Annotated in this window: 50 protein-coding genes and 3 pseudogenes (2 of these 53 running past the window's edge); 31 read left to right on the forward strand and 22 right to left on the reverse strand. The window is 71.0% G+C overall.

Annotated elements, in window-relative coordinates; translation table 11 throughout:
- The 6 genes from Q8A52_RS30145 to paaA all read right to left on the reverse strand — a co-directional run.
- Positions 1 to 554: the start of an acyl-CoA dehydrogenase family protein gene (locus Q8A52_RS30145; RefSeq protein WP_316757097.1), read on the reverse strand. The gene continues 580 nt to the left of window position 1, outside the view; 554 of the gene's 1,134 nt are visible here — the first part of the coding sequence; it begins with the start codon at positions 552 to 554; its stop codon lies off the left edge, out of view.
- A 111-nt stretch (positions 555 to 665) separates the two neighbouring features.
- The gene (locus Q8A52_RS30150; protein ID WP_316757099.1) at positions 666 to 1,724 is read right to left on the reverse strand and encodes a 2Fe-2S iron-sulfur cluster-binding protein; all 1,059 of its coding nucleotides are present in this window, start codon (positions 1,722 to 1,724) and stop codon (positions 666 to 668) included.
- On the reverse strand, positions 1,724 to 2,251 hold the full coding sequence (gene paaD, locus Q8A52_RS30155) for a 1,2-phenylacetyl-CoA epoxidase subunit PaaD (protein WP_316757101.1): 528 nt from the start codon (positions 2,249 to 2,251) through the stop codon (positions 1,724 to 1,726). The genes Q8A52_RS30150 and paaD overlap by 1 nt, the downstream gene beginning before the upstream one ends.
- On the reverse strand, positions 2,245 to 2,949 hold the full coding sequence (gene paaC / locus Q8A52_RS30160; protein WP_316757103.1) for a 1,2-phenylacetyl-CoA epoxidase subunit PaaC: 705 nt from the start codon (positions 2,947 to 2,949) through the stop codon (positions 2,245 to 2,247). Before paaC ends, paaD begins: the two co-directional genes overlap by 7 nt.
- Before the next feature lie 26 nt (positions 2,950 to 2,975).
- A complete protein-coding gene (gene paaB, locus Q8A52_RS30165; protein WP_067000238.1) occupies positions 2,976 to 3,263 on the reverse strand; it encodes a 1,2-phenylacetyl-CoA epoxidase subunit PaaB in 288 nt (95 codons plus the stop codon).
- Entirely contained in the window at positions 3,260 to 4,282 is a 1,023-nt protein-coding gene (gene paaA, locus Q8A52_RS30170; protein WP_316757109.1) for a 1,2-phenylacetyl-CoA epoxidase subunit PaaA, read from the reverse strand. Before paaA ends, paaB begins: the two co-directional genes overlap by 4 nt.
- 774 nt (positions 4,283 to 5,056) lie before the next feature.
- Between paaA and Q8A52_RS30175 the strand changes: the two genes are divergently transcribed.
- From Q8A52_RS30175 to Q8A52_RS30185, 3 genes are read left to right on the forward strand one after another with little or no spacing between them, the layout of a single operon-like run.
- Positions 5,057 to 5,875, forward strand: coding sequence for a DUF5819 family protein (locus Q8A52_RS30175; protein ID WP_408649279.1), 819 nt, complete (start codon positions 5,057 to 5,059; stop codon positions 5,873 to 5,875).
- Positions 5,872 to 7,080 carry an HTTM domain-containing protein gene (locus Q8A52_RS30180; protein WP_316757113.1) on the forward strand — a complete coding sequence of 403 codons (1,209 nt, stop codon included), beginning with the start codon at positions 5,872 to 5,874 and terminating at the stop codon, positions 7,078 to 7,080. The genes Q8A52_RS30175 and Q8A52_RS30180 overlap by 4 nt, the downstream gene beginning before the upstream one ends.
- The gene (locus Q8A52_RS30185) at positions 7,077 to 7,832 is read left to right on the forward strand and encodes a TrmH family RNA methyltransferase (RefSeq protein ID WP_316757114.1); all 756 of its coding nucleotides are present in this window, start codon (positions 7,077 to 7,079) and stop codon (positions 7,830 to 7,832) included. Before Q8A52_RS30180 ends, Q8A52_RS30185 begins: the two co-directional genes overlap by 4 nt.
- Positions 7,833 to 7,839: 7 nt before the next feature.
- On the opposite strand, the gene paaN is transcribed toward Q8A52_RS30185, so the two are convergent.
- Positions 7,840 to 9,534: a phenylacetic acid degradation protein PaaN gene (gene paaN / locus Q8A52_RS30190; RefSeq protein WP_316757115.1), complete on the reverse strand. Its 1,695-nt coding sequence runs from the start codon at positions 9,532 to 9,534 to the stop codon at positions 7,840 to 7,842.
- 160 nt (positions 9,535 to 9,694) lie between these two features.
- On the opposite strand from paaN, the gene Q8A52_RS30195 reads away from it, so the two are divergent.
- Positions 9,695 to 11,209 (forward strand): 3-hydroxyacyl-CoA dehydrogenase, encoded by a 1,515-nt coding sequence (locus Q8A52_RS30195; protein WP_316757117.1) that lies wholly within the window; start codon positions 9,695 to 9,697, stop codon positions 11,207 to 11,209.
- A complete protein-coding gene (locus Q8A52_RS30200) occupies positions 11,206 to 11,796 on the forward strand; it encodes a TetR/AcrR family transcriptional regulator (RefSeq protein ID WP_316757119.1) in 591 nt (196 codons plus the stop codon). Before Q8A52_RS30195 ends, Q8A52_RS30200 begins: the two co-directional genes overlap by 4 nt.
- A 31-nt stretch (positions 11,797 to 11,827) precedes the next feature.
- On the opposite strand, the gene Q8A52_RS30205 is transcribed toward Q8A52_RS30200, so the two are convergent.
- Positions 11,828 to 12,328, reverse strand: coding sequence for an Lrp/AsnC family transcriptional regulator (locus Q8A52_RS30205; protein WP_408649273.1), 501 nt, complete (start codon positions 12,326 to 12,328; stop codon positions 11,828 to 11,830).
- Between the two features lie 175 nt (positions 12,329 to 12,503).
- Here Q8A52_RS30205 and pdhA (Q8A52_RS30210) point away from each other — a divergent pair, with 175 nt between their 5' ends.
- From pdhA (Q8A52_RS30210) to Q8A52_RS30235, 6 genes and pseudogenes are all read left to right on the forward strand, one after another.
- On the forward strand, positions 12,504 to 13,640 hold the full coding sequence (pdhA, locus tag Q8A52_RS30210; RefSeq protein WP_316757121.1) for a pyruvate dehydrogenase (acetyl-transferring) E1 component subunit alpha: 1,137 nt from the start codon (positions 12,504 to 12,506) through the stop codon (positions 13,638 to 13,640).
- Complete coding sequence (locus Q8A52_RS30215) at positions 13,637 to 14,641, forward strand: alpha-ketoacid dehydrogenase subunit beta (RefSeq protein ID WP_316757123.1); 1,005 nt, start codon at positions 13,637 to 13,639, stop codon at positions 14,639 to 14,641. Before pdhA (Q8A52_RS30210) ends, Q8A52_RS30215 begins: the two co-directional genes overlap by 4 nt.
- The gene (locus Q8A52_RS30220; RefSeq protein ID WP_316757125.1) at positions 14,641 to 16,008 is read left to right on the forward strand and encodes a dihydrolipoamide acetyltransferase family protein; all 1,368 of its coding nucleotides are present in this window, start codon (positions 14,641 to 14,643) and stop codon (positions 16,006 to 16,008) included. Before Q8A52_RS30215 ends, Q8A52_RS30220 begins: the two co-directional genes overlap by 1 nt.
- Positions 16,009 to 16,047: 39 nt before the next feature.
- Positions 16,048 to 17,067: an NTP transferase domain-containing protein gene (locus Q8A52_RS30225; RefSeq protein WP_408649274.1), complete on the forward strand. Its 1,020-nt coding sequence runs from the start codon at positions 16,048 to 16,050 to the stop codon at positions 17,065 to 17,067.
- Positions 17,064 to 18,440 carry a molybdopterin molybdotransferase MoeA gene (locus Q8A52_RS30230; RefSeq protein ID WP_316757127.1) on the forward strand — a complete coding sequence of 459 codons (1,377 nt, stop codon included), beginning with the start codon at positions 17,064 to 17,066 and terminating at the stop codon, positions 18,438 to 18,440. Before Q8A52_RS30225 ends, Q8A52_RS30230 begins: the two co-directional genes overlap by 4 nt.
- A pseudogene (locus Q8A52_RS30235) lies at positions 18,428 to 18,727 on the forward strand (Ion channel protein); the annotation flags it as partial. The gene Q8A52_RS30230 and the pseudogene Q8A52_RS30235, both read left to right, overlap by 13 nt.
- A gap of 505 nt (positions 18,728 to 19,232) precedes the next feature.
- Here Q8A52_RS30235 and Q8A52_RS30240 read toward each other — a convergent pair.
- Positions 19,233 to 19,889 carry a DUF6082 family protein gene (locus Q8A52_RS30240; RefSeq protein ID WP_316757128.1) on the reverse strand — a complete coding sequence of 219 codons (657 nt, stop codon included), beginning with the start codon at positions 19,887 to 19,889 and terminating at the stop codon, positions 19,233 to 19,235.
- Between the two features lie 856 nt (positions 19,890 to 20,745).
- On the opposite strand from Q8A52_RS30240, the gene Q8A52_RS30245 reads away from it, so the two are divergent.
- The 3 genes and pseudogenes from Q8A52_RS30245 to Q8A52_RS30255 all read left to right on the forward strand — a co-directional run bounded on the left by Q8A52_RS30245 (position 20,746) and on the right by Q8A52_RS30255 (position 23,755).
- Positions 20,746 to 22,095 carry a YVTN family beta-propeller repeat protein gene (locus Q8A52_RS30245; protein ID WP_316757130.1) on the forward strand — a complete coding sequence of 450 codons (1,350 nt, stop codon included), beginning with the start codon at positions 20,746 to 20,748 and terminating at the stop codon, positions 22,093 to 22,095.
- Between the two features lie 170 nt (positions 22,096 to 22,265).
- Positions 22,266 to 22,727 (forward strand): annotated as a pseudogene (locus Q8A52_RS30250) (NAD-binding protein); the annotation flags it as partial.
- 47 nt (positions 22,728 to 22,774) lie between these two features.
- Positions 22,775 to 23,755 (forward strand): NAD(P)H-quinone oxidoreductase, encoded by a 981-nt coding sequence (locus Q8A52_RS30255; RefSeq protein ID WP_316757132.1) that lies wholly within the window; start codon positions 22,775 to 22,777, stop codon positions 23,753 to 23,755.
- A 124-nt stretch (positions 23,756 to 23,879) separates the two neighbouring features.
- Here Q8A52_RS30255 and Q8A52_RS30260 read toward each other — a convergent pair whose 3' ends face one another.
- Positions 23,880 to 24,458, reverse strand: a complete 579-nt coding sequence (locus tag Q8A52_RS30260) for a hypothetical protein (protein WP_316757134.1) — start codon at positions 24,456 to 24,458, stop codon at positions 23,880 to 23,882.
- Positions 24,459 to 24,621: 163 nt separating this feature from the next.
- On the opposite strand from Q8A52_RS30260, the gene Q8A52_RS30265 reads away from it, so the two are divergent.
- Positions 24,622 to 25,158 (forward strand): bacterial proteasome activator family protein, encoded by a 537-nt coding sequence (locus Q8A52_RS30265; protein WP_316757136.1) that lies wholly within the window; start codon positions 24,622 to 24,624, stop codon positions 25,156 to 25,158.
- An 87-nt stretch (positions 25,159 to 25,245) separates the two neighbouring features.
- Here the strand turns inward: Q8A52_RS30265 and Q8A52_RS30270 are convergent, their stop codons facing one another.
- The gene (locus tag Q8A52_RS30270; protein WP_316757138.1) at positions 25,246 to 26,907 is read right to left on the reverse strand and encodes a protein kinase domain-containing protein; all 1,662 of its coding nucleotides are present in this window, start codon (positions 26,905 to 26,907) and stop codon (positions 25,246 to 25,248) included.
- A gap of 343 nt (positions 26,908 to 27,250) precedes the next feature.
- On the opposite strand from Q8A52_RS30270, the gene Q8A52_RS30275 reads away from it, so the two are divergent.
- Entirely contained in the window at positions 27,251 to 28,801 is a 1,551-nt protein-coding gene (locus Q8A52_RS30275; protein ID WP_316757140.1) for a protein kinase domain-containing protein, read from the forward strand.
- A gap of 92 nt (positions 28,802 to 28,893) precedes the next feature.
- Here the strand turns inward: Q8A52_RS30275 and Q8A52_RS30280 are convergent, their stop codons facing one another.
- Positions 28,894 to 29,937 carry a phosphotransferase gene (locus tag Q8A52_RS30280; protein WP_316757142.1) on the reverse strand — a complete coding sequence of 348 codons (1,044 nt, stop codon included), beginning with the start codon at positions 29,935 to 29,937 and terminating at the stop codon, positions 28,894 to 28,896.
- Between the two features lie 491 nt (positions 29,938 to 30,428).
- Here Q8A52_RS30280 and pdhA (Q8A52_RS30285) point away from each other — a divergent pair, with 491 nt between their 5' ends.
- From pdhA (Q8A52_RS30285) to Q8A52_RS30295, 3 genes are read left to right on the forward strand one after another with little or no spacing between them, the layout of a single operon-like run.
- The gene (gene pdhA, locus Q8A52_RS30285) at positions 30,429 to 31,619 is read left to right on the forward strand and encodes a pyruvate dehydrogenase (acetyl-transferring) E1 component subunit alpha (RefSeq protein WP_316757144.1); all 1,191 of its coding nucleotides are present in this window, start codon (positions 30,429 to 30,431) and stop codon (positions 31,617 to 31,619) included.
- 1 nt (position 31,620) lies between these two features.
- Positions 31,621 to 32,598 (forward strand): alpha-ketoacid dehydrogenase subunit beta, encoded by a 978-nt coding sequence (locus Q8A52_RS30290; RefSeq protein ID WP_316757146.1) that lies wholly within the window; start codon positions 31,621 to 31,623, stop codon positions 32,596 to 32,598.
- Positions 32,599 to 32,608: 10 nt separating this feature from the next.
- On the forward strand, positions 32,609 to 34,006 hold the full coding sequence (locus Q8A52_RS30295) for a dihydrolipoamide acetyltransferase family protein (protein ID WP_316757148.1): 1,398 nt from the start codon (positions 32,609 to 32,611) through the stop codon (positions 34,004 to 34,006).
- 66 nt (positions 34,007 to 34,072) lie between these two features.
- On the opposite strand, the gene Q8A52_RS30300 is transcribed toward Q8A52_RS30295, so the two are convergent.
- Positions 34,073 to 34,975: a D-alanyl-D-alanine carboxypeptidase family protein gene (locus tag Q8A52_RS30300; protein ID WP_316757150.1), complete on the reverse strand. Its 903-nt coding sequence runs from the start codon at positions 34,973 to 34,975 to the stop codon at positions 34,073 to 34,075.
- A gap of 189 nt (positions 34,976 to 35,164) precedes the next feature.
- On the opposite strand from Q8A52_RS30300, the gene Q8A52_RS30305 reads away from it, so the two are divergent.
- The 3 genes and pseudogenes from Q8A52_RS30305 to Q8A52_RS30315 form a co-directional block, all read left to right on the forward strand.
- Positions 35,165 to 35,815, forward strand: coding sequence for a GntR family transcriptional regulator (locus tag Q8A52_RS30305; protein WP_316757151.1), 651 nt, complete (start codon positions 35,165 to 35,167; stop codon positions 35,813 to 35,815).
- On the forward strand, positions 35,812 to 37,107 hold the full coding sequence (locus Q8A52_RS30310) for an MFS transporter (protein ID WP_316757153.1): 1,296 nt from the start codon (positions 35,812 to 35,814) through the stop codon (positions 37,105 to 37,107). Before Q8A52_RS30305 ends, Q8A52_RS30310 begins: the two co-directional genes overlap by 4 nt.
- Before the next feature lie 11 nt (positions 37,108 to 37,118).
- Positions 37,119 to 37,325, forward strand: a pseudogene (locus tag Q8A52_RS30315) (SAM-dependent methyltransferase); the annotation flags it as partial.
- Between the two features lie 314 nt (positions 37,326 to 37,639).
- Here the strand turns inward: Q8A52_RS30315 and Q8A52_RS30320 are convergent.
- Positions 37,640 to 38,464: a maleylpyruvate isomerase family mycothiol-dependent enzyme gene (locus Q8A52_RS30320; RefSeq protein ID WP_316757154.1), complete on the reverse strand. Its 825-nt coding sequence runs from the start codon at positions 38,462 to 38,464 to the stop codon at positions 37,640 to 37,642.
- 216 nt (positions 38,465 to 38,680) lie between these two features.
- On the opposite strand from Q8A52_RS30320, the gene Q8A52_RS30325 reads away from it, so the two are divergent.
- Positions 38,681 to 39,493, forward strand: a complete 813-nt coding sequence (locus Q8A52_RS30325; RefSeq protein WP_316757156.1) for a carbon-nitrogen family hydrolase — start codon at positions 38,681 to 38,683, stop codon at positions 39,491 to 39,493.
- Between the two features lie 152 nt (positions 39,494 to 39,645).
- Here Q8A52_RS30325 and Q8A52_RS30330 read toward each other — a convergent pair whose 3' ends face one another.
- The 3 genes from Q8A52_RS30330 to Q8A52_RS30340 all read right to left on the reverse strand — a co-directional run bounded on the left by Q8A52_RS30330 (position 39,646) and on the right by Q8A52_RS30340 (position 43,925).
- Entirely contained in the window at positions 39,646 to 42,327 is a 2,682-nt protein-coding gene (locus tag Q8A52_RS30330) for a SpoIIE family protein phosphatase (protein WP_316757158.1), read from the reverse strand.
- Positions 42,328 to 42,370: 43 nt separating this feature from the next.
- Positions 42,371 to 42,865, reverse strand: a complete 495-nt coding sequence (locus tag Q8A52_RS30335) for an LURP-one-related/scramblase family protein (protein ID WP_316757160.1) — start codon at positions 42,863 to 42,865, stop codon at positions 42,371 to 42,373.
- A gap of 79 nt (positions 42,866 to 42,944) precedes the next feature.
- Positions 42,945 to 43,925 (reverse strand): helix-turn-helix domain-containing protein, encoded by a 981-nt coding sequence (locus Q8A52_RS30340; protein ID WP_316757162.1) that lies wholly within the window; start codon positions 43,923 to 43,925, stop codon positions 42,945 to 42,947.
- Between the two features lie 52 nt (positions 43,926 to 43,977).
- Here Q8A52_RS30340 and Q8A52_RS30345 point away from each other — a divergent pair, with 52 nt between their 5' ends.
- From Q8A52_RS30345 to Q8A52_RS30355, 3 genes are all read left to right on the forward strand, one after another.
- On the forward strand, positions 43,978 to 44,373 hold the full coding sequence (locus Q8A52_RS30345; RefSeq protein WP_316757164.1) for a cupin domain-containing protein: 396 nt from the start codon (positions 43,978 to 43,980) through the stop codon (positions 44,371 to 44,373).
- A gap of 148 nt (positions 44,374 to 44,521) precedes the next feature.
- The gene (locus Q8A52_RS30350) at positions 44,522 to 45,382 is read left to right on the forward strand and encodes a calcium-binding protein (RefSeq protein ID WP_316757166.1); all 861 of its coding nucleotides are present in this window, start codon (positions 44,522 to 44,524) and stop codon (positions 45,380 to 45,382) included.
- A gap of 69 nt (positions 45,383 to 45,451) precedes the next feature.
- On the forward strand, positions 45,452 to 47,308 hold the full coding sequence (locus Q8A52_RS30355; protein WP_316757168.1) for an NHL domain-containing thioredoxin family protein: 1,857 nt from the start codon (positions 45,452 to 45,454) through the stop codon (positions 47,306 to 47,308).
- Here Q8A52_RS30355 and Q8A52_RS30360 read toward each other — a convergent pair.
- The 3 genes from Q8A52_RS30360 to Q8A52_RS30370 form a co-directional block, all read right to left on the reverse strand.
- Complete coding sequence (locus Q8A52_RS30360; protein WP_316757169.1) at positions 47,296 to 47,544, reverse strand: DUF6458 family protein; 249 nt, start codon at positions 47,542 to 47,544, stop codon at positions 47,296 to 47,298. The two genes, Q8A52_RS30355 and Q8A52_RS30360, sit on opposite strands and share 13 nt — an antisense overlap.
- Positions 47,545 to 47,634: 90 nt before the next feature.
- Entirely contained in the window at positions 47,635 to 48,933 is a 1,299-nt protein-coding gene (locus Q8A52_RS30365) for a M18 family aminopeptidase (protein WP_316757171.1), read from the reverse strand.
- An 86-nt stretch (positions 48,934 to 49,019) separates the two neighbouring features.
- A complete protein-coding gene (locus Q8A52_RS30370) occupies positions 49,020 to 50,846 on the reverse strand; it encodes an acyl-CoA dehydrogenase (protein WP_316757173.1) in 1,827 nt (608 codons plus the stop codon).
- A gap of 213 nt (positions 50,847 to 51,059) precedes the next feature.
- On the opposite strand from Q8A52_RS30370, the gene Q8A52_RS30375 reads away from it, so the two are divergent.
- Both Q8A52_RS30375 and Q8A52_RS30380 read left to right on the forward strand, forming a co-directional pair.
- Complete coding sequence (locus tag Q8A52_RS30375; RefSeq protein WP_316757175.1) at positions 51,060 to 51,527, forward strand: SseB family protein; 468 nt, start codon at positions 51,060 to 51,062, stop codon at positions 51,525 to 51,527.
- A gap of 69 nt (positions 51,528 to 51,596) precedes the next feature.
- Positions 51,597 to 51,962: a hypothetical protein gene (locus Q8A52_RS30380; protein WP_316757176.1), complete on the forward strand. Its 366-nt coding sequence runs from the start codon at positions 51,597 to 51,599 to the stop codon at positions 51,960 to 51,962.
- Between the two features lie 22 nt (positions 51,963 to 51,984).
- Here the strand turns inward: Q8A52_RS30380 and Q8A52_RS30385 are convergent, their stop codons facing one another.
- On the reverse strand, positions 51,985 to 52,206 hold the full coding sequence (locus Q8A52_RS30385; RefSeq protein WP_316757178.1) for a hypothetical protein: 222 nt from the start codon (positions 52,204 to 52,206) through the stop codon (positions 51,985 to 51,987).
- A gap of 6 nt (positions 52,207 to 52,212) precedes the next feature.
- Between Q8A52_RS30385 and Q8A52_RS30390 the strand changes: the two genes are divergently transcribed.
- From Q8A52_RS30390 to Q8A52_RS30400, 3 genes are all read left to right on the forward strand, one after another.
- Positions 52,213 to 52,527: a hypothetical protein gene (locus Q8A52_RS30390; protein WP_316757179.1), complete on the forward strand. Its 315-nt coding sequence runs from the start codon at positions 52,213 to 52,215 to the stop codon at positions 52,525 to 52,527.
- A 27-nt stretch (positions 52,528 to 52,554) separates the two neighbouring features.
- Positions 52,555 to 53,532, forward strand: coding sequence for a pirin family protein (locus tag Q8A52_RS30395; protein WP_316757181.1), 978 nt, complete (start codon positions 52,555 to 52,557; stop codon positions 53,530 to 53,532).
- A gap of 120 nt (positions 53,533 to 53,652) precedes the next feature.
- Complete coding sequence (locus Q8A52_RS30400) at positions 53,653 to 54,684, forward strand: AI-2E family transporter (RefSeq protein ID WP_316757183.1); 1,032 nt, start codon at positions 53,653 to 53,655, stop codon at positions 54,682 to 54,684.
- On the opposite strand, the gene Q8A52_RS30405 is transcribed toward Q8A52_RS30400, so the two are convergent.
- Positions 54,685 to 56,072 carry the 3' portion of a SpoIIE family protein phosphatase gene (locus Q8A52_RS30405; protein ID WP_316757185.1) on the reverse strand. 748 nt of this gene lie beyond the right edge of the window, so the window shows 1,388 of its 2,136 coding nt (coding positions 749-2,136); its start codon lies off the right edge, out of view; it ends in the stop codon at positions 54,685 to 54,687. It abuts the gene before it with no gap.

Genomic DNA, 56,072 nt, shown 5'->3' on the forward strand with positions numbered 1-56,072 from the left:
CGGGGCACCAGCGCGAGGACGGTGCGGTCGGCGTCGGTGTGCGCAGGTACGACGACGAGGTCCGCGTCGTATGCCCACGGCACGCCCGTCTGCACCCCGTCCAGCACCCATGTGTCACCGTCGCGCCGTGCGGTCACGGCGAGTTCGGCCGGGTCGTGGCCGGTGCGGCCGTTCGCGGCGACGGTCAGCACGAGCTCACTGCGCCCGGCACGCGGCAGCAGTCCGGCCGCCAACTCCTCACCGCCGTAGGCCTGTACGGCCGCGGCGGCCGCGGTGCTCTCCAGCAGGGGCACCCGCCCGAGTACCTTCCCGGACTCCCGCAGCACCAGGCACAGCGCGATGGCGTCCAGGCCCGCCCCGCCGTACTCCGCGTCGAACAGCAGGCTCAGCAGGTCCGCCTCGGCGAGCCTGGCCCACAGCGCCCGGTCGAAGCCTTCGGCCACGGCGCCGGTGGTGAGCGCCGGGCTCGGCACCGCGTCCGGCGCCACCCCGGCGAACACTCCCCGGGCCGCCTCGGCCGCCGCCAACTGCTCCTCGGTGAAGGTGAAGTCCACGGTCCTGTCCTCCCGGCGGATCCGTTGATCTGACGGTCCGTCAAGATAGAACAGGTTCTAGAAGAAGGGAACGGCACGGAGGCAAGGGACCGGCGGGGCGCCGGTCCGGCCTCAGCGGTCGAAGTCCAGCTCCACCTTCTCCGTCACCGGATGCGACTGGCAGGCCAGCACATATCCCGCCTCCGTCTCCTCCGACTCCAGCGCGAAGTTGCGGTCCATGCGCACCTCGCCCGAGACCAGGAAGGCCCGGCACGTCCCGCACACCCCGCCCTTGCAGGCATAGGGGGCATCGGGGCGGTTGCGCAGCACCGTCTCCAGGAGCGACTCACCGTCCTGCACCGGCCAGGTCCCGCCACGCCCGTCGAGCCGGGCGGTCACGGTGCTGTGCGCGGGAGCCGTGGCGGTCGTCATGGGGGCCGCACCGGCGTCCACGTGGAAGATCTCCTCGTGGATCCGGGCCCGGTCCACACCGAGCTCCCGCAGCGCCCGTTCCGCGCCCTGCACCAGCCCGAACGGCCCGCACAGGAACCACCCCGCCACTCCGTCCACCGGCAGCAGCGCGGGCAACAGCCCGGTCAGCCGCTCCTGGTCCAGACGCCCGGACGGCAGACCGGCCAGCTGCTCCTCCCGGGAGAGCACCGTCACCAGCTGCAGCCGCTCGGGGTAGCGGTCCTTGAGGTCCGCGACCTCCTCCAGGAACATCGTGGAGGCGGCCGTCCGGTCGCTGCGTATCAGGCAGAACCGGGCCGAGGGCTCGCGCGCAAGGAGTGTGGAGGCGATCGACAGCACCGGGGTGATGCCGCTGCCGCCGACGATCGCGGCGTACAGACCGGGCGCGGGCTCCAGCGTGAAGCGTCCGGCCGGGGTCATCACCTCCAGCTCGTCCCCGACGTTCACCTCCTTCAGCGCGTACGTCGAGAAGGCACCGCCCTCGACCAGCCGCACCCCGACCCGCAGGGTGCTCGGCCCCTGGGCGCCGGGAGCCTGGGAGCAGATCGAGTAGGTCCGCCGGATCTCCGTGCCGTCGACGACCCGGCGCAGGGCGAGGTGCTGGCCCGGCGCGTGCCGGTACTGCTCGCGCAGCTCCGGCGGGACGGTGAGGGTCAGAGCCACGGAGTCGTCGGTGAGCCGGTCGACCGCGGCCACCGGGAGCGGGTGGAAACGGGCCATCACAACTCCTTGAAGTGGTCGAACGGTTCACGGCAGTCGAGGCAGCGCCGCAGCGCCTTGCACGCGGTGGAGGAGAACCGGCTGAGCAGCTCGGTCTCGGCGGATCCGCAGTGCGGACAGCGGACGGGGTCGGATGCGTCGGCCAGGGTGCGGGTCGCGCCGAGCGCGAGCGCGACCGGTCCGGCCTCGCGCCGCTCGCGCGGGGGAGCTATGCCGAACTCCCGCAGCTTGCGCCGCCCTTCCTCCGAGATGTCGTCCGTCGACCAGGCGGGCGCCAGCACGGTGCGGACGGTGACCTCCCGCACGCCGTGCTCGCGCAGCACCCGCTCGATGTCCAGGGACATCGCCTCGACGGCCGGGCAGCCGGTGTAGGTCGGGGTCAGCTCGACCTCCACCGCGCCGGCGTCGCGCAGACGCACCGCACGCACCACGCCCAGCTCCTGAAGGGTGAGCACGGGCAGTTCGGGGTCGGGCACCGAACCGGCGAGCTCCAGGAGTTCCGCCTCCAGCGCGGTCGTCGTCACCATGACGCCCCCGGGTGGCTGCGGTGCAGATGCTGCATCTCGGCGAGCATCCGCCCGAAGGGTTCGGTGTGCAGGCCCTGACGGCCGGCGCCCGCCGACCACGCCCCGGTCCGCGGCCCCTCGGGCACCGCCAGGGTGGCCCGGCCGAGCACGGCGCCGACGGACTCCAGCCAGGCGGCCTCCATGCCCGCCCAGTCGGCGTCCAGGCCCTCCACGGGCTGGAACATCTCCCCGGTGAACCGCCACAGGTCGTCGCACGCCCGCCGCATCCGCTCATGGCTGACATCCGTGCCGTCCCCGAGCCGCAGCGTCCACTGCTCGGCGTGGTCGCGGTGGTAGGCGACCTCCTTGACGGCCTTGGCGGCGAGCGGTGCGAACGAGCCGTCGCCCGCTGCCAGTTGCGCGTAGAGCAGATGCTGGTAGGTGGAGAAGTACAGCTGGCGGACGATCGTGTGCGCGAAGTCGCCGTTGGGCTGCTCGACCAGCTGGAGGTTGCGGAAGGCGCGCTCCTCGCGCAGATACGCGAGCTCGTCCTCGTCGCCCACCATCGACAGCAGCACCCGGGCCTGGCCGAGCAGGTCCAGCGCGATATTGGCGAGGGCGACCTCCTCCTCCAGGACGGGGGCATGGCCCGCCCACTCCCCCAGACGGTGCGAGAGCACCAGGGCGTCGTCGCCCAGGGCCAGGGCGGCGGACCTCATGGTCACGGGGGTCTCGGGTGCCGGGGTCACAGGTGCTTCACCCCTTCCGGGATCTCGTAGAAGGTCGGGTGCCGGTAGGGCTTGTCGGCGGCGGGCTCGAAGAAGGGGTCCTTCTCGTCCGGGGAGGACGCGGTGATCGCGGTCGCCGGGACGACCCAGATCGAGACGCCCTCTCCGCGCCGGGTGTACAGGTCACGGGCGTTGCGCAGGGCGAGCTCGGCGTCCGGCGCGTGCAGGCTGCCGGCGTGGGTGTGGGACAGGCCGCGGCGCGAGCGCACGAAGACCTCCCACAGGGGCCAGTCGGTGTTCGTCATGCCTGCGCTCCTCCAGTCCCGCCGGTCCGTGTCCCGGCGGTGTGCTTGGCCGCGTGGGCCGCGGCCGCCTCCCTTACCCATGCGCCCTCGTCGTGTGCTCGCCGACGCTGGGTGATGCGCTGTTCGTTGCACGGGCCGTTGCCCTTGAGGACATCCCAGAACTCCGACCAGTCGATCGCGCCGTAGTCGTGGTGCCCGCGCTCCTCGTTCCACCGCAGATCCGGGTCGGGGAGCGTGAGGCCCAGCGACTCGGCCTGGGGGACGCAGATGTCCACGAACCGCTGGCGCAGCTCGTCGTTCGAATGGCGCTTGATCTTCCAGGCCATCGACTGTGCCGAGTGCTGGGACTCGTCGTCGGGCGGGCCGAACATCATCAGGGACGGCCACCACCAGCGGTCCACCGCGTCCTGAGCCATCGCGTGCTGCTCCGGCGTGCCCTGGCTCAGGGCGAGCAGCAGCTCGTAGCCCTGGCGCTGGTGGAAGGACTCCTCCTTGCAGACACGGACCATCGCGCGCGCGTACGGGCCGTACGAGCAGCGGCACAGGGGCACCTGGTTGGTGATCGCGGCGCCGTCCACCAGCCAGCCGATTGCGCCGACGTCCGCCCAGGTCAGGGTGGGGTAGTTGAAGATCGAGGAGTACTTCTGGCGGCCGCTGTGCAGCTTGTCGAGGAGCTCCTCGCGGCTGGTGCCGAGGGTCTCCGCCGCGCTGTAGAGGTACAGGCCGTGGCCCGCCTCGTCCTGGACCTTGGCCATGAGGATGGCCTTGCGGCGCAGCGAGGGCGCGCGCGTGATCCAGTTGGCCTCCGGCTGCATGCCGATGATCTCGGAGTGGGCGTGCTGGGCGATCTGCCGGACCAGCGTCGCGCGGTAGGCATCGGGCATCCAGTCCCGGGGCTCGATGCGCTCGTCCGCGGCCACGGCGGCGTCGAAGGTGCGCTCGTACACCGCCGTGTCGACGGTGTCCTGGGCGCCGGACGCCGGTGTGCGCGACGTACTCTGCGCGGCTGCTGTGGCCATGCGGTCCCCCTGACCTCGGGCTCTGACGGAATGCGGTCCCGACCGATCGTTCGGTCCGTGCTGTTCAATGGTGAAGCGAGCGCCGTGAGGTGTCAACCGCTGTGGACAACCGCGGCACTGGCCTGTGGATAACTTGCGGTCCTGCTGTGGAGGCGGCGTGCGGCGGGCCGTACGACCTCCTACGACCTGCTGTGATGGCTGCGGTGGCGCGTCCGTGGCGGGCGCGGGTGCGGAGACCGGGTCGGCGACGGAGTGCCGACGGAGTGGCGATGGCCACGTGTCCGGGTGCCTCCACGGGGCTGCGCCCGGCGGGTGGGGCTGAGTACCGTTCCGTGCGAACGCCGAGGAGAGGTGTTCGCGGACCAGGCGGCGCCCTGCGGGGACGGGGCGGCCGGACGACCAGGCGGGATCGGGGAACGGGGCGGAATGGACGCGTACGACGGAGACTCCAAGGCCCCGCACGGGCCGGACGGGTCGCGCGGGGCGCGTCGGCCCGGGACATCCGACCGCGGGGCGCGTCGGCCCGGGACGTCCGACGCCGCCGGGGAGCCCCATGACGACGGCGAGCTGCCGGCGACCGGTGCGGCCAGTGCGGCTCAGGGGGCCGCCGACGAGGCCGATGGTGCAGGTGAGGCCGGCAGCGCCGGTGAAGGTGAGCCGCAGGAGACCCACGAGACGCAGACCGAGCCCGGTGGACTCGGTGAACTCGGCGAGCCCAGGCCGACCGGTGGTCCCCGCCGCTCGGATTCACCCGCAGCCCCCGGCCCCCCTTTCCTGGCCCCGTCCATAGCCCCTGACCCCCGGCCCCAGCCCGAGACCGCACCCCCCGGCCCTCGCCGGCCCCAGCCCGAGACCGCAGCTGCGGGCCCCCGGCCCCCGGCCATGGCCCCACCCCACGACACCATCGCCCCGCTCTCCGTCGCCCCCACCCCCGCACCACCCCGCACCGGAGTCGCCGCGCTCTCCCCCCGCTATCAGATCGGCGCGGCCCTGGCGCTCGCGGTCGTCGCGGTCGCCGCCTGCGTACACCTCGGGATGGTGTTTCTGCACGTCGCGCCGGCGAACACGGCGTCGAAGCAGCACGGCAAGGCGATCGACGAGTGGATCTACCCGGAGTTCGAGCAGAACTGGAAGCTGTTCGCGCCGAACCCGCTGCAGCAGGACATCGCGGTCCAGGTGCGGGCCCAGGTCGTCCTGCCCGACGGCAGTATGACGACGAGCGGCTGGTACGACCTGTCCGCGCTCGACGGCGCGGCGATAAAGGGGAATCTCCTGCCCAGCCACACCCAGCAGAACGAGCTGCGCCGGGCCTGGGACTTCTTCACCGCCACGCACGACGCCGAGAACCGTCCGGTGGGCCTGCGCGGGTCGCTCTCGGAGCAGTACATGCGCCGGATCGTCGTGATGCGCCTCTACCGCGAGGACCCGGCGAGCCGGGAGGGCACCGTTCAGAGCGTGCAGGTCCGCTCGGAGACCACCAACGTGCCCCCGCCCGAGTGGAGTCATGAGCAGGTCTCCGACAAACCGGCGTACCGCGTGCTGCCGTGGTGGACGGTCACGGACGACGAGGCCGCCAGGGGTGGTGTGAAGTGAACCGTCTCTTCGTGTCCGTCTCCCGCGGCGTCGCCCGGGTCACCGAATCCGCCCTCGGTCCTCGTCAGACCGCCGTGATCCGCATCGGCTTCGCGGGGACCTGGCTGCTGTTCCTGCTGCGCGAGTTCCCCCACCGTCAGGAGCTCTACGGCCCCGACGGCCCGTGGAGCTGGGACCTCGCCCAGCAGCTGACGAGGGACAACCATGCCTTCACGGCCCTGATGTGGTCCGACGGGCAGGCCTGGTTCGAGACCTTCTATCTGCTGGCCGTCGTGTCGAGTGCCCTGCTGCTCCTGGGCTGGCGCACCCGCACGATGTCCGTGCTGTTCATGCTCGGTGTGCTGTCGCTGCAGAACCGCAGCGTCTTCGTGGGTGACGGCGGCGACAACGTGCTGCACCTGATGTCCGTCTACCTGGTGTTCACCCGCTGCGGCCAGGTGTGGTCCCTGGACGCGCGCCGGGCGGGGCGCACGGAGGCGGCGCGCGCGCGTGGGGAGCTGGTCACCGACCGGGTGGGACCGGTCCTGTGGGTGGTGCTCGGGCTGGTGCTGTGCGGGGTGACCCTGGCGGACCGCCTCGGCAGCGGGCGGCTGGTGCCCGCGCTCCTGTGGACGGTGTGGGTGGCGCTGGGCCTGTGGTGGCTGGTCGGCCGCCTCACCAAGCAGGTCGAGCCCCGGATCCTGCTGGACGTGATCGCCAACGTCCTCCACAACGCCGCCCTGTTCGTGATCATGGCCGAGGCGTGTCTGATCTACGCGACGGCCGGCTGGTACAAGATCCAGGGCTCGCGCTGGCAGGACGGCACCGCGGTCTACTACCCGCTCCACCTCGACTACTTCTCGCCCTGGCCGTCCCTCGCCGACCTGCTGTCCTCCAGCGGCACGATGGTGATGCTGGTGACGTACGGGACGGTGATCGTGCAGGTCGCCTTCCCGTTCACCCTGTTCAACCGGCGGGTGAAGAACGTCCTGCTGGCCGCGATGATGACCGAGCACGCCGTGATCGCCATCGTCCTGGGGCTGCCGTTCTTCTCGCTGGCGATGATCGCCACGGACGCCGTCTTCCTGCCCACGACGTTTCTGCACCGGCTCGGCGGCTGGGCGGCACGCGCGCGTGGGCGAGTCCTCGCCCGCGGGGGCCCCGCGGTGCCGAGGCCTCGCGCCCCGGAGGACGGAGAGCGTCCCCGCGTAGGCTTCACGGCATGACCGACCCAGTGACCCGCTGGCGCGAGCGCGCCGGTTCCGCCGTGCTGCTCGACGGCTTCCACGCCCTCAAGCACGCGGTGCGCTTCGGGGCCGAGGTCCCGGTGGCGGTCACCACGGACCGGCGGGCGGCGCTCGCCCTCGCCGACGAGCTGGCCCCGGACGTGCGGGTCACGCTGGACGCGCTGCTGACCGAGGTGCCGGAGCAGACGTACGCCTCGTTCGTGCCGCGACCGCATCCCACCGGCGTGGCCGCCCTGGCCGTACGGCCGTCCCGCGAGGACAATCTGCGGGCGCTCGCCCGTGCGCCGCGCACCGCGCCCGTCGTGATCCTGGACAACCCGCGCAACCTGGGCAACGCCGGGGCCGTGATCCGGCTGGCCGCCGGATTCGGGGCGACCGGGGTCGTCACCATCGGCACGCTCGACCCCTGGCACCCCACCGTGGTGCGCGGCGGGGCGGGGCTGCACTTCGCGACCGCGGTGGAGCGGCTGACGGTGGAAGAGCTGCCGGCCGGGCCGCTGTTCGCGCTCGACCCGGAGGGCGAGGACATCCGGGGCGTGAAGCTGCCGGACGACGCCGTGCTCGCCTTCGGCTCCGAACGCAGCGGTCTGTCCGCCGAACTACGGGCGCGGACCGACCACTTGGTGGCACTGCCGATGCGCCCCCAGGTCTCCAGCTACAACCTCGCGACCAGTGTGGCCATGACGCTGTACCACTGGAGCGCCACCGGGGGCGCACCCCTCGACTCCTAGGCGCCGCTCAGGACTCCCGGCGGACCTCCACGACCCGGAAGCGGTTGGCCACGAAGGCGCCGTCGCAGAGCGCCGCGTTGGCCGCCGGGTTGCCGCCCGAGCCGTGGAAGTCGGAGAAGGCGGCGGTCTGGTTCACGTACACCCCGCCGGTGAGGTTGAGCGACAGCTGGGCGGACTCCTCCAGGCAGACCTCCTCGATCGCCCGCTCGACGTCCTCGTCGGTCGTGTACGCGCCGACGGTCATCGCGCCCTTCTCGCGGACGGTCCGCCGCAGCAGCTCCACCGCGTCGGCCGCCGTGTCGACCGCGACGGCGAAGGAGACGGGGCCGAAGCACTCGTTCATGTAGGCGGCCTCGTCGTCCGGCTTGGCGCCGTCCAGCTTCACGACGACCGGCGTCCGGACCACCGCTCCCGGGAACTCCGGGTTGGCGACCTCGCGGGAGGCGAGGGCCACCTCGCCCAGGCCTGCCGCGGCCTCCAGACGGGCCTTCACGTCCGGGTTGACGATCGCGCCGAGCAGGGCGTTGGCGCGGGCGTCGTCGCCCAGCAGGCCGTCGACCGCGCGGGCGAGGTCGGCGACGACCTCGTCGAAGGTCTTGGGGCCCTCGTCGGTGCGGATGCCGTCCCGGGGGATCAGCAGGTTCTGCGGGGTGGTGCACATCTGGCCGCTGTACAGGGACAGCGAGAAGGCGAGGTTGGACAGCATGCCCTTGTAGTTGCCGGTCGACTCCACGATGACCGTGTTGACGCCGGCCTTCTCCGTGTAGACCTGCGCCTGGCGGGCGTTGGCCTCCAGCCAGTCGCCGAACGCCGTCGAGCCCGTGTAGTCGATGATCCTGATCTCGGGGCGGAGCGCGAGCGCCTTGGCGATGCCCTCGCCGGGCCGCTCGGCGGCCAGCGCGACCAGGTTCGGGTCGAAGCCCGCCTCGGCGAGCACGTCGCGGGCGATCCGCACGGTCAGCGCGAGCGGCAGCACCGCGCGCGGGTGCGGCTTGACCAGGACCGCGTTGCCGGTGGCGAGGGAGGCGAACAGGCCCGGGTAGCCGTTCCACGTCGGGAAGGTGTTGCAGCCGATGACCAGCGCGATGCCGCGCGGCACCGGTGTGAACTGCTTGGTCAGCGCGAGCGGGTCGCGCTTGCCCTGGGGCTTGGTCCACTCCGCGGTGTCGGGCGTGCGGACCTGCTCCACGTACGCGTACGCCACCGCCTCCAGGCCGCGGTCCTGCGCGTGCGGGCCGCCCGCCTGGAACGCCATCATGAACGCCTGGCCGCTGGTGTGCATGACCGCGTGCGCGATCTGGTGCGTGCGGTCGCTGATCCGCTTGAGGATCTCCAGACAGACCACGGCGCGCACTTCCGCGCCCGCGTCCCGCCATGCGCGCTGTCCGGCCTTCATGGCGGGCAGCAGCGTGTCGAGGTCGGCGTGCGGGTAGCTCACGCCCAGCTCGATGCCGTACGGCGACACCTCGCCGCCCACCCAGTCGTCGATGCCGGGCTGGTCGGCCAGGTCGAGGCGGTTGCCCAGGAGGGCCTCGAAGGCGGTCTTCCCGGCTTCCGCGTCCAGACTGCCGTGCTCGCCGTACGCCTTCGGGTGCTCGGGGTGCGGGGACCAGTACGCGCGCGTGCGGATGGCCTCCAGCGCCTGGTCGAGAGTGGGCCGGTGCTTGGCGATCAGCTCGTGCGCGGTCAGTTCGGAGGCCATTCGGGACCAACTCCTCGTCTCAAGAGCTCCTCGTCGAGCTCATGACCTGTGCAGAAACAGAGGCGGGAACAGGCGGACAGAGTTAGAGTAACCGAACGATCGGTCGGGACAAGGGGGCCTGCCGCATCTGTGGAAAACCCCGTGCGGGAGGATCGCGCACATGACAGCACTGGACCTCAGCAGCCCCGTGGCCGTCGTGGGCACCGGCACCATGGGGCAGGGCATCGCCCAGGTCGCGCTGGTCGCGGGCCACCCCGTGCGCCTGTACGACGCTCTGCCCGGGCGTGCCCGGGACGCGGCCGAAGCGATCGGCGCCCGGCTCGACCGGCTCGTCGAGAAGGACCGGCTCACCGCCGCCGACCGCGACGCGGCCAGGGCGCGCCTGCTGCCCGCGGAGAGCCTTGCCGAACTCGCGGACTGCGCGCTGGTCGTGGAGGCTGCCCTGGAGCGGCTGGACGTCAAACAGGAGCTCTTCCGTGCGCTGGAGGACATCGTCTCCGACGACTGTCTCCTCGCCACCAACACCTCGTCCCTGTCGGTGACGGCCATCGGCGGCGCGCTGCGCAACGCCTCCCGCTTCGTGGGCCTGCACTTCTTCAACCCGGCCCCGCTGCTGCCGCTGGTCGAGGTCGTCTCCGGGTTCGCCACCGACGTCACGTCGGCCACGCGTGCGTACGAGACCGCCCGCGCCTGGGGCAAGACACCGGTGGCCTGCGCCGACACCCCCGGCTTCATCGTCAACCGCATCGCCCGGCCCTTCTACGCCGAGGCCTTCGCCGTCTACGAGTCCCAGGCCGCCGACCCGGCCACCATCGACGCGGTGCTGCGCGAGTCCGGCGGCTTCCGGATGGGTGCGTTCGAGCTGACCGACCTGATCGGGCAGGACGTCAACGAGTCGGTCACGCATTCCGTGTGGCAGTCGTTCTTCCAGGATGTCCGCTTCACGCCGTCGCTGGCCCAGCGGCGCCTGGTCGAGTCCGGCCGGCTGGGCCGCAAGTCCGGGCACGGCTGGTACGACTACGCCGACGACGCCGAGCCCTCCGAGCCGCACACCGCCGACAAGGCGGCGCCGCCCGCCTACGTCGTCGCCGAGGGCGGTCTGGGCCCGGCGGCCGAGCTGCTGACCCTGATCCGCGAGGCGGGCATCCCGGTCCGTGAGGAGGAAGAGGACCACGGCACCCGGCTGGTGCTGCCCGGTGGCGGCACGCTGGCGCTCGCCGACGGGCAGACCTCCGTCGAGTTCCGCGACGTCGTCTACTTCGACCTGGCGCTCGACTACCGGAAGGCCACCCGCGTCGCCCTGTCCGCCTCGAAGGACACCGCGCCGCAGACCCTCTCCGAGGCCATCGGTCTCTTCCAGGCGCTCGGCAAGAAGGTCAGCGTCATCGGCGACGTCCCCGGCATGATCGTCGCCCGCACGGTCGCCCGGATCATCGATCTGGCGCACGACGCCGTCGCCAAGGGCGTCGCCACCGAGGAGGACATCGACACCGCGATGCGCCTCGGCGTCAACTACCCGCTCGGCCCCTTCGAATGGAGCCGCAGGCTCGGCCGCGACTTCGCCTACGACCTCCTGGACGACCTGCACCTGCGCGACCCGTCCGGACGCTACGCACCGTCCCTCGCGCTCTACCGCCACGCGTACGCCACCGAGAAGCGGGAGGGCACCCCATGACCACCGCCAAGCGCGACACCTACACTCCCGAGACGCTGCTCTCCGTCGCCGTCCAGGTCTTCAACGAGCGTGGCTACGACGGCACCTCCATGGAGCACCTGTCCAAGGCGGCCGGCATCTCCAAGTCGTCGATCTACCACCACGTGGCCGGCAAGGAGGAACTGCTGCGCCGCGCCGTCACCCGGGCGCTGGACGGGCTCTTCGGGATCCTCGACGAGGAGCACGCGCGCGTGGGGCACCCCGCCGACCGCCTGGAGTACGTCGTGAGGCGCATGGTCGAGGTGCTCATAGCCGAGCTGCCCTACGTGACGCTGCTGCTGCGTGTGCGCGGCAACACCCACACCGAGCGGTGGGCCCTGGAGCGTCGGCGCGACTTCGATCACCGGGTCGCCGAGCTGCTGAAGGCGGCGGCCGCCGACGGGGACGTCCGCGGTGACGTGGAGGTGCGCCTCGCCACCCGGCTGGTGTTCGGCATGATCAACTCGGTGGTCGAGTGGTACCGGCCGGACGGGCGGGGCGCCAGCGACCGGGAAGTGGCCGACGCCGTGGTGCAGCTGGCCTTCGGAGGCCTGCGCCGGGCGGGATGAGCCGGCCGTCCGGCGTCCGCCCTCCGGCAGGTCAGCCCTCGGGCTCCAGGTCCTCCTCCTCGAACACCAGCAGGGTCCGTGTGCTGAGCACCTCCGGGATCGCCTGGAGCCGGGTCAGCACCAGCTCGCGCAGCGCCCTGTTGTCCGGCGTGTGCACCAGGAGCAGCACGTCGAAGTCACCGCCCACCAGCGCGATGTGGGAGGCGCCGGGCAGCTGTCTGAGCTGCTCGCGCACCGTGCGCCAGGTGTTCTGCACGATCTTCAGCGTGATGTACGCCGACGTGCCCTGCCCCGCGCGCTCATGGTCGACGCGGGCGCGGAAACCACGGATGACGCCGTCCTCGACGAGGCGGTTGATGCGGGCGTAGGCATTGGCGCGGGAGACGTGGACGCGCTCGGCGACGGAGCGTATCGACGCACGGCCGTCCGCCTGGAGGATCTGCAGGATGTCCCGATCAATGGCGTCCAGCGGGCGCGGGGGCGGCAGGACGATGCCGGCTTCCGGGCCCTCGGCCATTTGTTCAGGTGCCATGTCCCCCCGCCTTCCCGTCGTGGACGTACTGCGTTCATTCCAGGTTGTGGAGAACCGTTTGTCCACAGCCTGGAGGTGCCTGTAGCCAAAATGTGCCGGCGACCGAACAATCGGTAGGTGAGGCGAGTCACAGGCGACGCGCCTCCCGTAGCCACTCCCACGAGGAGGTGCCGTCATGACGGTCATGGAGCAGCGGGGCGCGTACCGGCCTTCGCCGCCGCCCGCCTGGCAGCCCCGTATGGACCCCGCCCCGCTGCTGCCCGACGCCGAGCCGTACCGCGTCCTCGGCACCGAGGCGGCGGCGAAGGCCGACCCGGAGCTGCTGCGCCGGCTGTACGCCCAGCTGGTGCGCGGCCGCCGGTACAACGCGCAGGCCACTGCCCTCACCAAGCAGGGCCGCCTCGCCGTCTACCCCTCCAGCACCGGCCAGGAGGCCTGTGAGGTCGCCGCCGCGCTGGCACTCTGGGAGCAGGACTGGCTCTTCCCGAGCTACCGCGACACGCTCGCGGCCGTCGCCCGCGGAGTAGACCCCGTCGAGGCGCTCACCCTGCTGCGCGGCGACTGGCACACGGGCTACGACCCGCACACGCACCGCGTCGCCCCCCTGTGCACCCCCCTCGCCACCCAGCTCCCGCACGCCGTGGGCCTCGCCCATGCCGCCCGCCTCAAGGGCGACGACGTGGTCGCGCTCGCCCTGGTCGGCGACGGCGGCACCAGCGAGGGCGACTTCCACGAGGCGCTGAACTTCGCCGCCGTCTGGCAGGCGCCGGTCGTCTTCCTGGTCCAGAACAACGGCTTCGCGATCTCCGTCCCGCTGGCCAAGCAGACCGCCGCCCCCTCCCTGGCCCACAAGGCCGTCGGGTACGGCATGCCCGGCCGCCTGGTCGACGGCAACGACGCCGTGGCCGTGCACGAGGTGCTCAGCGACGCTGTACGGCACGCACGCGCGGGCGGCGGCCCGACCCTCGTCGAGGCGGTGACGTACCGCATCGACGCTCACACCAACGCCGACGACGCGACCCGCTACCGCGGTGACGCCGAGGTCGAGGCCTGGCGCGAGCACGACCCGATCCAGCTGCTGGAGCGGGAGCTGACCGCCCGCGGGTTGCTCGACGAGGACGGCATGCGGGCCGCGCGCGAGGACGCCGAGGCGATGGCCGCCGACCTGCGCGAGCGCATGAACCGGGACCCGCAGCTCGACCCCATGGATCTGTTCGACCACGTGTACGCCGAGCCCACTCCGCAACTGCGGGAGCAGCGCGCTCTGTTGGAGGCCGAGCTCGAGGCCGAGCAGGAAGGCGGTCACCGATGACCACCGTCGCCGTCAAGCCCGCCACGATGGCGCAGGCCCTCACGCGCGCGATGCGCGACGCGATGGCCGCCGACCCCACCGTGCACGTCATGGGCGAGGACGTCGGCACGCTCGGGGGTGTCTTCCGGGTCACCGACGGGCTCGCCAAGGAGTTCGGCGAGGACCGCTGCACGGACACCCCGCTCGCCGAGGCGGGCATTCTCGGCACGGCCGTCGGCATGGCCATGTACGGACTGCGCCCGGTCGTGGAGATGCAGTTCGACGCCTTCGCCTACCCCGCGTTCGAGCAACTCGTCAGCCATGTCGCCCGCATGCGCAACCGCACACGCGGCACCATGCCGCTGCCGATCACCATCCGCGTCCCCTACGGCGGCGGCATCGGCGGCGTCGAGCACCACAGCGACTCCTCCGAGGCGTACTACATGGCCACCCCAGGGCTCCATGTCGTCACGCCCGCGACCGTCGCCGACGCCTACGGGCTGCTGCGCGCCGCCATCGCCTGCGACGACCCGGTCGTCTTCCTGGAACCCAAGCGGCTCTACTGGTCGAAGGACAGCTGGAACGCGGAGCACCCGACGGCCGTCGAACCGATCGGCCGCGCCGTGGTGCGGCGCGCGGGCCGGAGTGCCACGCTGCTCACCTACGGCCCGTCCGTCCCCGTCTGCCTCGAAGCCGCCGAGGCGGCCCAGGCGGAGGGCTGGGACCTGGAAGTCGTCGACCTGCGCTCCCTGGTGCCGTTCGACGACGAGACGGTCTGCGCGTCGGTGCGCCGTACCGGACGCGCGGTCGTCGTGCACGAGTCGGGTGGATTCGGCGGACCCGGCGGCGAGATCGCGGCCCGGGTCACGGAGCGCTGCTTCCACCACCTGGAGGCGCCGGTACTGCGCGTGGCCGGATTCGACATCCCCTACCCGCCTCCGATGCTGGAGCGGCACCACCTGCCCGGCGTCGACCGGATCCTGGATGCCGTGGCGCGTCTGCAGTGGGAGGCCGAGGGCTGATGGCACAGGTGCTGGAGTTCAAGCTCCCCGACCTCGGGGAGGGGCTCACCGAGGCGGAGATCGTCCGCTGGCTCGTGCAGGTCGGTGACGTCGTCGCCATCGACCAGCCGGTCGTCGAGGTCGAGACGGCCAAGGCGATGGTCGAGGTCCCCTGCCCGTACGGCGGCGTGGTCACCGCCCGCTTCGGCGAGGAGGGCACGGAACTTCCCGTGGGCGCACCGCTGCTGACGGTGGCCGTCGGACCGGCAGCCCCCGCCGGTGAGTCCGGGGGTTCGGGCAATGTGCTGGTCGGATACGGCACGTCGGAGGCGCCGGCGCGGCGCCGCAGGGTCCGTCCGACAGCGGTCCCGCCCGTCATGCGCACCGGTGCGAGCGGCGCCCCGGGCGCAGCGCTCGACCCGACCGCATCGAGTGGTACGACCGTCGGGCACGCGGGCACGGCGTACGACGACGGCCCCGTTCCCGTGATCTCCCCGCTCGTCCGTCGGCTCGCTCGTGAGAACGACCTCGACCTGCGCCAGCTCGTGGGCTCCGGTCCCGAGGGGCTGATCCTGCGGGCGGACGTCGAGGGCGCGCTCAAGGCCAGGACAGCGCACGCCGTCCCCGCGGCTCAGCCCGCGCAGGCCCCGGCGGCCGGCTCGGCCGGCGTCCCCGTGACCTGCTCGGCGCCCGGTGCCGCAGGCACCCGCATCCCCCTCAAGGGCATCCGCGGAGCGGTCGCCGACAAGCTCTCGCGCAGCCGCCGGGAGATCCCGGACGCCACCTGCTGGGTGGACGCGGACGCCACGGAGCTCATGCGCGCGCGGGCGGCCATGAACGCGGCGGGAGGGCCGAAGATCTCCCTCCTCGCGCTCCTCGCCCGGATCTGCACCGCTGCCCTCGCCCGGTTCCCCGAGCTCAACTCCACGGTGGACCTGGAGGCCCGCGAGATCGTCCGGCTGGACCAGGTGCACATCGGGTTCGCCGCGCAGACCGAGCGCGGGCTCGTCGTGCCCGTCGTACGGAACGCGCATGCGCGGGACGCGGAGGGGCTGACCGCCGAGTTCGCGCGGCTGACCGAGGCCGCGCGGTCCGGGACGCTGACGCCAGGGGAACTCACCGGCGGCACCTTCACGTTGAACAACTACGGGGTGTTCGGCGTCGACGGCTCCACGCCGATCATCAACCACCCCGAGGCGGCCATGCTCGGCGTCGGCCGCATCGTCTCCAAGCCCTGGGTGCACGAGGGCGAGCTCGCGGTGCGGCAGGTCGTCCAGCTCTCGCTCACCTTCGACCACCGGGTGTGCGACGGCGGCACGGCGGGCGGCTTCCTGAGGTACGTGGCGGACTGCGTGGAACAGCCGGCGGTGCTCCTGCGCACCCTGTGACCGGTTCCCTGTGATCAGGGCGGCACGCATACTCGGAGGGTGACCGCCTCCGAGCCCGCCGCCCCCGGCCCCGATGTGCCGTACGACGGCGAGCCCGCGTACGCCGATGTGCACGACGCCGCGTCGTACGCCGATGTGCCCTACGACGCCGTCGTGCTCGCCGGTGGTGCCGCCCGGCGCCTCGGCGGGGTGGACAAGCCCGCCGTGCGGGTCGGCGGGCGCCCGCTGCTCGACCGGGTGCTCGCGGCCTGCGCCGGAGCGCGCGCGACCGTCGTCGTGGCCGAACCGCGGCCGACCGCCCGGCCGGTGCGGTGGGCCCGCGAGGAGCCGCCCGGCGGCGGACCGGTCGCCGCGCTCGACGCCGGGCTCCGGCGGACCACGACGGAGGACGCCTCGAGGGAGGAAGTCCCGACGGAGGACGCCCCGCAGCACACCCCGGTCAGCGCCGAGCTCACCGTGGTGTTCTCCGCCGACCTGCCCTTCCTTGATGAGGCCACGGTGCGCCGTCTGGTGACGGCTCTGCGCACCACCGGCGCCGAGGGGGCACTGCTCACCGACGCGGACGGCCGCGACCAGCCGCTCGTCGCCGCGTACCGTACGGCCGCCCTGCGCCGTGAGCTCGCGGCGCTCGCGGACGGGCACGGCGGCCTCGCCGGGCTGCCCCTGCGCCGGCTGACCGGCGCGCTCGACCTCACCCGCGTCCCTGACCCGCTCGCGTCCTTCGACTGCGACACCTGGGACGACATCGCCACCGCCAGGGCACGCATCAGGGAGCATGGGCACGTGTTGGATGAATGGATCTCCGCAGTCAAGGACGAGCTGGGCATCGACCTGGACGTCGACACCGGCGTCCTGCTCGACCTCGCGCGCGACGCCGCCCACGGTGTGGCCCGACCCGCCGCACCGCTGACCACCTTCCTGGTCGGCTACGCGGCCGCGCAGGGCAAGGGAGGCCCCGAGGCGGTCGCAGAGGCCGCCCGCAAGGCGACGGCACTGGCGCTGCGCTGGGAGGAAGAGAACGCCTCCCCGCAGCCCGATCCGGGCCCGGCCGCCGGATGACCGCCGCCGGCGGCAACCGGGTCGGCGCACACACCGAGGACACCGACGACCTCGACGTCGAGGAGGCGCTCGCCCTCGTGAGGGAACCCAAGGAAGGCCGCGGTCCCGCCCCGGGCGGCCATGTGCCCGGACCCGCCTCCGACGCCGGGCGCGCCTCGGACCACGGTCACCACAAGGCCACCCCCTGGCCCAGGGCCCGCGAGATCGCTGCCCGCGCCGCCCGCTCAGGCGTCCGCCGTGCCCCGGTCTCCGTGCCGCTCGGCGACGCCCTCGGCCTGGTCCTGGCCGCCCCGCTCGACGCGCTCACCGACCTCCCCTCCTTCGACACGTCCGCGATGGACGGCTGGGCGGTCGCCGGACCCGGCCCCTGGGCCGTACGGGAGAAGGGCGTCCTGGCCGGGCACGCACAGCCGGAGCCGCTGACGGACGGGGAGGCGGTTCGGATCGCGACCGGCGCCCGTGTCCCGCCCGACACCACGGCCGTCCTGCGCAGCGAGCACGGCCGCATCGACGCCAAGGGCCGCCTGCACCCCACCCGGGAGGTCGGCCACGGCCAGGACATCCGCCCCCGCGGCCAGGAGTGCCGCAGCGGCGACCAGCTGCTGCCGGTCGGCACCCTCGTCACGCCCGCCGTACTGGGTCTCGCCGCGGCCGCCGGATACGACATCGTCCCCGCGATCCCCCGCCCCCGTGTCGAAGTGCTCGTCCTCGGCGACGAGTTGCTCACCGAAGGGCTCCCGCGCGAGGGGCTCATCCGTGACGCGCTCGGCCCGATGCTGCCGTCCTGGCTGCGCGCGCTCGGGGCCGACGTCACCTCGGTACGCCGGATCGGCGACGACGCCGAGGCTCTGCACAAGGCCGTCACCTCGTCCGACGCCAACCTCGTCGTCACCACCGGCGGCACCGCGTCCGGCCCCGTCGACCACGTCCATCCCACCCTGCGGCGCATCGGCGCCGAACTGCTCGTCGACGGCGTCAAGGTGCGCCCCGGCCACCCCATGCTGCTGGCTCGCACCAAGGAGAACCAGCACCTCGTCGGACTGCCCGGAAACCCCCTCGCGGCCGTCTCCGGCCTGCTCACCCTCGCCGAACCCCTGCTGCGGACCCTCGCCGCCCACCCGGCCCCCGAGCCCTACACGCTGCCGCTGCGGGAGACAGTGCACGGGCATCCGTACGACACCCGGCTCATCCCCGTGGTGCTGCGCGGCGACGGTGCCACGCCGGTGCACTACAACGGCCCGGCGATGCTGCGCGGCATCGCCGCCGCCGACGCGCTCGCGGTCGTACCACCCGGTGGCGCCGGGCAGGGGCAGGAGACGGAACTCCTCGACCTGCCCTGGGCGAGCGCCGGAATCGGGGTGTGTTTCACGTGAAACTTCCGGGCCATGACGCCGTGGCCCGCCAGGCGGACGAACATCTGGTGACCCATCAGGTGAAACTCCCGAAGAAAGTGGTGGAGCGCCCGATCCGCCAGGTCGCCAAACGGCCGGCGACTCTCCACCACCGGATGCGGCGACATCACCCGGTCAGCGACGGCGCCCGGCTCACCAACATCTTCGTCATCACGCCCCTGCGTGTGCTGCTCCTGATCATTCTGGTCGGCACCACGCTGGAGGTGCTCACCGAGCGCAGCCGTGAGGAATGGCGCCTGAATCGCTGGAGTCAACGGTTTGCCGGATGTGCCACAAGCGTGGCGCCTCTTCGATGGATGCCAAAGAGCCTGCGGTCTGCATGCATATAAAGGTAAAAGGTCTTACCTGATTCACCTGAAGCCGCTTTGCGTGGGCAGCGCCTAAACGTGCGCCCTACTGATTGAACGTGCGATGACTTTGTTCGTTCTTCGCGCAAATTTGACCGTGATTCGCGAGGTGAATCGTTAATTGAATGATGGTAGCGTTCGCGCGTGGCTAAAATTTCCTTGCTGGCATCCAGTGCTTGTGGCACCGAGATCAACTGTCCGGCAATCTACGAGTTGCCAAACGGAGACCTTGCCGTAATTGGCACGCAAGCGCCGGAAGAGTTGTATGAGCAACTTCCTCATGGGCCAAGAGTAGGGCCGGGGGAGCATCTCGTGGTTCTCCCCAGGGCCCTCGCGGTCAGTGCCGGATGGAATCGTCCAAGGCAGGAGTGATTTGACTCGGTGGCCTGATTCTCTCGGGCTCCAACTATTCGGTCACCCGGCGCTGAAATGCGAGCTCTGCTATCTCGTAGAACTTCTGCATCTTGCCGCCATGGGGGGTAGCTTGGCTGCGCCCTGTGCGGGTCTGTTCCCAGAACGATCTAAGCAGGGCGCTCTCGAACAGGTGATACATCATCTCTTCCGCCTCGGTGCAGTTGAATACACCCAATGTGTACGCCATGCATTCGAACGAGACTATTTGATTTGCATATAGAAATTGCTTGCGAGTCTCATTCGAAACGTCTGGTCCGTAGCTGGGCCAGACGTCAGCGAGCAGGGGATCTTCAATGGCTGCAGTTATCAGTGAGTGATGTTGCCCTCGGATTGCTGCTTCTGCCACCTTTAGGGCGCATTCGTTGCTGATGCGTGCATCCTCCCGCAGGGCCATGAGCTCAGCCTGCTTCTGTGCCATTAACTCTGATTGTTGGGACACAAGAAACTCTCGTTGCAACTTTGTTTCCTCGCGTTGCCGATTAAAGCTTCGCGCCACATAGACCAGGACAACGATCGAAGTGGCCCCAGGGGCTGCTCCAAAGGCTTGACCTGCGTTACCGCTTTGTGCGGACTGCAGTCCTGGTATGCGCACCAGGGCAAGGGTGAGGACGATGGATGCCAGACAGGCAAGTATCGCGATTCCAGCCATCGTGCCAGATTCCCTGACAGACCTGCCGTTCGACATGTAGCCTCAGCCCCCTGATCCGTCGGGACATTTGCCCAGACCTAGTTATTGCCGTGATGAGGCTTCGCTACACGATGCTTGGACGGGTGCACAGGGGGCGCACAGGAGCACCTCGGTGTCGAGCACGAAGTTTTTGAGCGATAGATTATTTGCTCCTATCCTCCTCGTGCCTTGCGGAAGTCGGCATTCCCTGGCTTCAACTGTCACAGAATCGACAAGAGTCGATGCGTGACCCAATGTGTTAAATCTTTTCGGCAGGTCTGCCGGCTCACTTCCATCCCACTGGAAAGCCGAGTAACCCTGGCCCCTTACTGTCGAGATACTAGTCAGGCACGGTGCGATTGGTGATTGCCCGGTGTGCATGATTATGCCTTCGCCCGAAAAGGCCTGACCTCCCGATTCGGGGATCGTGTGTGGCGCACAGGCTGGATATGTGCTCCGGTACGCCGCGTGTGATGCGTGGCTGCCTTCGACCGCATGAGTCGGTCCGGGCGAAGCTGTCCGCACGCGGGTGGGCAACGACGGCGACCGCATGCAGTAATCGGCTCGCCCGTATGGACGCTTTTCATAGTTTTGGTGCGGACTTGGGCTGATCATGGCACTTAGCGTCGGCTGCGGCGATCAGCGCCGCGGCGATTCCGGACGTTCACGACAGGGCATCGATCGCCGCCTTCATCTCGAGCACTGGAACACACTTCGGTGCCGTGCACTGCAGGAGGTCTTGATGTCGGGTATCGCGGTATCGGGGGAGCCGGAACAGGAGGGTACGGGGCGAAGCCCCGGGGGCGGGGGTCCGTGGTGGGTGGCGGTGCGGGCCTGGGTGGCAGGGCTGGCGGTACTGGCCGGCCTGGCCGTCCCGCTGGCCATGGCCACGCCCGCCGCCGCGCAGACCGGAACCTTCGCCTATGTCGCCAACGCCGGCTCGGACAACGTGTCGGTGATCGACACCGCCACCAACACCGTCACCACCACCATCCCCGTCGGCGACAACCCCCAGAACGTAGCGATCACCCCGAACGGCACCCGCGCCTACGTCACCAACGCCGGCTCGGACAACGTGTCGGTGATCAACACCGCCACCAACACCGTCACCACCACCATCCCCGTCGGCGACGGTCCCGACGGCGTGGCGGTCACCCCGAACGGCACCCGCGCCTATGTCGCCAACGCCGGCTCGGACAACGTGTCGGTGATCGACACCGCCACCAACACCGTCACCACCACCATCCCCGTCGGCGACAACCCGACCGCTGTGGCGCTCACCCCGAACGGCGCCTTCGCCTACGTCACCAACACCCTCGATGACACCGTCTCGGTGATCGACACCGCCACCAACACCGTCACCACCACCATCCCCGTCGGCGACAACCCCAATGGCGTGGCAGTCACCCCAGACGGCACCCGCGCCTACGTCGCCAACGCCGGGGGAACCGTGTCCGTCATCGACACCGCCACCAACACCGTCACCACCACCATCACCGTCGGCTTCTTCCCCACCAGCGTGGCGATCACCCCGGACGGCACCCGCGCCTACGTCACCACCTTCGTCAATGTGTCCGTCATCGACACCGCCACCAACACCGTCACCACCACCATCCCCGTCGGCGACGGCTCCAGCGGAGTGGCGGTGACCCCGGACGGCTCCCGCGTTTACGTCACCCAGTCCAATTCCGACGATGTGTCGGTGATCGACACCGCCACCAACACGGTCACCACCACCGTTCCCGTCGGTGACCAGCCCCTTGGAGTGGCGATCGGCACCGTCACCACCGAGCGCACCCCGACCACCCTGACCCTGAAGGTGAAGAAAGGAAAGGACGCCCGGGGCAACAACCGTGTCACCCTGAAGGCCAGGCTGACCGCCGAGGGCCGGCCCCTGGAAGGCAAGACCATCACCTTCACCACCGACTCCACCCTGCTGTGCACCGAGACGACCGACAGCAACGGCAAGGCCACCTGCAAGGTCCCGGGGAAGCAGGAAAAGAAGACCTGCTACACCGCTACGTTCGCCGGCGACGACACCTACGAGCCCTCCACCGCCACCGTCTGCAAGAAGATCCACTATGGCAAGACCGACGCCTGGCCAGGACTGCTCGACCCGACCGACGTCCATGACGATGTGACCGACATGGTGCAGCCCGCCATGGCCTCGGCGGGCCTGCCGGACTGAGAGCACCGTTGGTCGTTCGCCCGATGGCGCACGGACCAGGCACAGGGAGTCCAAGACGACCTGGTCCGTACGCCTGGTTGCCTCGACATGGCAACCGGCCTGGCAACAGGACTCCGAACGGCACTTCGTAGAGCGCGAGGCCTTCCTGGCGCGAGCGTCGGGACCAAGCGCTGCGGAAGGACCAGGTCGTCGTCATCGACCCCAGCGGCAAGGTGACCGACGCGGCGACGGCCGACGGCTGTGCGGGTGTCGCGGGCGACGCGACGCGCAACGTGGAGCTGAAGCGGGCCGATCAGTCGGGCGCCGACGCCGTCATCACCAGCGCCGGCGCCGCCGGCCGGCCGCTTGGCCTGTCCGTGCTCAGCCCAGCCGCCGACATGGTCATGGAGGATCTGATCCAGCAGGACAGTGGCCTCGACCTCGTCGAACGCCCGGTGGTCAAGGCCGAGGTGGGCAGGGGCCCACGGGAGACGGACGACCTGGCGGTGAGCGTCGTGCGCGGGCATCGGGTGCTCGGCTACGACGATCCGGCCATCGGCATCCTCCAGTTGACGGACCGTCTGATCACGATCGTCCGGACGACACCGGGTGCGCAGGTCACCCCGGACCCGCGACCGTTGTCACAAGACTGAGCGGGCCTCCCCCGAAGGTCACCGCGGTGAGAGGTAGCGTCGCCGTCATGCATGCGATCACGATTCCCGAACCTGGTGGGCCCGAGGCGCTGGTGTGGGACGAGGTCCCCGATCCGGTGCCCGGCGAGGGCGAGGTGCTGGTCGAGGTGGTGGCCGGCGCCGTCAACCGGGCCGACATCCTGCAGCGGCAGGGCTTCTACAACCCGCCTCCGGGCGCGTCCCCCTACCCCGGGCTGGAGTGCTCCGGCAGGATCGCCGCCCTCGGCCCCGGTGCCTCCGGCTGGGCCCTCGGCGACGAGGTGTGCGCGCTGCTCGCGGGTGGCGGCTATGCCGAGAAGGTCGTCGTCCCGGTCGGGCAGCTGCTGCCGGTCCCCCAGGGCATCGACCTCGAGCAGGCCGCCGCCCTGCCCGAGGTGGTCTGCACGGTCTGGTCGAACGTTTTCATGATCGCCCATCTCCGCCCCGGTGAGACGCTGCTCGTGCACGGCGGCTCCAGCGGTATCGGCACGATGGCGATCCAGCTCGCCAAGGCGGTCGGGGCTAGGGTCGCGGTCACGGCCGGTACCAAGGAGAAGCTCGAGCGCTGCGCCGAGCTGGGGGCCGACGTCCTGATCAACTACCGGGAACAGGACTTCGTCGCCGAGATGGAGCGGGCCACGGACGGTGCGGGCGCCGACGTCATCCTCGACAACATGGGTGCCAAGTACCTGGACCGCAATGTCCGGGCCCTCGCCGTCAACGGCCGCCTCGCGATCATCGGCCTGCAGGGCGGTGCCAAGGGCGAGCTCAACATCGGTGCGCTCCTCAACAAGCGGGCCGCCATCAGCGCAACCTCGCTGCGCGCCCGCCCGCTCGCCGAGAAGGCGGCCATCGTCGCGGCCGTGCGCGAGCATGTGTGGCCCCTGATCGCCGCCGGTCACATCCGCCCGGTCGTCGACTGCGAGCTGCCGATGTCCGAGGCCGCCGAGGCCCACCGGGTGGTGGAGGCGAGTGGCCACGTCGGCAAGGTCCTGCTGATCGCGCGGTAGCGCCCGGTGCGCCGGACGGGATCCGGGCATCGGAGGGCGCCGGTGACGCGGTGGAGGCTCGTGTCCGGCCCCGGCCCCGGCCCCGGCCCCGGCCCCGGCCCCGGACCGGTCGGCCGGGCGGGCCTCATCCCCTGCGTACCCGCAGTGCGACGAACGCCAGGCCCAGTCCCAGCCCGATGAGGACCAGGCCGCTGCCCAGCGGCAGGATCTGCAGGACGGGCTCGGCGGTGGCCTGGCCACCGTGGGCGCCGGTCTGTCCCGCGGGCCGCGCGGGGGGCGCGGAGGGGACCAGCCCGGCCTCCTGGGGCGATGCGGAGGACCCGGCGGTCGGGGTCGCGAGGGCGCTGGCGTCGCCGTCCTCGTCGGGATCGTCCGCCTCCTCCTGGGACTCGGGCTCGTCGCCCTCGACCTCCGCGGCGGGCTCCTCCGGCCGCCCCGGCCGCTCGCGCCCCTCCCCGGGCCGGCTCCCGGCCCGGGACCGCTCGGGCGAGGCCGTGGCCGAAGCGGAGGCGGAGCCGGAGGCAGCGGCAGGGCCGGAGCCGGCGGCCGAGGCGGACGCGGACCCGGCGGTGGTGGGGGCGGGGGAGCCCGGGGGCGAGGCGTCGGCGCCGTACGAGGGCACGGCGCCGCACGGGACGGCCACCGCACCGAGGACGAACGGCAGTCCCGCAGCGCGGAGCGTGAAACGCAGCCATGGAGTCACGGCGGTGACCTCCTGGAACCCAGTCGCCAAGATCGACAGAAATAAGCCTCACATTTGCGAAGCATCCCGGCATTCCGGATTCGGCCGACGGGTCTAAACGGTGGATCAGGCCCCACAGGGGGCACCACGGTGGTGAGGTGTACGGGTGCGAGAGAATGGCGGCATGGAGATGCCGAGGAACGAAAGGTCACCGGAGAATCCCCAGATCCTGGTCTTGGGCCAGGACGGGATGGCGCTCGGTGGCACAGGACACGAGGACTCCCGCGAGACCCCGGTGACCGATCAGGTCGAGCAGCCCGCCAAGGTCATGCGGATCGGCAGCATGATCAAGCAGCTGCTGGAGGAGGTGCGCGCCGCTCCCCTGGACGAGGCGAGCCGGGCCCGGCTCAAGGAGATCCACCGCAGCTCGGTGAAGGAGCTGGAGGACGGGCTCGCCCCGGAACTCGTCGAGGAGCTGGAGCGGCTCTCGCTGCCGTTCATGGACGACGTGACGCCGAGCGACGCCGAGCTGCGCATCGCGCAGGCTCAGCTGGTCGGCTGGCTGGAGGGCCTCTTCCACGGGATCCAGACGACGCTGTTCGCCCAGCAGATGGCCGCCAGGGCCCAGCTGGAGCAGATGCGCCGAGCCCTCCCGCCGGGCGCGAGCCACGACGGCGACGACCCCCGCGCGGGCGGCCGCACGGGTGGCCCTTACCTGTAGCCCGTACACACGAGGGCCCGGCAACCGGCCCGTACCCAAGAGGGCCCGGCAAAGGATGCCGGGCCCTCTCTCATGCGCTCATCGGGCTCAGCCGGTCGGCGGGTTGCCCGTGGAGACGTAGACCTGGATCTCGACCTTCTTCGGGTCGACGTCCGAGTCGGGGGCGGGGAGCTGGTTGATGACCGCGCCCTGGCCGTATGTGTTCTCGTCGACCGGCACGGTCTTCACGGTCCAGCCAGCGGCCTGGGCGCAGGCCTTGACCGACTTGATGTACTTGAAGCGGAAGTCGGGGAGCTGGATCTTCTTGGGGTCGTCGTACGACTCCGACGGCTCCGTGCACTCGGTGGTCTGGATCGTCCGCGACGTGTCCGGCCCGCGGTAGCCCGCCGCGCGGGACGCCGAGGAGGACGCGCTCGCGCTGCTGCTGCCGCCGCCCGTGGTGTCGTCGTCGCTGCCCTTGTTCAGGCTCAGCGCCACGATCAGGCCGATGACCGCGACCAGGGACACCGCGATCGAACCGATGATCACCGGCTTGTTGCTCTTGGCGCCGCCGGGGGACTGGACCGGGGTCTGGGGCGAGATGGTGTACGGCGGCGGGGTCGACCCGGCCTGCTGCCCGTATCCGACCGGCGGAGGCGTCTGGTAGCCGCCCTGCTGCGGGTAGCCGTACGCCGGGGAGGGCGTCGGGGTGCCGTACGGGTTCGGGGCCGGGGCCGGCTGGTACGGCGTCTGCACGGGACCGGTGGGCGCCGGGGTCGCCCGGTCGACCGGCGGGAACACCGCGGAGCCGACGCCGGCGCCGCTCTGCGGGGGCGTGCCCGGCACGATGCTCGGCGGGGTCGCCTGGACGGAGGCGGCGACGCGCAGGCACTCGTCGTGCATGGACTCGGCGGACGGGAAACGCTCGTTCGGGTTCTTCTTCAGCGCGCGGGCCACCAGCGCGTCCACGGCCGGAGGCAGTGCACGGTTGATCGACGAAGGAGCCACCGGCTCCTCCTGCACATGCGCGTAGGCGATGGCCAGCGGGGAGTCCGCGTCGAACGGCAGCCGCCCGGTGACCAGCTGGAACAGCATGATGCCGACCGAGTAGAGGTCGGAGCGGGCGTCCACGCCCCGGCCGAGGGCCTGCTCGGGCGAGAGGTACTGCGGGGTGCCGACGACCATGCCGGTCTGCGTCATGGAGGTGACACCGGACTGCATGGCGCGGGCGATGCCGAAGTCCATCACCTTGACGACGCCGCGCTTGGTCATCATCACGTTGCCGGGCTTGATGTCGCGGTGGACCAGCCCCATCTCGTGGCTGACCTCCAGGGCCGCCAGCACGTCCGCGGTGATCTTCAGGGCCTTGTCGACGGGCATCGCGCCCTGCTGCCGGACGTCCTCGTCGAGGACCGAGCCCAGCGGGCGGCCCTCGATGTACTCCATGACGATGTACGGAGTGGGCATCCCGTCGCCCGCGGCGGAGCCGCTGTCGGACAGCGTGTCCTCGCCGGTGTCGAAGACGGAGACGATATTGGTGTGCGTGAGCTTCGCCACGGCCTGGGCCTCGCGGCGGAACCGCTCGCGGAAGGCCTGCTCGCGGCCGAGCTCGGTGTGCAGTGTCTTGATCGCGACCTGCCGGTCGAGCACCGCGTCGTACGCCAGGTGCACCGAGGCCATACCGCCCTCGCCGAGCAAGTCGCGCAGCTGGTAGCGGCCGCCGGCGAGCGCCCGCCCCGCATACCGGCCGTGTGCGCCGTCCTGGCTCATCTTTCCCCGTCCCCCACTAGGCCGTCAGGCGCCGTCGTTGACCGGCCGTCGTTGATCGAATGTGTCATTCCCGGCCAAGTCTGCCCCAGGGCACAGACACGTCAAGCGCGGTGCCCGTTCCGTGACCGTACGCGAAAGAAGCGTCGCGGAAGCGTTACAGCGGCCGTACGCGCAGTACACGGAATTTGCACGACAGCGCGTGCTACCGGTTTGATGACCGGCCGGTCTGCGGCCGGTCCCTGTACCCATCACGGACCGGCGGCTTGCGTGGAGGCTGTAGCGTGGCCGACGGAGACCGTAACAACACCGCGCGCACCGCGGGCAGAAACGACGGCGAGGACTGATGGCACAGACGCAGCGCGCCCAGGGCCCGTCCGACCCCGAGGCGTCCGGCGGCGGCATGTCAGACGCGCCGGAGATGTGGGGCAACGGAGGGCTCGTCGGCGACGGCCGGTACCGGCTGACCCACCGGCTGGGCCGGGGTGGCATGGCCGAGGTGTTCGCGGCCGAGGACGTGCGCCTCGGACGTACGGTCGCGGTCAAGTTGCTGCGCGCCGACCTCGCCGAAGACCCGACCTCCAAGGCCCGCTTCACGCGCGAGGCCCAGTCGGTGGCCGGCCTCAACCACCACGCGATCGTCGCCGTGTACGACTCCGGCGAGGACTACGTGGGCGGCCAGTCCGTCCCGTACATCGTGATGGAGCTGGTCGAGGGCCGCACCATTCGCGACCTGCTGCTCAACGCCGAGGCGCCCGGGCCCGAGCAGGCCCTGATCATCGTCTCCGGTGTGCTGGAGGCGCTCGCCTACTCGCACCAGCACGGCATCGTGCACCGCGACATCAAGCCCGCCAACGTCATCATCACCAACAACGGCGCCGTCAAGGTGATGGACTTCGGCATCGCCCGCGCGCTGCACGGCGCGTCCACGACGATGACGCAGACCGGCATGGTCATGGGCACGCCCCAGTACCTGTCGCCGGAGCAGGCGCTCGGCAAGGCCGTCGACCACCGCTCCGACCTGTACGCGGTGGGCTGTCTGCTGTACGAACTGCTCGCGCTGCGGCCCCCGTTCACGGGTGAGACCCCGCTGTCGGTGGTCTACCAGCACGTCCAGGACATCCCCACGCCTCCGTCCGAGGCCTCCGACGCCGTTCCGCCGGAGCTCGACGGCCTGGTCATGCGGTCGCTCGCCAAGGAGCCGGACGACCGCTTCCAGACGGCCGAGGAGATGCGCGGGCTGGTCCAGTACGGCCTGCAGATGCTGTACGACCAGGGCGGCCACACCGGCACCTGGAACACCGGACCGGTGACGATGCACGAGGGCCGGCACACTCCGGCGGGCGGCTTCGCCGGCACGACCGCCATGCCCCACCCGGCGCACGCCTCAGGCACCACCCAGATCCCGCAGCCGATCCTGCCCGCCGGGTACGGAAACGGCGACGACGGCGGCTTCGAGGGGTACGGCAACAAGGGCAGCGGCCGCGGCAAGCTGTGGATCCTCGCCGTCCTCGCGGTGATCGCCATCGTGGCGGGTGTGGCGCTGGCGCTGAGGCACACCGGCAACGGCACCCCCGGCGGCGACACCACGAAGCCGCCCCCCACCTCGCAGACCACGAAGCACGAGAAGGCCACCCAGAGCCCGACCGACGAGCCGACGGACGAGCCCACGGACGAGGCCACCGACGACACCACGGACCCGGGCACCGGTTCCGACTACACGCCCTCGTACACCCCGTCGTACACCCCGTCCGAGAGCCCGACCAGCGAGCCGACCGACAAGCCGACGGACCCGACGCCCACGGACGAGCCGACGGATCCGGGGACCGCGTCGCAGCCGCAGTCCTCGGACCCGGCGACGGACCCGACGGGCGACCCGGCCACGGGCGGGCTCTGAGGGACACCGGCTGAGATGCCGGCCCCCTGGGACGACCGCCGCGCGCGCGTGAGAGCCGATCGGTGCCTCACGCGCGCGTGCTGCTCGCGGGCTCATTCCACGAACGCGTCGCACACGGCGTCGTACTCCCGCGTCCACCACACCGCGAGCGCCGACGCGGCCGGGAACTGGGGGTCCGCGCGGGTGTCGCCGCGCTCGTAGTGCCAGCGGAGCATCCAGAAGTCGTTGAGCCGCTCCCACCACACCCGGTGCACGGCCGCCGCCAGCTCCGAGGGCGTGGCCCCGGCAGCACGCCGGTACGCGCGCGCGTACTCCCGCACCTTCGGCAGGTCGAGCGCGCCCGCGGGCCGGACGAAGAAGATCGCGGCGGCCCGTACGGCCTCCTCCGCGCGCGGCTGCACACCGAGCCGGTCCCAGTCGACGATCGCGGCGGGCGCGTCTCCCTTGTAGAGCAGGTTGAAGGGGTGGAAGTCCCCGTGCACCCAGCCCACCGAGCCGCCGCGCGGGGGGCACCGGTCCGCGTGCTGTTCCAGGAGTGCGCGGCGTTCGAGCAGCCGGTGCCGGGCCAGTGCGTCGAAGGCGTCGGCCGGGCGGTGCTGGCTGACGTGGGCGAGCAGGTCGTCGATGAGGGCGAAAGTGTCGGCGGGGTCGGCGCTCTTCACGGGGTGCGGACCGGTGGCCGGGCGCGTGCGCCCTTTGGGCGGCATCACACGCTCCAGGGCGGCATGTACGGCTCCCAGGAGCGCCCCCAGCCGCACGCACTGCCCCGGCGTGAGCTGGCCGCCGTGGCGGTGCCTGCCGTCGATCCAGGGGTGCAGGGCGTAGGCGTGGCCGCCGACGACGGCGACGGTACGCCCGTCGCGGCCGCGGAGCGGCGGGGCGACCGGGACGCCGAGGTCGGCCAGCCGCTGGGTGGCGCGGTGCCGGCGTTCGATGGCGGCCGGATCGGCGGTGTCGGGGTCGAAGTGGTGCTTGAGGAAGTAGCGGCCGCGGGTGGTGCACAGCCGGTAGCCACGGTTGAGCAGCCCCTGCTCGACGGGCTCGCAGGTGAGGGCGGAACCGGCGGCGTACAGACGGAGCAGGGCGCCCAGAGGGGGCGCATGGGGTACTAGGGGTGGTACACATGAGCGCGGCACGCGCCAGATGTTAGGGCACCCGCGGGGCCGGTGAGCTGGGGGTTGTCACAGGCAGTCGCATTCGTTCACGGTCAGTGCTCGAAGTGACGTCGACTCTGCCGTTTGCGTGAAATAAGCCGATACAGCCCCATTTCATTGGCAGGTCGGTTTCAGACGTTAACTCTTCCCGTGGCTGGGGTGTGCGGGATAACGTGCCGTTGCTCCGGCCTCCTGCAAGGCTGTGACCAGCGACCTTCCCGTCCGCGCCGATTTACTTGGAAATCCAAGCAAAATCGCAGGTCAGGAGGGGTTTCACAGAAATGTGGAGCACTGGGTAACGTGACGTTTGCAGGGCGCTCGCCGGGGCACCTGTCACGCCTGTTCCCGGCCGAGCGGCACCCACCCCGTGCACGGGTTTCGGAACAGGTGAGCCGCTCCCCCGAGCTCAAAAGAGCAAGGGGGACCCCCAGCTCACCGGCAACCCCGGGGGCCGGATCGACGGAGGAGCACACGTGACCGTGGACAGCAGTGCCGCGAGCAAGCCGCGACGCAGCACCGCAGGCAAGGCCGGTACCACCGGCACCAAGCGCACCACCCGCAGCACTGCGCAGAAGAGCTCCGATCCCGAGCTCGTGCAGCTGCTGACGCCGGAGGGCAAGCGGGTCAAGAACGCCGAGTACGACGGATACGTCGCCGGCATCACCCCGGACGAGCTGCGCGGTCTGTACCGCGACATGGTGCTCACCCGCCGCTTCGACGCCGAGGCCACCTCCCTGCAGCGCCAGGGCGAGCTGGGCCTGTGGGCCTCGCTGCTCGGCCAGGAGGCCGCCCAGATCGGCTCCGGCCGGGCCCTGCGCGACGACGACTACGTCTTCCCGACCTACCGGGAGCACGGTGTGGCCTGGTGCCGCGGGGTCGACCCGACCAACCTGCTCGGCATGTTCCGCGGTGTGAACAACGGCGGCTGGGACCCGAACAGCAACAACTTCCACCTCTACACGATCGTCATCGGCTCCCAGGCGCTGCACGCCACGGGCTACGCGATGGGCATCACCAAGGACGGCGCGGACTCGGCGGTCATCGCCTACTTCGGCGACGGCGCCTCCAGCCAGGGCGACGTGTCCGAGGCCTTCAACTTCGCCGCGGTCTACAACGCTCCCGTCGTGTTCTTCTGCCAGAACAACCAGTGGGCCATCTCCGAGCCGACCGAGAAGCAGACCCGGGTGCCGCTCTACCAGCGTGCCCAGGGCTTCGGCTTCCCGGGTGTCCGGGTCGACGGCAACGACGTGCTGGCCTGCCTCGCGGCCACCCAGTGGGCGCTGGAGCGCGCCCGCGCCGGTGAGGGGCCGACGCTGATCGAGGCGTACACGTACCGCATGGGCGCCCACACCACCTCGGACGACCCCACCCGCTACCGCCACGACGACGAGCGGGTCTCCTGGGAGGCGAAGGACCCGATCCTGCGCCTTCGCCGGTTCCTGGAGTCCGCAAACCACGCGGACGAGGGATTCTTCGCGGAACTCGAGGCGGAGAGCGAAGCGTTGGGCAAACGGGTACGCGAAGTGGTCCGAGCCATGCCGGACCCGGACGACTTCGCCATCTTCGAGAACGTGTACGCGGACGGGCATGCGCTCGTCGACGAGGAGCGAGCCCAGTTCGCCGCCTACCAGGCGTCGTTCGCGGACGCAGAGGGGGGCAACTGACATGGCCGAGAAGATGGCGCTCGCCAAGGCGATCAACGAATCCCTGCGCAAGGCCCTGGAGTCCGACCCCAAGGTCCTCGTCATGGGTGAGGACGTCGGCAAGCTCGGCGGAGTCTTCCGTGTGACGGACGGCCTGCAGAAGGACTTCGGGGAGAGCCGGGTCATCGACACCCCGCTCGCCGAGTCCGGCATCGTCGGCACCGCGATCGGTCTGGCCCTGCGCGGCTACCGCCCGGTGGTGGAGATCCAGTTCGACGGTTTCGTCTTCCCGGCGTACGACCAGATCGTCACCCAGCTCGCGAAGATGCACGCCCGCTCCCTGGGCAAGGTCAAGATGCCGGTCGTCATCCGCATCCCCTACGGCGGTGGCATCGGCGCGGTCGAGCACCACTCCGAGTCCCCCGAGGCCCTGTTCGCGCACGTGGCGGGCCTGAAGATCGTCAGCCCCTCCACCGCGTCGGACGCCTACTGGATGATGCAGCAGGCCATCCAGAGCGACGACCCGGTGATCTACTTCGAGCCCAAGCGGCGCTACTGGGACAAGGCCGAGGTCAACACCGAGGCCATCCCGGGCCCGCTGCACAAGGCCCGCGTCGCCCGCGAGGGCACCGACCTGACCCTGGTCGCCTACGGCCCGATGGTCAAGCTCTGCCAGGAGGCCGCCGACGCGGCCGCCGAGGAGGGCAAGTCCCTCGAGGTCCTGGACCTGCGCTCGGTCTCCCCGCTCGACTTCGACTCGATCCAGGCCTCGGTGGAGAAGACCCGCCGCCTGGTCGTGGTGCACGAGGCGCCGGTGTTCTTCGGCTCGGGCGCGGAGATCGCCGCCCGGATCACGGAGCGCTGCTTCTACCACCTGGAGGCCCCGGTGCTCCGGGTGGGCGGCTACCACGCCCCGTATCCGCCGGCGCGCGTGGAGGAGTCGTATCTTCCGGACCTGGACCGGGTGCTCGACGCCGTCGACCGTGCCCTGGCGTACTGAGGAGAGGGTCGTGACGACGATGACGGAAGCTTCCGTACGCGAGTTCAAGATGCCCGACGTGGGCGAGGGACTCACCGAGGCCGAGATCCTCAAGTGGTATGTCCAGCCGGGCGACACGGTGACCGACGGCCAGGTGGTGTGCGAGGTCGAGACCGCGAAGGCGGCCGTCGAACTCCCCATCCCCTACGACGGCGTGGTCCGCGAGCTGCACTTCCCCGAGGGCACCACCGTGGACGTGGGCACGGCGATCATCGCGGTGGACGTCGCGGGCGGGGCCCCCGCCGCGGCGCCCGTACCCGCTCCCGCCGAGCAGTCCGAGGAGGAGCAGAAGCCGCAGGGCCGCCAGCCGGTGCTGGTCGGCTACGGCGTCGCCGCCTCCTCGACCAAGCGCCGCCCGCGCAAGGGCACCGAGGCCGCGGCCCCGGCAGCCGCGCAGGCGATCCAGACCGAGCTGAACGGCCATGCCCCCGCCGCCCCCGCGGCCCAGCCGCGCCCGCTGGCCAAGCCCCCGGTGCGCAAGCTGGCCAAGGACCTCGGCGTCGACCTGGCCACGGTGGTCCCCTCGGGCCCCGACGGCATCATCACGCGCGAGGACGTGCACGCGGCACTCTCCGCGGTCACGGCGCTCGCACCCGCGGCTGCCGAGCCCGTGGTGACGGCACCCGCCGCCGTGACGCCTCCGGCGCCTGCCGTGACGTACGACGGCGCGCTCGAGACCCGTATCCCGGTCAAGGGCGTCCGCAAGGCGACCGCCCAGGCCATGATCGGCTCGGCGTTCACGGCGCCGCACGTCACGGAGTTCGTGACGGTCGACGTGACGCGCACGATGCGGCTCGTCGAGGAGCTCAAGCAGGACAAGGAGATGCAGGGCCTGCGGGTCAACCCGCTGCTGCTGGTCGCCAAGGCCCTGCTGGTCGCCATCAAGCGCAACCCGGACATCAACGCGTCCTGGGACGAGGCGAACCAGGAGATCGTGCTCAAGCACTACGTCAACCTGGGCATCGCCGCCGCCACCCCGCGTGGCCTGATCGTCCCGAACATCAAGGACGCACACGCCAGGACGCTCCCGCAGCTCGCCCAGGCCCTCGGCGAGCTGGTGTCGACGGCGAGGGAGGGCAAGACGTCCCCCGCCGCCATGCAGGGCGGCACGGTGACGATCACCAACGTCGGCGTCTTCGGCGTCGACACCGGCACGCCGATCCTGAACCCCGGCGAGTCCGCGATCCTCGCGGTCGGCGCGATCAAGCTCCAGCCATGGGTCCACAAGGGCAAGGTGAAGCCGCGTCAGGTCACCACCCTGGCGTTGAGCTTCGACCACCGACTGGTGGACGGCGAGCTCGGCTCCAAGGTGCTCGCCGACGTGGCGGCGATCCTGGAACAGCCCAAGCGGCTGATCACCTGGGCGTAAGCCGCGGGAGAACGCGAAAACGGGCCCGTCGTGATGACGACGGGCCCGTTCGCGCTGTCGGTGGTGTCAGCCCAGCTTCGCGAAGCCGTAGTTCATCAGCTTCTTCGCGTCCGCCTCGCGCTGCGCGATGGAGGTGGAGGCGAGGACGGTGCCGATGACCGTCTTGCCGCCGCGGGTGGCGGCGAAGACCAGGCAGTACTTGGCCTCGGGGCCGGAGCCGGTCTTCACACCGATCGTGCCGCTGTAGCTGTTCAGCAGCCCGTTGGTGTTGGTCCACGGCGACATCGTGCGGGTGCTGCCCGTCTTGGTGATGGTCTTCGCCGTGTACGACTTCGTCTTCACGACCGTGCGGAACGTGGAGCTCTTCATCGCGCTGCTGGCAATCTTCGTCAGGTCGCGCGGCGTCGAGTAGTTGTTGCCGTTGCCGATGCCGTCGAACGAGTCGAAGTGCGTGTTCGTCAGGCCGAGGTTCTTCGCGGCCGTGTTCATCTTGCCGATGAACGACTTCACGCGCGCCGCGCGGGTGGAGCCCGAGCCGAACTTGTCGGCGAGCGCGTACGCGGCGTCGCAGCCGGACGGCAGCATCAGGCCGTACAGCAGCTGGCGGACGGTGACCTTGTCACCGACGATCAGGTGCGCCTGGGAGGCGTTGTTGGCGACGACGTAGTCGCTGTAGGCCTTCTGGATCGTCACCTTGGCGTCGAGGTTGAGGTTCGACTGGGCGAGCACGACCTTCGCGGTCATGATCTTCGTGGTCGAGCCGGTGGAAAGCGGTGTGTCGGCCTTCTTGGTGTACAGCGAACTGCCGTTCGCGTTGTTCATCAGATAGCCGCCCTTGGCCACGATCGTGGGCGTGGTGACGGCCTGCGCCGGTGCCGCGGTGAGGGCCCCGGTCGCGAACACCGCGCCGGACGTGACGGCGACGGCTACGGCTCTGCGGAAGCGGATGCCCTTAATGCCGGTAATCAAGTGAATACCCCGAATTGTGTCGAATGCCCCTGCGGTGCGGCCGAGTTGCGGTGGCAATGGGGAGTGGGGCCGCACGTGTGTGACACGTAAGTAGCACAGAAGGTTGTGTTGTTCCTGAGGGAATTTTCGGCCCGTCCGCATGATGGACCGCCACCCCCCATGCGTACGTGTTGTATCTATCCTGTGGGCATGAGCCTGGCCGTCAAGCAGCCCCCCGCCGCCGACCGCGTCTACAGCCATGTCAAGCAGAGTGTCCTGGACCGCCGTTACGAGGGCGGCACGCTGCTCACCGAGGGCGAGCTGGCCGAGGCCGTCGGCGTCTCCCGCACACCGGTGCGCGAGGCGCTGCTGCGGCTCGAGGTGGAAGGACTCATCAAGCTCTACCCGAAGAAGGGCGCCCTGGTGCTGCCCGTCTCCGCGCAGGAGATCGCGGACGTCGTGGAGACCCGGCTGCTGGTGGAGGAGCACGCGGCCCGCAAGGCCGTCCCGGCGCCGGCGGGTCTGATCGAGCGTCTGGAGGACCTGCTCGCACGGCAGAAGGAGCAGGCCGCCGCCGGGGACCTGGCCGGGGCCGCGGTCACCGACCGCTGTTTCCACGCCGAGATCGTGCGCAGCGGCGGCAATGAGATCCTCTCCCGCCTCTACGACCAGCTCCGCGACCGCCAGCTGCGGATGGGCGTCGCCGTCATGCACTCCCACCCGGGCCGGATCGCCAAGACGCTCACGGAGCACGAGGAGATCCTCGACGCGCTGCGCTCCGGGGACGCGGAGGGAGCCGTCGAGGTCGTGCACCGGCACGTGAGTTGGTTCTCACACCTCGCGCGGGGTGAGGTCCGATGAGGAACGCCACCCTTCCGGGTGACCCTCCGGGCGGCCGCCGCGCCGTCGCCGTCTGGGGCATCGGCGTCTCGGTCTACTTCGTCGCCGTCATCTTCCGGACGTCCCTCGGGGTTGCCGGCCTGGACGCGGCCGACCGCTTCCGCGTCAACGCCTCGGCCCTGTCCACGTTCTCGATCCTCCAGCTCCTCGTCTACGCCGGCATGCAGATACCGGTGGGCCTGCTCGTCGACCGGCTGGGCACCAAGAAGGTGCTGAGCATCGGGGCCGTGCTGTTCACCGCGGGACAGCTGGGCTTCGCATTCTCACCGTCGTACGGCACGGCCCTCGCCTCGCGCGCGCTGCTCGGCTGCGGTGACGCGATGACGTTCATCAGCGTGCTGCGCCTGGGCACCCGCTGGTTCCCGGTGCGGCGCGGGCCGCTGGTCGCCCAGCTCGCGGGACTGGTCGGCATGGCGGGCAACCTGGTCTCCACACTGCTGCTGGCCCGGCTGCTGCACGGCATCGGCTGGACCCCGGCGTTCGCGGGCAGCGCGCTGGCGGGCGCGGTCGTCCTCGTCCTCGTCCTGCTCTTCCTGAAGGACCACCCCGAGGGCTACGAGCCCGAGCCGTTCCCGCACCGGGGCGCGGCCTACGTCCGCCGGCAGATCGCCGCGTCCTGGCGGGAGCCGGGCACGCGCCTGGGCCTGTGGGTGCACTTCACCACGCAGTTCCCGGCGATGGTGTTCCTGCTGCTGTGGGGCCTTCCGTTCCTGGTCCAGGCCCAGGGCCTCAGCCGCGCCACGGCGGGCGGACTGCTGACGCTGGTCGTCCTGTCGAACATGGTGGTCGGCCTGGTCTACGGCCAGATCGTCGCCCGGCACCACGCGGCCCGGCTGCCGCTGGCCCTGGGCACGGTCGCGGCGACCGCCGTCGTATGGGCGGCGACCCTGCTCTACCCGGCCGAACGGGCGCCGATGTGGCTCCTCGTCGTGCTGTGCTCGGTGCTCGGCGCGTGCGGTCCCGCGTCGATGATCGGCTTCGACTTCGCCCGCCCCGCCAACCCGCCGGAGCGACAGGGCACCGCGTCCGGGATCACCAACATGGGTGGCTTCGTCGCCTCGATGACGACCCTGTTCGCGATCGGCGTCCTGCTGGATGCCACCGGCGACAACTACAGCGTGGCCTTCTCGGCGGTGTTCGTCCTGCAGGCGCTGGGGGTGAGCCAGATTCTGCGGCTGCGCAGGCGGGCGGCGCGGCGGGAGCGGGAACGGCTGGTCGCCAGCCGGGTGGAGACGGTGCACGTCCCCGCGTGAGTCGGCCGGCGTTTCCGCCCGAGTGGGTGGAGACCGCGAGCCGGGACGAGTGGGAGGAGTTCGAGTCGGCGTACCAGGCGGACGCCGGGGTCTGGCTCGCCGGGCATCCGGACCACCCCCGGGCGGCCGAGACGCGTGCGGACCTCGACCGGCACCGGGCCCAGCGGCTCACCTACCGCGGCCTCCTGGGCATCGGCTGCCTCACCCTCGTACCGGTCGCCGCGCCGGCGTCGGCGGCCGTTCCCAGAAGCCCTCGCCGAGCACCACATGCCCGCCGTCCGCGACCAGCCGCCGCAGCTGGGCCCCGTCGTCAAATCCGCGTCTGCCCGGTGACGCCATGCACGCTCCCCCGAGCCCTTCGAGCAGGGGGACCTCCACGCGCCGCGCCGGGCCCCGACCCAAGTACGTCCAGTACGAGAGCCGAGAGCCGAGGGCCGACCCGCCGAGAGCACGCTCCCCCGAGCTCTCGGCTTCGCTCGAGCAGGGGGACCCGCATGACGCCGACGGGCCGCCGAGTGGCCGCGCAGCGGTCCTACTGCGTGACCGTGAAGCTCCGCAGGACGGCCGCCGTCAGCTCCAGGTCGCCCTCCGCCTTCACCCGATCGCCCGCGGCCTCCGGCGTCACCCGCCCGCAGGCCAGCCGGACATAGGTCTCCCAGTCCAGGGTGAAGGAGGCGGCGGGGCCGAGGGCCGGGGCCGTCTCCAGGGTGCCGCGGCCCTGGATGTCGACGCGGATGGTGCGCAGGAACTCCACGGGCCCGTACACATCGAAGACGATCGCCGAACTGCGCGGGGCGTTCGCCTTCTCGGCGACGACGCGGGGCAGCTCGGCGAGCAGCACGTCACGGGTGATGTGCGCGCCCGGGGAGTCGAGGTTGCCCGGCTGCCCCAGGGCCGCGCGCAGGTCCTGCTCATGGACCCACACGTCGAACGCGCGGTTGCGCATGGCCTCCTCGAGCGTGATCTCGGTGCCGAGCGGACCGCGCACCTTGTGGCCGGGCTCGCGCGACTCGTTCCGCAGCTGGCGGTTGCGGCGGATGATCGTGTACTCCAGCTCGGAGGTCATCTCCGGGGCCGTGTGATGGCGGCGGACGTCGACCTGCATCTCCATGTACCGCTGGTGTTCGTTCGTCACGTGGAACAGGTCACGCGGCAGCGCGTGGATGGGGCGCGGGTCGCCGAGCAGCTCGCAGTCCATGCCGATGACATGGGAGACGATGTCGCGGACCGACCATCCGGGGCATGGGGTACGCCGGTTCCACTCGCCCTCCACAAGCGGCTGCACCAGCTCGGATATCGCTTCGATGGAGTGGGTCCAGGCGTCGGCGTAGGGCTGGAGGGTGGGATGCAGACTCACGGAACGGGACCCCTCGGCGGTCGGTACACGGGCAGGTTGGGCGGCGGTGCCATCGGGACGTGCCTGTCGGCGGGTGTCTTGGAACTCCCCCAGGCTCTCGGCTTTGCTCGAACAGGGGGGACCCCCAAGTTACGCTGCTGTGAGGCACCCCGGCAGTGCTTTCGTGTGACGATCGTAGGCCCGTGTGGACGGCTCGAATGCCAGGACGGTGGTAGTGTGCGCGCCTCGCTGATCCAGATCGCTGTAGATGAGGGCGAATCGGTCGAATCCCGTCGGCGGCGGGTGGCCGCTCTGGTGCGGGACCAGGCCGACTCCGACCTCGTCGTGCTGCCCGAGCTGTGGACGACGGGCGCCTTCGCGTACGAGGAGTTCGGCCGTGAGGCCGAGCCGCTCGAAGGCCCGACGTACGAGGTGATGGCGAAAGCGGCGAGCGAGGCGGGTGTCTGGCTGCACGCGGGCTCGATTCCGGAGCGCGACCCCGACGGCCCCCTCTACAACACGTCCCTGGTCTTCTCCCCCTCCGGTGATCTGGTCGCCGCCTACCGCAAGATCCACCGCTTCGGCTTCGACAAGGGCGAGGCAGTCCTGATGGGCGCGGGGCAGGATCTGGTGACGGTCCGTCTGCCCGGGACCACCCTTGGCGTGGCCACCTGTTACGACCTCCGTTTCCCCGAACTCTTCCGCGGGCTCGTCGACGCCGGCGCCGAGACGCTGGTGATCCCGGCGGGCTGGCCCGAACGCCGACGCGCGCACTGGACTTTGCTGGCCAAGGCGCGGGCGGTCGAGAACCAGGCGTACGTGCTCGCCTGTGGAACGTCCGGGACCCACGCACGGGTTCCACAGGCGGGTCACTCGATCGTGGTCGATCCCTGGGGCGACGTGCTGGCGGAAGCCGGAGCGGAGGAGCAGGTACTCACCGTCGAGTTCGACCCCGGCAGGGTGGCGACGACGCGTGAGCAGTTCCCGGCGCTGAAGGACCGTGTCCTGGGACTGGCACCCCCACGCCGCGGCCTTCAGGGCCTGTCCTGAGCGGATCCGGCGAAGTGCGGTGCGGTTCGGCAGCGCCCCAAGGGGCGCGGGGCTCCATCGACAAGCGGCTCTGCCGCGGGGCGTGACCAGCCACGACGGACCCGCGGTAGGTGCACGACAGACGGCACATCACTTCACTTCCAGCGGAGCGCTCAGGCCTCCTCCCGCCCGGCCGGCAGCGGCTGTTCCGCCCAGATGACCTTGCCGTCGGCCGTGTAGCGGGTGCCCCAGCGCTCGGCGAACTGGGCCACCAGGAACAGTCCGCGCCCGTCCTCGTCCGTGGCGGCCGCGCGGCGCAGATGCGGCGCGGTGCTGCTGCCGTCGGAGACCTCGCAGATCAGGGAGCGGTCGCGGATCAGACGTACGCGGATGGGACCGTCGGCGTGCCGGATGGCGTTGGTGACCAGCTCGCTGAGGATCAGTTCGGTAGTGAAGGCGGACTCCGCAAGGCCCCAGGTCTCCAGCGTCCGGGCGGCCGAGGCACGGACCCGGCCGACGGCCGACGGTTCGGAGGGCACGTCCCAGGCCGCCGTGCTGTCGGCGGCGAGCATCCGCGTACGGGCGACGACCAGGGCCACGTCGTCGCGGGGGCGCTCGGGCACCATGGCCTTCAGCACCGCCCGGCAGGTCGCCTCCGGAGTCCGGCCGGGCCGGGCCAGCGTCCGGCGCAGCAGCTCCAGCCCCTCGTCGATGTCACGGTCGTGGTCCTCGACCAGCCCGTCCGTGTACAGCACCAGCGCGCTGCCCTCGGGAAGCTTCAGCCCGGTCGTCTCGAAGGGGAGACGGCTGCCCAGGCCCAGCGGAGGCCCGCCGGGGACGTCGAGGAACTCCACGATGCCGTCGGGACTGACGAGGGCGGGCTGGAGATGCCCGGCCCGGGAGAGGACGCACTGGCCGGAGCCGGGGTCGTAGACGGCATAGAGGCAGGTGGCTCCGGTGACCGGCGGGCCCTCGTCGCCGGCGGTACCGTCCTCGTCCTGGTCGATACGGGTCACCAGCTCGTCCAGGTGCCACAGAAGCTCGTCGGGCGGGACGTCCAGGGTGGAGAAGTTGTGCACGGCGGTGCGCAGCCGGCCCATCGTGGCGGCCGCGTGCAGACCGTGACCGACGACGTCCCCGACGACGAGTGCCACCCGGGCGCCGGGCAGCGGGATGACGTCGAACCAGTCCCCGCCGACCCCGCCCTGGGAGGCCTGCGCGGGCAGATAGCCGTAGGCCACGTCGAGGGCGCTCTGGTCGGGCAGGGCCCGGGGCAGCAGGCTGCGCTGCAGCGTGACGGCCATGGCGTGTTCGCGGGTGTAGCGGCGGGCGTTGTCGATGCTGACGGCGGCGCGCGCCACCAGTTCCTCGGCGAGGGAGACGTCGTCCTGCTCGAAGGTCTTGCGCGGGCCGGAGCGCCAGAACGTGGCCACGCCCATGATGACGCCGCGGGCGCGCAGCGGAGCGGCGATCATCGAGTGGATCCCGAACTCCACGACCCTGCGGGCCCGCTCCGGGTCCTGTGCCTGCCACCCGGAGAACGCGGCCAGGTCCGCCTCCAGCACGGCCACGCCGGTGCCGAAGCCGTCAGCCTGCGGGGTGGCCGGGACGAAGCGGATGAGCCGGCCGAGGCCGTAGAGCGGGCTGCCCTCCCGCACGCCGCGGAACGCGACGCGCCGCATGTCCGGGGAACCGTCCCCGGGCTCCCCGCCGCGCAGGACGGGATCGGCCAGGTCGACGGTGACGAAGTCGGCGAACCGGGGTACCGCGAGATCCGCCAGCTCCTGGGCGGTGCGTGTCACGTCGAGGCGGGTGCCGACCTCCAGTCCGGCGTCGTACAGCAGTTTCAGGCGCTCTTGGGCCTGGTCCGCCCGGCCGCTGAGGGCCTGCAGCTCGGTCGTGTCCCGCAGGGTCGCGACGCTGCCCGGCGGCCCGCCCTCACGGTCCGTCGGCCGCTGGTTGACGGCCAGCAACCGGCCGCGTGCCAGGTGCACCTCGTCGGTGGCGTCCCGTCCGGAGGCGAACAGCCGGGCCATGTCGCCGCCGATGTCCAGGTCGAGGGCCGGGTGTCCCTCCGCGTCCGCGGGCAGCCCGAGCAGCCTGCGCGCCTCGTCGTTGGCCAGCGCCAGCCTGCCCTCGCCGTCCATGATCAGCACACCCTCCCGCACGGAGTGCAGGACGGCGTCGTGATGTTCGTACATCCGGGTCATCTCGGCGGGTTCCAGACCGTGCGTCTGGTTCCGCAGCCGCCTGCTGACCAGGGCGGTGCCGGCGGTGGCGACGGCGAGTGCCACGGCGGCCGCACCGATGAACACGGGCAGCTGGTGCGCGACGACCCCGGTCACCTTGGAGAGCCTGACCCCGGCGGCGACGAGACCGACGATCTTGCCGTGCGCGTCCTTCACGGGGACGACGGCGCGCACCGAGGGGCCCAGCGCGCCCGTGTAGGTCTCCTGGACGGTGCTGCCCTTCGCGGCGGGGCCGATGCTGCCGGTGTAGTGCTTGCCGATCTGGCCGGGGTCGGGGTGCGTGTAGCGGATGCCGTCCTTGCTCATGGCCACGACAAAATCGACACCGGATGCCTTCCGCGCCGACTCGGCGCGCGGCTCCAGCGCCGCGCTCGGGTCCGGACTCTGCATCGCCGCCGCGATGCCCGGCGAGTGCGCGAAGGTCTCGGCGACCGCGAGCGAGCGGTTACGGGCCTCTCGTCCGCTGTCCCCCCGCACCTGAAGCAGGACGGCGGCCACCGCGGCGACGACAAGGAGCACCACGATCGCCGCCTGAAGGACGAAGACCTGCTGGGCGACGGTGCGTGCGCTCAGCACCGAACGCAGGCGGCCGGGAAATCCCGCCATGCCTCTTTTCTAACACCGTTCCGCGGGCCGGACACGGTGGCCGTCAGTCCTCCTCCCGCTCGTTCTCCGCAAGGTGGATCACGCACACCGCCACCGCGATCAGCAGCGCCGGGTCCGCGTCGTCCCGTACGACGTCGACGCCGTACGTCTCCCGGACGTGCAGTCGGCGCCGGGAGATCACCGCGAGGAGTTCGCCGTCGTACTCGACGGCGAACTCACGGTCGAGGATCTTGCCGCTGACGTCCAGCTCCGTGCCGTCGGCCAGGGACACGCGGTAGTGGTTGCGAAGCAGTGAGAGCCGCTTGCGCCGAATGGCCGCCAGCGGCTCGCCGGCGCGCTGGACGACCATGGTGTCGCGCAGCGAGAACAGCTTCCGATGGATGTCGATCAGGACACGCCCGTGCGCGTCCTTCAGCTCGAAGGTGTCCCGCAGCCGCATGGCCTTGCCGTCGACGAGGAAGACCTTGCCGCCGTGCTCGTCCTCGATCCAGTAGTCGTCACCGAGGCCGAGGAGCCGATCGCGTACGAGGAGTCTCATACGGTCACCGCTTCCCGGGCACGAGCTGATCATCACGGATGGGACGCACCTTCGGGGCCGGGGCCTCGCAGCCGCGGTGTCACGGCCCGAAGCGGCGGCGGTACGCCGACGGGCTCAGCCCCGTCTCCCGCCGCAGGCGCGCTCGCAGGTTGGCTGCCGTGCCGAGGCCGCTGCGGGACGCCACGACGTCCAGTCGTTCCTCTCCGCGCTCGATCAGGCGGCAGGCCAGGGCGACGCGCTCCCCGGTGAGCCAGGCCAGGGGGGTGGTGCCCAGCTGGGTGCGGAAGCGGCGGTGGAGCGTGGCGGGGGAGACCGCCGCGCGGGTCGCCAGGTCCGCCACCGTCAGTGGCTCGTCCAGCCGCTCCTGTGCCCACGCCAGCAGCGGGCCGAGCGACTCGTCGGGGACCTCTGGGACCGGGCGCTCCACGAACTGCTGCTGGCCGCCGTCCCGGTGGGAGGCGAAGACGAGGCGCCGGGAGACCGCGTTGGCGATCTCGGCGCCGTGGTCCCGGCGCCAGATGTGCAGCCCCAGGTCGAGCGCGGCCGCGCTGCCCGCGGCGGTCAGGAGGTCGCCCTCGTCCACGAAGAGCACGTCCGGCTCCAGCCGTACCTTCGGGTGCAGTTTCCGGAAGGAGTCGGCCCACAGCCAATGAGTGGTGGCGCGTCTGCCGTCGAGCAGCCCCGCCTCGGCGAGCGCGAAGCTGCCGGTGCAGAAGCTGACGACACGGGCGCCACGCGCGTGGGTGCGCCGGATCGCGTCCAGGACCTCGGGCCCGCGCGGTACGACGTTGTCCGGGCGGCCGGGCACGACCAGGGTGTCCGCCTCGTCCACCGCCTCCAGGCCGGGTACCGCCGTCAGCGTGAAGAAGCCGTGGTTCATCCGCACGTCGGGTGTCGGCGCGCACAGCGTCACCTCGTACAGGGGGCGGGGCAGGCCCAGCTCGGGGCGCGGCAGCCCGAACAGTTCGGTGGCGACACCGACCTCGAACGGGTTCGTGCCGCCGTCGACGATCACGGCGACCCGGTGGGGCCGTACCGGCTGAGAGGATCCTTGCGGCATATGCGATTTCTAGCACTCGTGCGACCGTGACGGCACCCCCCACGATGAACACATGGCATCCCACGAACCCGTTTCCCTGGCAACCGCCCTCGCCTCCTTCACCGAGCAGTGGAGCCCCCGCATCGTCGCCACCGTCAACGACTACGACGTACGCGTGGCGAAGGTCGAGGGCGAGCACGTCTGGCACGTACACGACCACACCGACGAGTTCTTCCTGGTCCTCGGCGGCGAGCTGCACATCGCCCTCAGGGAACCGGCCGGCGAGCGTACGGTCGTCCTCCCGCGGGGCTCGGTGTTCACCGTCCCGCGCGGCACCGAGCACAAGCCCTTCGCCCCCGAGCCCGCCGAGATCCTGGTCTTCGAGCCCACCGGCACCCTCTCGGTGGGCGACCGGCACGACGAGGTCCCCGAGCACGTGGACGCGACGACCGGACACGCCCTGTCCTGACGGGGTCGCGGAATCCGCCGGGACAGGGGGTGTCCCGCAGTTGAACTTCCGGTGCGTACAAGGAAGTTGCCCAACCTGACGCATCGGCCCCGAGTCGAATGCTGCGTAAGTCGCCAAGATTCCGCACGTTCCTCCCGGAGGTTTCGCCATGCCCTCTCGTCCCGCCCGCCGCAGGCCGATACGCGCCGTCCCGGCGGTGACGCTGGCCCTGGGCGCCGCCCTGGCCGTTCCGTTCACCCTGGCCGGCACGGCCGACGCCGCCACGGCGCCGGCCACCGCCGCGGTCAACCAGTACGACTGGCGGCTCACCTACACGGCCGCCGCCGGCCAGACCAACAAGGCCACCGTCACCGCGTCGCTGACCGCGGACCGCACGGGCATCACCTATGTGATCGACGACGTCGTCCCGATCAGCGCGGGCCACGACTGCGCGTACCCCGACGGCGCGGACCACACCAAGGTCTCCTGCACGGTCACCAACGTGGACAGCCAGGACCCGTACGCCGCCCTGATCATGAATCTCGGCGACGGCAACGACACGGTCGCGTACCAGAACTCCACCGACCAGATCTACTACTACGCCCAGATCTCGCTGGGCGCCGGCAACGACAAGGCGACCGACTCCGGCCGCCTCGACGGTGCCTACGTCGCGGGCGACGCGGGCAACGACACCATCACGGTGGGCAAGTACGGGCTGGCCTGGGGCGATGACGGCAGCGACACGATCTACGCGAGCGGCGACGACAACATCGTCCAGGGCGGCAGGGGCGACGACGTGCTGCACGGCGGCACCGGGGCCCAGTACCTGGCCGGCGACGACGGCAACGACAAGATCTACGGCGGCAGCGGGGAGGACACGCTCTCCGGCGGCAAGGGCAACGACGTCCTGTACGGCAACAGCGGCAACGACAGGCTCTACGGCAACAGCGGCAACGACAAGCTGTACGGCGGTCCCGGCCGGGACACGCTCTCCGGCGGCCCCGGTACGAACGTGATCCACCAGGACTGAAGAGGCCGCGGTGGGGGCGGGGTGCGGACGGATGTCACGGTGTGCCGCGCGAATGGCACCCTTGGACGCATGACCGATTCCGCACCCCGTCGCGTCCGTGTCCGTGCCCCCGAGCTGATCGGCAAGGGCGGCTGGCTGAACACGGGAGACAGGCAGTACACCCTCGCCGACCTGCGAGGACGCATCGTCGTCCTGGACTTCTGGACGTTCTGCTGCATCAACTGTCTGCACGTCCTCGACGAACTCCGCGAGCTCGAGGAGAAGCATCGGGAGACGGTCGTGATCATCGGTGTGCACTCGCCGAAGTTCGTGCACGAGGCGGAGCATCAGGCGGTGGTGGATGCCGTGGAGCGGTACGGCGTGGAGCATCCGGTGCTCGACGACCCCGAGCTCGCCACCTGGAAGCAGTACGCCGTGCGCGCCTGGCCGACGCTCGTCGTGATCGACCCCGAGGGGTACGTCGTCGCGCAGCATGCCGGTGAGGGGCATGCGCACGCCATTGAGCGGCTGGTGGAGGAGCTGGAGGCCGAGCACGAGGCGAAGGGGACGCTGCGGCGCGGTGACGGGCCGTATGTGGCGCCGGAGCCGGAGCCGACCGTGCTGCGCTTCCCCGGCAAGGCGCTGCTGCTGCCGTCCGGGAACTTCCTGGTCAGCGACACCACCCGGCATCAGCTGGTGGAGCTGGAGGCGGACGGGGAGACGGTGGTGCGGCGGATCGGCTCCGGTGCCCGCGGCTTCGCGGACGGGGCGGCCGAGACGGCCTCCTTCAGCGAGCCGCAGGGGCTCGCCCTGCTCGACGACGGGGCGTCCGTGGTCGTCGCGGACACCGTCAACCACGCCCTGCGGCGGCTTGACCTCGGCACGGGCGAGGTGACCACGCTCGCGGGCACCGGAAAGCAGTGGTGGCAGGGGTCGCCGACCTCGGGACCGGCCCGTGAGACCGACCTGTCCTCACCCTGGGACGTGGCCGTCTTCGGCGGCAGGGTGTGGATCGCCATGGCCGGGGTGCACCAGCTGTGGGCGTACGACCCGGTCGAGGGCACCGTCGCGGTGGCGGCGGGGACCACCAACGAGGGGCTGGTCGACGGACCGGTGGCCGAGGCCTGGTTCGCCCAGCCCTCCGGTCTCGCGGCGACCGCCGACCGGCTCTGGCTCGCCGACTCCGAGACCTCCGCGCTGCGCTGGGTCGACCTCGACGGTCGGGTCCACACCGCCGTCGGCACGGGACTGTTCGACTTCGGCCACCGTGACGGTGGCGCCGGACAGGCGCTGCTCCAGCATCCGTTGGGGGTGACGGCACTGCCCGACGGTTCCGTGGCCGTCGCCGACACGTACAACCACGCGCTGCGCCGCTACGACCCCGCGACCGGCGAAGTGACCACCCTGGCCACGGACTTGAGGGAGCCGAGCGATGCCGTTCTCGTCGGCGACGACATCGTGGTCGTCGAGTCGGCCCGGCACCGGCTGACCCGGCTGCGGCTCCCGGAGGAGGCGGTCCGGGTGGCGGCCGTCGCCCACCGAACCCAGCGCGCGGCGACCGAAGTCGCCCCCGGGAAGCTGCAATTGGACGTGATCTTCCAGGCCCCGGCCGGCCAGAAGCTGGACACCCGGTACGGACCCTCGACCCGTCTCCTGGTCTCCTCCACCCCGCCCGGGCTGCTGCTGAAGGGCGAGGGCGCGGACACCGACCTGTCCCGCACACTGGAACTCGACCCGGCGGTGGCGGAGGGAGTCCTGCACGTCTCGGCGATGGCCGCGTCGTGCGACGACACCGCGTCCAGCAGCGGCTCGGCCGAGGGTGCGAACGAGTACCCCGCCTGCCATGTCCACCAGCAGGACTGGGGCGTCCCGGTCCGCCTGACCGAGGGCGGTGCGGACCGCCTTCCCCTGGTTCTCGCGGGGATGGACGACGCTCAGACGCCGTAGCCGTCGCCGTAGCCGTCACGCTGGTGGTGCCGCTCCTCCTCGACGACCGTCGTCGGGGGCGGCACCACGACCCTCCTGCGCCGGGCGATGCTGGTGAACGTCGTGACCCCGATCAGTCCGACGGCCATCAAGATGAGTCCGACCAGGTCGAGGTTGACCCCCTTCATGTGCCAGTCGGTCGCGAACGTGAGGATCGCGCCCGCAGCGATCAGGATGATGCATCCGCCGAGGCCCATGGCTGTCTCCTCCCCTTGCGATCCGGTGGTTCCGGTCGGGGGTCGGGTACCCGGGACCGCGGCGGCCATGCCGGGGGTGTCCGGGCGCGTCTACTGCTCCAGGAACGCCACCAGCGCGTTCGCCAGCAGGAACGGGTCGTCCGCGCCGCACAGTTCGCGGGCGCTGTGCATCGACAGGATCGCCGCGCCGATGTCGACGGTCCGGATGCCGTGGCGGGCCGCGGTGATCGGGCCGATGGTGGTGCCGCAAGGCATGGCGTTGTTGGAGACGAAGGTCTGGAAGGGGACGCCCGCCCGCTCGCAGGCGGCGGCGAAGACCGCGCGGCCCGAACCGTCCGTGGCGTAGCGGTTGTTGACGTTCACCTTGAGGATCGGCCCGCCGTTGACCCGCGGGTGGTGCGTCGGGTCGTGCCGCTCCGCGTAGTTGGGGTGGACCGCGTGGCCCGTGTCGGAGGACAGACAGACCGTGCCGGCGAAGGAGCGGGCCCGGTCCTCGTACGACCCGCCGCGCGCGAACACCGAACGCTCCAGGACGCTGCCCAGCAGCGGTCCGTCCGCGCCGGTGTCCGACTGCGAGCCGTTCTCCTCGTGGTCGAAGGCGGCCAGCACGGGGATGTGGGGGAGGGCCCGCTCGGAGCAGGCCACGGCCGCCAGGGCCGCCGCGCCCGCGTGCACCGACAGGAGGTTGTCCATCCGGGGACCGGCGACCAGCTCATTGTCGCGGCCCAGGTAGGCCGGCCGCTCCACGGAGTGCGTCATCAGGTCCCAGCCGGCCACGTCGCCCGCGGGCAGCCCGCACTCCTCCTCGAGGAAGGCGATCAGGTCGCCGTCGCGCACATCGCCGCCCAGTCCCCAGACCGGCTGCAGATGCCGCTGCTTGTCGAGCTTGAGCCCCTCGGTCGACACCGACCGGTCGAGGTGGATGGCCAGCTGCGGCACCCGCAGCAGGGGCCGGTCCACGTTCACCAGGCGAGTCGAGCCGTCCCGCAGGGTGAGCCGCCCGGCCAGGCCCAGGTCCCGGTCGAGCCAGGAGTTCAGCAGCGGTCCGCCGTAGATCTCCACGGCGACCTGGCGCCAGCCGTGCGCCCCGCTGTCCGGCTGCGGCTTGACCCGCAGGTTCGGCGAGTCGGTGTGCGCGCCGACGATCCGGAAAGGCGTGTGCGCGTCGGCGCCCTCGGGGACGTACCAGGCCACGATCGCGCCGCCGCGCAGCACGAACCTGCCGCCGCTCGTCCCGTCCCACGCGTCCGTCTCCGCGACCTGCCGGAAGCCGGCCTTCTCCAGCCGCTCGGCGGTGTTCGCCACGGCGTGGTAGGGCGACGGGCTCGCCGCGAGGAAGGACATGAGGTCATCGGTGTGGCCGCGGTCGAAGCGGGCTGGTTCGCTCATGGGGTTCACCTTAACGACGGGCGAGGGCCCGCTCCCCCTTACCGGGAACGGGCCCACGCTGGAAACCTGTGGCAGTGGCGCCGGTACTAGAAGGCGGCCTCGTCCAGCTCCATGAGGTCCAGGTCGACGCCCTCGGACACCTTGCGGGCCAGGGTGACGCCGGGCAGGACGTTGGCCGCGAAGAACTTCGCGGCTGCGATCTTGCCGGTGTAGAAGGCCACATCCTTGGCCGACGCCGTCTCCAGCTTCTCGGCGGCGACCGCGGCGCCCTTCAGCAGCAGGTAGCCGACGACCACGTCACCGGAGGCCAGCAGCAGGCGGGTGGTGTTCAGGCCCACCTTGTAGATGTTCTTGACGTCCTGTTCGGTGGCCGCGAGGTCGGTCAGCATCAGGCCGACGATGGCCTCCAGCTCCACGGCGGCCTTCGCGAGGTGCTCGCGGGCGCCCGCCAGCTCCTCGCCGCCGGTGCCGAGGGCCAGGAACTTCTTGATGTCCTCGGCCAGCGAGTTCAGCGCGGCGCCCTGGTTGCGGACGATCTTCCGGAAGAAGTAGTCCTGGCCCTGGATCGCGGTCGTGCCCTCGTAGAGGGTGTCGATCTTGGCGTCGCGGATGTACTGCTCGATCGGGTACTCCTGCAGGAAGCCGGAGCCGCCGAAGGTCTGCAGCGACTGGGCGAGCTGCTCGTAGCCCTTCTCGGAGCCGTAGCCCTTGACGATCGGCAGGAGCAGGTCGTTGAGCGCGTGCTCGGCCTTCGAGTCCTCGCCGCTCGCCTCCTTGACCGCGATGGCGTCCTGGACGGAGGCGGTGTAGAGGACGAGGGCGCGCATGCCCTCCGCGTACGCCTTCTGCGTCATCAGCGAGCGGCGCACGTCGGGGTGGTGCGTGATGGTGACCTTGGGCGCGGCCTTGTCCATGAAGTTCGCCAGGTCCGGGCCCTGGACGCGCTCCTTGGCGTACTCCAGCGCGTTGAGGTAGCCCGTCGACAGGGTGGAGATCGCCTTCGTGCCGACCATCATGCGGGCGAACTCGATGATGCGGAACATCTGGCGGATGCCGTCGTGCTTGTCGCCGATCAGCCAGCCCTTGGCCGGGTGGCGGTCGCCGAAGGTCATCTCGCAGGTGTTGGAGGCCTTCAGGCCCATCTTGTGCTCGACGTTGGTGGCGTAGACGCCGTTGCGCTCGCCCAGCTCGCCGGTCTCGAAGTCGAACAGGTACTTCGGGACGAGGAAGAGGGACAGGCCCTTGGTGCCGGGGCCGGCGCCCTCGGGGCGGGCGAGGACGTAGTGGAGGATGTTCTCCTCCATGTCGTGCTCACCGGACGTGATGAAGCGCTTGACGCCCTCGATGTGCCAGGAGCCGTCCTCCTGCTGGATCGCCTTGGTACGGCCGGCGCCCACGTCGGAGCCCGCGTCGGGCTCGGTGAGCACCATGGTCGAACCCCAGGTCCGCTCCACGGCGATCTGCGCGATCTTCTTCTGTACGTCGTTGCCCTCGTCGTAGAGGATGCCGGCGAACGCCGGGCCGGAGGAGTACATCCACACGGCCGGGTTCGAGCCGAGGATCAGCTCCGCGTACGCCCAGATCAGGGACGGGGGCGCCGTCGTGCCGCCGATCCCCTCGGGCAGGCCCAGGCGCCAGTACTCGGAGTCCATGAAGGCCTTGTAGCTCTTCTTGAAGGACGCCGGGACGGGCGCGGTGTTGGTCTCCGGGTCGAAGACGGGCGGGTTGCGGTCCGCGTCCGTGAAGGACTCGGCCAGCTCGTTCTCCGCGAGGCGCGTCAGCTCCTCGAGGATGCTCTTGGCGGTGTCCGTGTCCATTTCACCGAACGGGCCCGTGCCGTAGAGCTTGTCGCGCCCGAGTACTTCGAACAGATTGAACTCGATGTCGCGGAGATTCGACTTGTAGTGCCCCATGGTGACGGCTCCGTATCGGACTCGGCGAGGCACTGTCTCCTCGCAACTGGTTCACGTACCAACAAGTAGCTACGATGATGCTACCCGTCGGTAATAAGAAGCAACCCCTACCGGTCCAAGTGTGAGAAGGGTCTACATACGGACGCTAGGGAACGGCTCAAGAAGGCTTGACGGGCCTTCGGTGACCCCGGCGGGGTCGGTAGGCTTGCGCCCATGTACGGCTACGACCAGAACGTGGGTGCGCAGTACACCCCGCCGCAGCAGCAGATGCCCGGCGGTCTCGGTGGGTACGGCCAGCAGTCGCCGCTCTACCCGGAGCCGTCGCCGCCGTCGCTCGCGGACGCGGTGCGTGCGTTCACCACCGGTCAGCTGGCCGCGGAGGACTTCCAGCAGGTGTTCGCCACGTCCAAGGTCTACTGCCCGCGCGGCGACAACCCGGGCTTCCTCGCCCTGCACAACACCCAGCAGCCGGTGATCCCGATGTTCACCTCGCTCAAGGAGCTGCGGCGGTACGCGGGCAAGGAGTCCAAGTACTTCGTGATCACCGGCTCCGAGGTGATCGACCTGCTGCCGACCGGATACGGCTTCGTCCTGGACATGGAGGGCGAGCACCGGATGGTCTTCGACGCGAAGGCGGTCGAACAGATGGTCGACTTCGCGATGCGCCGCATGTACGGCTAGACGCCGATGCCGCGTAGACGGCTGAGCTGAATCTCCCCTTCCGCTCGAACGCCTGACTACTGTGCCCGCGTGACCGACAACGCCACATCGCCGCTGGTCCTGCACGGCCGGCGGCGTTCTGTTGCCCGGCTGCGTTCCGGCGAACTGCTGCTGGAGGCGGGCGCGGTGCGCCGCAAGATACCCGTCGCCGCGATCGAGCGCGTGGAGGTACGCGGTTCCGAAGGGTGTGAGCCGGCCGTCGTCCTGACCTCCGCGGCCCCGGACCCGGCGACGTACACCCTGGCCTCGCGCAGCGCTCCGGCCGTGCGGGAGTTCGCCGAGGCGGCGTCCCGCGCGGTGCCCGCGCGGGACGCCGACGAGCCGCGCCGGGACGGGGTGGCGCGGGTGACCACCGAGCCGGTGCAGCGCCCGGGGTCGCGGCGCCGAGGGACGTGACCATGGGGGCGCTGGGTGTCCTTTATCTGCTGGTCACCGCCGCGCTGGTGGCTCGTGGCGCGGGGGAGCGGGGCGTCGTTTCCTGGGCGGTGGGCGGCCCCTTGGTCCTGGCGCCCGGCGTCGCCGCCGTGGTGGCCGGCCGGCGCATGCTGTACGACACCGTCGTGCTGCGTGCCCCGGGGATCGCGGTCGAGGGGCGGCTGGAGTCCTCGTACGACGTCGGAACCGGTGAGGACGCGGTCACGCCTACATGTACTCCTACGTCGACGCCCGTGGCCGGCGGCGGGAGCGCGGCGGCCCGGAGGGCGGCCCGAGCGTGGTCGAGATCGTGTACGACCCCGAGGATCCGGAAGGCACCACCACGGTGGGGCGGGCGACGGTGGGGCAGCTGATCGGCGGCCTGATCATCGCGCTGGTGCTCGGGCTCCCCATGACATTGCTCGGCCTCTCCTTGGTGGGCCGGCGGTCGCCGCCCTGTTCGCGTGACCGCACCCGGCGAGGCCCGGAGGGAATGCCCTCCGGGCTTTCTCTGTTGGGAGTGGCAGAAAGTTCAATGCTCAACTAAAGTGGGCTCACAAGGAGGTACCGACCAATGCCTGCAGTGACCGTCGAGAACCCGCTGACCCTGCCCCGTGTGGCCGCGCCGGCCGACGCCGCTTCCCGTCCCGTGCTGGCCGTGACGACCGCACCGAGCGGATTCGAGGGCGAGGGCTTCCCGGTTCGCCGGGCGTTCGCCGGGATCAACTACCGCTACCTCGACCCGTTCATCATGATGGACCAGATGGGCGAGGTGGAGTACGCGCCGGGCGAGCCCAAGGGCACCCCCTGGCACCCGCACCGAGGCTTCGAAACCGTCACCTACATCATCGACGGGATCTTCGACCACCAGGACAGCCACGGCGGTGGCGGCACCATCACCAACGGCGACACCCAGTGGATGACCGCCGGTTCGGGCCTGCTCCACATCGAGGCCCCCCCGGAGTCCCTGGTCATGTCCGGCGGTCTCTTCCACGGCCTGCAGCTGTGGGTGAACCTCCCGGCCAAGGACAAGATGATGGCCCCCCGCTACCAGGACATCCGCGGCGGCAACGTCCAGCTGCTCACCTCTCCCGACGGCGGCGCGCTGCTCCGCGTCATCGCCGGTGAGCTGGACGGCCACACCGGTCCCGGTGTCACCCACACCCCGATCACGATGATCCACGCGACCCTCGCCGCGGGCGCGGAGATCACCCTGCCCTGGCGCGAGGACTTCAACGCCCTCGCCTACGTCCTGGCCGGGCGCGGCTCCGTCGGCGCCGACCGCCGTCCGATCCAGCTGGGCCAGACCGCCGTGTTCGGCAACGGCTCCTCGCTGACCGTCCGCGCGGACGAGCAGCAGGACTCCCACACGCCGGACCTGGAGATCGTCCTGCTCGGCGGGCAGCCCATCCGTGAGCCCATGGCCCACTACGGCCCCTTCGTCATGAACACCCGTGAGGAACTCCAGCAGGCCTTCGAGGACTTCCAGAAGGGCCGGCTCGGAACCATTCCGGCCGTCCACGGCATGACCGAGAGCGGGCCGCAGGCCTGAGCCCGAGCCCCATGACAGCCCCGTCCGTCAATGGCGCCGGACGGGGCTTTTGCCGTAACGCGTCACCCGGCCGGGCCTGAGCGCAGGACAGCCCGGTGGGGTGCGTGATCGGCTGGGTGTGTGCAGCTTCTGCCCGACCCCGTTCGCCGCCTCGCCGCCTGGTGCGCGGTGATCCTGCTCGTCTACGGGGTCGGCTACGTCGGGGTCCGGCTGTGCACCACGTTCCGTACGGCCGTCACGCCCGTGCTGCTCGCGCTGCTCGGCACAGCGCTGCTCGGGCCGCTGCACCGGCGGCTCGTCCGGGCCGGGGTGCACCGCTCGCTGGCTGCCGGGCTCACCTGTGTCGCGGTCGTGGCCGTGATCGGCGGGGCCGTCTACATCGTGGTCGCCGCGCTGATCGACACCGGGGACCAGATCGTCTCCTCGCTGCGGGCCGCCGGGAGGGCCGTCGCCGAGCACTTCGGTGCCGCGGGGACCTCGCTGGACGACCTCGCCGAGAACGCCAAGGACCTGCTGGCCAAGTTCGGCGGGACGGCCGCCTCCAACGTCATCAGCGGGGTCAGCGTGGTCGGCGAGAGCATCGCCATGGCCGTACTGGCCCTGCTGCTCGTCTTCTTCTTCCTGCGTGACTCCCACCGGGCGGCCGAGAGCCTGCGGTCCCTCGCCCCGCACGGCACAGGCGACACCCTGGAGGCCATGGCACGGCGGGCCTTCGCGGCCGTCGAGGGATTCATGCGCGGCACCACCGTCATCGCGCTCATCGACGCCACCTGCATCACCGTCGGACTGCTGATCCTGCAGGTGCCGGGCGCGCCCGGCCTTGGCGCGCTCGTCTTCGTCGGCGCCTACATCCCCTACCTCGGCGCCTTCCTCTCCGGCGCGGTGGCCGTGCTGGTCGCGCTCGCCGACCGGGGGTTCGTGATCGCGCTGTGGGCGCTCGGGGTCGTCGTCGCCGTGCAGGTGCTGGAGGGTCATGTGCTCCAGCCGATGATCCAGAGCCGGACCGTGCAGATGCATCCCGCGGTGGTGATGCTGGCGATCACGGCCGGGGCGTCCGTCGCGGGCATCGTCGGGATGCTGCTCGCCGTACCGCTCACCGCGGCCGCCTTCGGGGTCGTACACGAACTGCGGAGCCGGTACGCCACCCCCTGATCACCGCTTCTCGTGCAGCTCGAACCAGATGCTCTTCCCCTCGCCCCGCGGATCCACCCCCCATGCGTCCGCGAGCAGCTCCATCAGCACCAGGCCGCGCCCGGAGGAGGCGAGTTCCCCGGGACTTCGCTTGTGCGGGAGGTCGTCGCCGGGGTCGGTGACCTCGACCCGCAGCCGTCGCTCGCCCGTCTCGCCGGTGACCTCGGCGAGCAGCAGGGCGTCGGCGTCGGTGTGCACGAGGACGTTGGTGAGCATCTCCGACACCAGCAGCGCCGCGGTGTCCACCTGCTCGTCGGAGGTCCAGTCGTGCAGCAGACCGCGCACATGCTGGCGGGCCTCGGCGATCCGCTCCGGCTCGTCCTGCGCCACCGACAGCAGGGTGCGCCGGACCGAGGGTCCGACGAGCATCGTGGCGCCGTAGCCGTCGCCCTCCCCCGGCCTGCCCAGCAGCAGTACGGCTATGTCGTCCTCGCGACGGTCGGCCAGCGGCCCCGGGGTCTGGTGCGAGGACGGTCCGTGCACCGCCTGGACCAGGGCGTCCGCGAGTGACTCCAGGCTGCCCTCGTGGTCCTCCAGGATGGCGCGGAGGCGGTGCCAGCCGCTCTCCAGGTCATGACCGCCGGTCTCGATCAGACCGTCGGTGCAGATCATCATGGTCTCGCCGGGCTGCAGCGCGAACCGCGTCGTCGGATAGTCGGCGTCCGGGTCGATGCCCAGCGGCAGACCGCCCGCCGTCGGCCGCATCATCACCGTGCCGTCCGCCATGCGGATCGCCGGGTCCGGGTGTCCGGCGCGGGCGATCTCCAGGACGCCGGACCCCGGGTCGACCTCCACATAGAGGCAGGTGGCGAAGCGCGGGTCGGCGTCGTCGCAGGCGCCCTCGGTGATGCCGTGCAGAAAGCGGGAGGCCCGGGAGAGGACGGCGTCGGGGCGGTGGCCCTCGGAGGCATAGGCGCGCAGGGCGATCCGCAGCTGGCCCATCAGCCCGGCGGCCCGCACGTCATGCCCCTGGACGTCGCCGATGACCAGCGCGAACCTGCCTCCACCGGACTTCGTCCGGGAGGTGCCCCCGGGCAGCGGGATCATGTCGTACCAGTCGCCGCCGACCTGGAGCCCGCCGCCGGTGGGGATGTAGCGGGCGGCCACGCCCATGCCGGGGATCTCGGGGCCCAGCGTGGGCAGCATGGAGCGCTGCAGCCCGTCGGTCAGTTCGCGCTGGGACTCGGCGGCCCCGGCCCGGGACAGGGCCTGGGCGAGCATGCGGGCCACCGTCGTGAGCACCGACCGCTCGTCCGGGGTGAAGGCGACCGGATAGGCGAAGGCCGCCAGCCAGGCGCCCATCGTGCGGCCGGCCGCCGTCAGCGGCAGGAATGCCCAGGACTGTCTGC

Source organism: Streptomyces herbicida, assembly GCF_032656585.1.
GTDB lineage: Bacteria > Actinomycetota > Actinomycetes > Streptomycetales > Streptomycetaceae > Streptomyces > Streptomyces herbicida.

Bases quoted from the DNA above. Each gene is read 5' to 3' on its own strand.
- Q8A52_RS30150 (WP_316757099.1), bottom strand. From the start codon at position 1,724: ATGGCCCGTTTCCACCCGCTCCCGGTGGCCGCGGTCGACCGGCTCACC.
- paaD (WP_316757101.1), bottom strand. From the start codon at position 2,251: ATGGTGACGACGACCGCGCTGGAGGCGGAACTCCTGGAGCTCGCCGGT.
- paaC (WP_316757103.1), bottom strand. From the start codon at position 2,949: ATGAGGTCCGCCGCCCTGGCCCTGGGCGACGACGCCCTGGTGCTCTCG.
- paaB (WP_067000238.1), bottom strand. From the start codon at position 3,263: ATGACGAACACCGACTGGCCCCTGTGGGAGGTCTTCGTGCGCTCGCGC.
- paaA (WP_316757109.1), bottom strand. From the start codon at position 4,282: ATGGCCACAGCAGCCGCGCAGAGTACGTCGCGCACACCGGCGTCCGGC.
- Q8A52_RS30185 (WP_316757114.1), top strand. From the start codon at position 7,077: ATGACCGACCCAGTGACCCGCTGGCGCGAGCGCGCCGGTTCCGCCGTG.
- paaN (WP_316757115.1), bottom strand. From the start codon at position 9,534: ATGGCCTCCGAACTGACCGCGCACGAGCTGATCGCCAAGCACCGGCCC.
- Q8A52_RS30195 (WP_316757117.1), top strand. From the start codon at position 9,695: ATGACAGCACTGGACCTCAGCAGCCCCGTGGCCGTCGTGGGCACCGGC.
- Q8A52_RS30200 (WP_316757119.1), top strand. From the start codon at position 11,206: ATGACCACCGCCAAGCGCGACACCTACACTCCCGAGACGCTGCTCTCC.
- Q8A52_RS30205 (WP_408649273.1), bottom strand. From the start codon at position 12,328: ATGGCACCTGAACAAATGGCCGAGGGCCCGGAAGCCGGCATCGTCCTG.
- pdhA (WP_316757121.1), top strand. From the start codon at position 12,504: ATGACGGTCATGGAGCAGCGGGGCGCGTACCGGCCTTCGCCGCCGCCC.
- Q8A52_RS30215 (WP_316757123.1), top strand. From the start codon at position 13,637: ATGACCACCGTCGCCGTCAAGCCCGCCACGATGGCGCAGGCCCTCACG.
- Q8A52_RS30220 (WP_316757125.1), top strand. From the start codon at position 14,641: ATGGCACAGGTGCTGGAGTTCAAGCTCCCCGACCTCGGGGAGGGGCTC.
- Q8A52_RS30230 (WP_316757127.1), top strand. From the start codon at position 17,064: ATGACCGCCGCCGGCGGCAACCGGGTCGGCGCACACACCGAGGACACC.
- Q8A52_RS30240 (WP_316757128.1), bottom strand. From the start codon at position 19,889: ATGGCTGGAATCGCGATACTTGCCTGTCTGGCATCCATCGTCCTCACC.
- Q8A52_RS30255 (WP_316757132.1), top strand. From the start codon at position 22,775: ATGCATGCGATCACGATTCCCGAACCTGGTGGGCCCGAGGCGCTGGTG.
- Q8A52_RS30265 (WP_316757136.1), top strand. From the start codon at position 24,622: ATGGAGATGCCGAGGAACGAAAGGTCACCGGAGAATCCCCAGATCCTG.
- Q8A52_RS30270 (WP_316757138.1), bottom strand. From the start codon at position 26,907: ATGAGCCAGGACGGCGCACACGGCCGGTATGCGGGGCGGGCGCTCGCC.
- Q8A52_RS30275 (WP_316757140.1), top strand. From the start codon at position 27,251: ATGGCACAGACGCAGCGCGCCCAGGGCCCGTCCGACCCCGAGGCGTCC.
- Q8A52_RS30290 (WP_316757146.1), top strand. From the start codon at position 31,621: ATGGCCGAGAAGATGGCGCTCGCCAAGGCGATCAACGAATCCCTGCGC.
- Q8A52_RS30305 (WP_316757151.1), top strand. From the start codon at position 35,165: ATGAGCCTGGCCGTCAAGCAGCCCCCCGCCGCCGACCGCGTCTACAGC.
- Q8A52_RS30310 (WP_316757153.1), top strand. From the start codon at position 35,812: ATGAGGAACGCCACCCTTCCGGGTGACCCTCCGGGCGGCCGCCGCGCC.
- Q8A52_RS30330 (WP_316757158.1), bottom strand. From the start codon at position 42,327: ATGGCGGGATTTCCCGGCCGCCTGCGTTCGGTGCTGAGCGCACGCACC.
- Q8A52_RS30335 (WP_316757160.1), bottom strand. From the start codon at position 42,865: ATGAGACTCCTCGTACGCGATCGGCTCCTCGGCCTCGGTGACGACTAC.
- Q8A52_RS30340 (WP_316757162.1), bottom strand. From the start codon at position 43,925: ATGCCGCAAGGATCCTCTCAGCCGGTACGGCCCCACCGGGTCGCCGTG.
- Q8A52_RS30345 (WP_316757164.1), top strand. From the start codon at position 43,978: ATGGCATCCCACGAACCCGTTTCCCTGGCAACCGCCCTCGCCTCCTTC.
- Q8A52_RS30350 (WP_316757166.1), top strand. From the start codon at position 44,522: ATGCCCTCTCGTCCCGCCCGCCGCAGGCCGATACGCGCCGTCCCGGCG.
- Q8A52_RS30355 (WP_316757168.1), top strand. From the start codon at position 45,452: ATGACCGATTCCGCACCCCGTCGCGTCCGTGTCCGTGCCCCCGAGCTG.
- Q8A52_RS30360 (WP_316757169.1), bottom strand. From the start codon at position 47,544: ATGGGCCTCGGCGGATGCATCATCCTGATCGCTGCGGGCGCGATCCTC.
- Q8A52_RS30365 (WP_316757171.1), bottom strand. From the start codon at position 48,933: ATGAGCGAACCAGCCCGCTTCGACCGCGGCCACACCGATGACCTCATG.
- Q8A52_RS30370 (WP_316757173.1), bottom strand. From the start codon at position 50,846: ATGGGGCACTACAAGTCGAATCTCCGCGACATCGAGTTCAATCTGTTC.
- Q8A52_RS30375 (WP_316757175.1), top strand. From the start codon at position 51,060: ATGTACGGCTACGACCAGAACGTGGGTGCGCAGTACACCCCGCCGCAG.
- Q8A52_RS30390 (WP_316757179.1), top strand. From the start codon at position 52,213: ATGTACTCCTACGTCGACGCCCGTGGCCGGCGGCGGGAGCGCGGCGGC.
- Q8A52_RS30395 (WP_316757181.1), top strand. From the start codon at position 52,555: ATGCCTGCAGTGACCGTCGAGAACCCGCTGACCCTGCCCCGTGTGGCC.